Annotated in this window: 52 protein-coding genes and 3 pseudogenes (1 of these 55 only partly in view); 31 read left to right on the forward strand and 24 right to left on the reverse strand. The window is 41.3% G+C overall.

The window, feature by feature from the left end; translation table 11 throughout:
- The 3 genes from UYK_RS0121520 to UYK_RS0121530 all read left to right on the forward strand — a co-directional run.
- Positions 1-1,736, forward strand: the 3' portion of a protein-coding gene (locus UYK_RS0121520) for a tetratricopeptide repeat protein (protein ID WP_016872145.1). It extends 1,066 nt beyond the left edge of the window; only the last 1,736 of its 2,802 coding nucleotides appear in the window; the start codon falls outside the window, past its left edge; it ends in the stop codon at positions 1,734-1,736.
- A 51-nt stretch (positions 1,737-1,787) separates the two neighbouring features.
- Positions 1,788-2,771 (forward strand): CAF17-like 4Fe-4S cluster assembly/insertion protein YgfZ, encoded by a 984-nt coding sequence (gene ygfZ / locus UYK_RS0121525; RefSeq protein WP_009756834.1) that lies wholly within the window; start codon positions 1,788-1,790, stop codon positions 2,769-2,771.
- 206 nt (positions 2,772-2,977) lie between these two features.
- Complete coding sequence (locus tag UYK_RS0121530; RefSeq protein WP_009756835.1) at positions 2,978-3,460, forward strand: adenosine-specific kinase; 483 nt, start codon at positions 2,978-2,980, stop codon at positions 3,458-3,460.
- Positions 3,461-3,625: 165 nt separating this feature from the next.
- On the opposite strand, the pseudogene UYK_RS24455 reads toward UYK_RS0121530, so the two are convergent.
- From UYK_RS24455 to UYK_RS0121570, 7 genes and pseudogenes are all read right to left on the reverse strand, one after another.
- Positions 3,626-6,300: pseudogene (locus UYK_RS24455) on the reverse strand (DEAD/DEAH box helicase).
- 130 nt (positions 6,301-6,430) lie between these two features.
- Entirely contained in the window at positions 6,431-7,243 is an 813-nt protein-coding gene (proC, locus tag UYK_RS0121540) for a pyrroline-5-carboxylate reductase (protein WP_009756837.1), read from the reverse strand.
- A 92-nt stretch (positions 7,244-7,335) separates the two neighbouring features.
- A complete protein-coding gene (locus UYK_RS0121545) occupies positions 7,336-7,935 on the reverse strand; it encodes a cell division protein SepF (RefSeq protein ID WP_009756838.1) in 600 nt (199 codons plus the stop codon).
- Positions 7,936-8,592: 657 nt separating this feature from the next.
- Complete coding sequence (locus UYK_RS0121555) at positions 8,593-9,264, reverse strand: YggS family pyridoxal phosphate-dependent enzyme (protein WP_009756839.1); 672 nt, start codon at positions 9,262-9,264, stop codon at positions 8,593-8,595.
- Complete coding sequence (pipX, locus tag UYK_RS0121560) at positions 9,261-9,539, reverse strand: transcriptional coactivator PipX (protein WP_009756840.1); 279 nt, start codon at positions 9,537-9,539, stop codon at positions 9,261-9,263. The genes UYK_RS0121555 and pipX overlap by 4 nt, the downstream gene beginning before the upstream one ends.
- A gap of 360 nt (positions 9,540-9,899) precedes the next feature.
- Positions 9,900-10,118, reverse strand: coding sequence for a hypothetical protein (locus UYK_RS0121565; protein WP_016872148.1), 219 nt, complete (start codon positions 10,116-10,118; stop codon positions 9,900-9,902).
- 116 nt (positions 10,119-10,234) lie between these two features.
- Complete coding sequence (locus UYK_RS0121570; RefSeq protein ID WP_016872149.1) at positions 10,235-11,923, reverse strand: anthranilate synthase component I; 1,689 nt, start codon at positions 11,921-11,923, stop codon at positions 10,235-10,237.
- 134 nt (positions 11,924-12,057) lie between these two features.
- Here UYK_RS0121570 and rfbC point away from each other — a divergent pair.
- The 4 genes and pseudogenes from rfbC to UYK_RS0121595 all read left to right on the forward strand — a co-directional run bounded on the left by rfbC (position 12,058) and on the right by UYK_RS0121595 (position 15,412).
- Positions 12,058-12,671 (forward strand): annotated as a pseudogene (gene rfbC / locus UYK_RS26910) (dTDP-4-dehydrorhamnose 3,5-epimerase).
- 518 nt (positions 12,672-13,189) lie between these two features.
- The gene (locus UYK_RS27450; protein WP_016872150.1) at positions 13,190-13,318 is read left to right on the forward strand and encodes a sugar nucleotide-binding protein; all 129 of its coding nucleotides are present in this window, start codon (positions 13,190-13,192) and stop codon (positions 13,316-13,318) included.
- A gap of 1 nt (position 13,319) precedes the next feature.
- Positions 13,320-14,168, forward strand: coding sequence for a glycosyltransferase (locus tag UYK_RS0121590; RefSeq protein WP_009756844.1), 849 nt, complete (start codon positions 13,320-13,322; stop codon positions 14,166-14,168).
- An 83-nt stretch (positions 14,169-14,251) separates the two neighbouring features.
- Positions 14,252-15,412: a glycosyltransferase family 4 protein gene (locus UYK_RS0121595; RefSeq protein WP_009756845.1), complete on the forward strand. Its 1,161-nt coding sequence runs from the start codon at positions 14,252-14,254 to the stop codon at positions 15,410-15,412.
- Between the two features lie 59 nt (positions 15,413-15,471).
- Here UYK_RS0121595 and pyk read toward each other — a convergent pair whose 3' ends face one another.
- A complete protein-coding gene (pyk, locus tag UYK_RS0121600; RefSeq protein ID WP_009756846.1) occupies positions 15,472-17,241 on the reverse strand; it encodes a pyruvate kinase in 1,770 nt (589 codons plus the stop codon).
- Between the two features lie 515 nt (positions 17,242-17,756).
- On the opposite strand from pyk, the gene crtR reads away from it, so the two are divergent.
- Both crtR and UYK_RS26915 read left to right on the forward strand, forming a co-directional pair.
- Entirely contained in the window at positions 17,757-18,653 is an 897-nt protein-coding gene (gene crtR / locus UYK_RS0121605) for a beta-carotene hydroxylase (protein ID WP_009756847.1), read from the forward strand.
- Positions 18,654-18,791: 138 nt separating this feature from the next.
- Entirely contained in the window at positions 18,792-18,947 is a 156-nt protein-coding gene (locus UYK_RS26915; protein ID WP_009756848.1) for a hypothetical protein, read from the forward strand.
- An 82-nt stretch (positions 18,948-19,029) separates the two neighbouring features.
- Here the strand turns inward: UYK_RS26915 and UYK_RS0121615 are convergent, their stop codons facing one another.
- Positions 19,030-20,307 (reverse strand): serine/threonine-protein kinase, encoded by a 1,278-nt coding sequence (locus UYK_RS0121615; protein ID WP_009756849.1) that lies wholly within the window; start codon positions 20,305-20,307, stop codon positions 19,030-19,032.
- 194 nt (positions 20,308-20,501) lie between these two features.
- Here UYK_RS0121615 and UYK_RS0121620 point away from each other — a divergent pair, with 194 nt between their 5' ends.
- Positions 20,502-21,581: a substrate-binding domain-containing protein gene (locus UYK_RS0121620; protein WP_009756850.1), complete on the forward strand. Its 1,080-nt coding sequence runs from the start codon at positions 20,502-20,504 to the stop codon at positions 21,579-21,581.
- On the opposite strand, the gene aroH is transcribed toward UYK_RS0121620, so the two are convergent.
- Positions 21,564-21,953 carry a chorismate mutase gene (gene aroH, locus UYK_RS0121625; RefSeq protein WP_009756851.1) on the reverse strand — a complete coding sequence of 130 codons (390 nt, stop codon included), beginning with the start codon at positions 21,951-21,953 and terminating at the stop codon, positions 21,564-21,566. The genes UYK_RS0121620 and aroH overlap by 18 nt on opposite strands.
- 98 nt (positions 21,954-22,051) lie before the next feature.
- On the reverse strand, positions 22,052-22,861 hold the full coding sequence (sppA, locus tag UYK_RS0121630) for a signal peptide peptidase SppA (protein WP_009756852.1): 810 nt from the start codon (positions 22,859-22,861) through the stop codon (positions 22,052-22,054).
- A 418-nt stretch (positions 22,862-23,279) separates the two neighbouring features.
- Here sppA and UYK_RS26395 point away from each other — a divergent pair, with 418 nt between their 5' ends.
- Positions 23,280-23,447 carry a hypothetical protein gene (locus tag UYK_RS26395; RefSeq protein WP_157221847.1) on the forward strand — a complete coding sequence of 56 codons (168 nt, stop codon included), beginning with the start codon at positions 23,280-23,282 and terminating at the stop codon, positions 23,445-23,447.
- 83 nt (positions 23,448-23,530) lie between these two features.
- Here the strand turns inward: UYK_RS26395 and UYK_RS0121640 are convergent, their stop codons facing one another.
- Entirely contained in the window at positions 23,531-23,818 is a 288-nt protein-coding gene (locus UYK_RS0121640; RefSeq protein ID WP_009756853.1) for a hypothetical protein, read from the reverse strand.
- Between the two features lie 446 nt (positions 23,819-24,264).
- Here UYK_RS0121640 and UYK_RS0121645 point away from each other — a divergent pair, with 446 nt between their 5' ends.
- The 5 genes from UYK_RS0121645 (at position 24,265) to plsY (ending at position 27,789) form a co-directional block, all read left to right on the forward strand.
- Complete coding sequence (locus UYK_RS0121645) at positions 24,265-25,035, forward strand: MlaE family lipid ABC transporter permease subunit (RefSeq protein ID WP_016872154.1); 771 nt, start codon at positions 24,265-24,267, stop codon at positions 25,033-25,035.
- A 105-nt stretch (positions 25,036-25,140) separates the two neighbouring features.
- Positions 25,141-25,557: a DUF3119 family protein gene (locus UYK_RS0121650; protein WP_009756855.1), complete on the forward strand. Its 417-nt coding sequence runs from the start codon at positions 25,141-25,143 to the stop codon at positions 25,555-25,557.
- A 130-nt stretch (positions 25,558-25,687) separates the two neighbouring features.
- Entirely contained in the window at positions 25,688-26,947 is a 1,260-nt protein-coding gene (locus UYK_RS0121655; protein ID WP_009756856.1) for a DUF3086 domain-containing protein, read from the forward strand.
- A 9-nt stretch (positions 26,948-26,956) separates the two neighbouring features.
- The gene (locus UYK_RS26605) at positions 26,957-27,118 is read left to right on the forward strand and encodes a hypothetical protein (protein ID WP_016872155.1); all 162 of its coding nucleotides are present in this window, start codon (positions 26,957-26,959) and stop codon (positions 27,116-27,118) included.
- Positions 27,103-27,789 (forward strand): glycerol-3-phosphate 1-O-acyltransferase PlsY, encoded by a 687-nt coding sequence (gene plsY / locus UYK_RS0121665; RefSeq protein ID WP_009756858.1) that lies wholly within the window; start codon positions 27,103-27,105, stop codon positions 27,787-27,789. Before UYK_RS26605 ends, plsY begins: the two co-directional genes overlap by 16 nt.
- 232 nt (positions 27,790-28,021) lie before the next feature.
- Here plsY and UYK_RS0121670 read toward each other — a convergent pair whose 3' ends face one another.
- The 3 genes from UYK_RS0121670 to UYK_RS0121680 all read right to left on the reverse strand — a co-directional run bounded on the left by UYK_RS0121670 (position 28,022) and on the right by UYK_RS0121680 (position 31,325).
- On the reverse strand, positions 28,022-28,330 hold the full coding sequence (locus tag UYK_RS0121670; RefSeq protein ID WP_009756859.1) for a hypothetical protein: 309 nt from the start codon (positions 28,328-28,330) through the stop codon (positions 28,022-28,024).
- 240 nt (positions 28,331-28,570) lie between these two features.
- Positions 28,571-29,914 carry a serine/threonine protein kinase gene (locus UYK_RS0121675; protein WP_009756860.1) on the reverse strand — a complete coding sequence of 448 codons (1,344 nt, stop codon included), beginning with the start codon at positions 29,912-29,914 and terminating at the stop codon, positions 28,571-28,573.
- 88 nt (positions 29,915-30,002) lie between these two features.
- Positions 30,003-31,325, reverse strand: a complete 1,323-nt coding sequence (locus UYK_RS0121680; protein WP_009756861.1) for a serine/threonine protein kinase — start codon at positions 31,323-31,325, stop codon at positions 30,003-30,005.
- 174 nt (positions 31,326-31,499) lie between these two features.
- Here UYK_RS0121680 and argB point away from each other — a divergent pair, with 174 nt between their 5' ends.
- Positions 31,500-32,396: an acetylglutamate kinase gene (gene argB / locus UYK_RS0121685; protein WP_172451400.1), complete on the forward strand. Its 897-nt coding sequence runs from the start codon at positions 31,500-31,502 to the stop codon at positions 32,394-32,396.
- A gap of 102 nt (positions 32,397-32,498) precedes the next feature.
- Here argB and UYK_RS0121690 read toward each other — a convergent pair whose 3' ends face one another.
- Positions 32,499-32,906 carry a hypothetical protein gene (locus UYK_RS0121690; RefSeq protein ID WP_009756863.1) on the reverse strand — a complete coding sequence of 136 codons (408 nt, stop codon included), beginning with the start codon at positions 32,904-32,906 and terminating at the stop codon, positions 32,499-32,501.
- A 243-nt stretch (positions 32,907-33,149) separates the two neighbouring features.
- Here UYK_RS0121690 and UYK_RS0121695 point away from each other — a divergent pair, with 243 nt between their 5' ends.
- The 4 genes from UYK_RS0121695 to UYK_RS0121710 all read left to right on the forward strand — a co-directional run bounded on the left by UYK_RS0121695 (position 33,150) and on the right by UYK_RS0121710 (position 36,919).
- Entirely contained in the window at positions 33,150-33,671 is a 522-nt protein-coding gene (locus tag UYK_RS0121695; protein ID WP_009756864.1) for a tetratricopeptide repeat protein, read from the forward strand.
- Between the two features lie 204 nt (positions 33,672-33,875).
- Positions 33,876-34,622: a DUF3153 domain-containing protein gene (locus UYK_RS0121700; protein WP_016872158.1), complete on the forward strand. Its 747-nt coding sequence runs from the start codon at positions 33,876-33,878 to the stop codon at positions 34,620-34,622.
- A gap of 143 nt (positions 34,623-34,765) precedes the next feature.
- Complete coding sequence (locus UYK_RS0121705) at positions 34,766-36,367, forward strand: hypothetical protein (protein WP_009756866.1); 1,602 nt, start codon at positions 34,766-34,768, stop codon at positions 36,365-36,367.
- Positions 36,368-36,550: 183 nt separating this feature from the next.
- A complete protein-coding gene (locus UYK_RS0121710; RefSeq protein WP_009756867.1) occupies positions 36,551-36,919 on the forward strand; it encodes a hypothetical protein in 369 nt (122 codons plus the stop codon).
- A gap of 4 nt (positions 36,920-36,923) precedes the next feature.
- Here the strand turns inward: UYK_RS0121710 and pdxH are convergent, their stop codons facing one another.
- Positions 36,924-37,568: a pyridoxamine 5'-phosphate oxidase gene (gene pdxH, locus UYK_RS0121715; protein ID WP_009756868.1), complete on the reverse strand. Its 645-nt coding sequence runs from the start codon at positions 37,566-37,568 to the stop codon at positions 36,924-36,926.
- Between the two features lie 106 nt (positions 37,569-37,674).
- Here pdxH and UYK_RS0121720 point away from each other — a divergent pair, with 106 nt between their 5' ends.
- The 3 genes from UYK_RS0121720 to UYK_RS0121735 all read left to right on the forward strand — a co-directional run bounded on the left by UYK_RS0121720 (position 37,675) and on the right by UYK_RS0121735 (position 41,267).
- A complete protein-coding gene (locus UYK_RS0121720; protein ID WP_009756869.1) occupies positions 37,675-38,724 on the forward strand; it encodes an AI-2E family transporter in 1,050 nt (349 codons plus the stop codon).
- 215 nt (positions 38,725-38,939) lie between these two features.
- Positions 38,940-39,773, forward strand: coding sequence for a segregation/condensation protein A (locus UYK_RS0121730; RefSeq protein ID WP_009756870.1), 834 nt, complete (start codon positions 38,940-38,942; stop codon positions 39,771-39,773).
- Positions 39,774-40,100: 327 nt separating this feature from the next.
- Entirely contained in the window at positions 40,101-41,267 is a 1,167-nt protein-coding gene (locus tag UYK_RS0121735) for a nucleotidyltransferase family protein (protein ID WP_016872160.1), read from the forward strand.
- A 51-nt stretch (positions 41,268-41,318) separates the two neighbouring features.
- Here the strand turns inward: UYK_RS0121735 and speA are convergent, their stop codons facing one another.
- Positions 41,319-43,337, reverse strand: a complete 2,019-nt coding sequence (gene speA / locus UYK_RS0121740) for a biosynthetic arginine decarboxylase (RefSeq protein ID WP_009756872.1) — start codon at positions 43,335-43,337, stop codon at positions 41,319-41,321.
- 95 nt (positions 43,338-43,432) lie between these two features.
- Between speA and UYK_RS27625 the strand changes: the two genes are divergently transcribed.
- From UYK_RS27625 to ndk, 3 genes and pseudogenes are all read left to right on the forward strand, one after another.
- Positions 43,433-43,561, forward strand: a complete 129-nt coding sequence (locus UYK_RS27625) for a zinc ribbon domain-containing protein (protein ID WP_157221848.1) — start codon at positions 43,433-43,435, stop codon at positions 43,559-43,561.
- Positions 43,562-43,665: 104 nt separating this feature from the next.
- A pseudogene (locus UYK_RS27630) lies at positions 43,666-43,839 on the forward strand (zinc ribbon domain-containing protein); the annotation flags it as partial.
- 209 nt (positions 43,840-44,048) lie between these two features.
- A complete protein-coding gene (gene ndk / locus UYK_RS0121750; protein ID WP_009756874.1) occupies positions 44,049-44,498 on the forward strand; it encodes a nucleoside-diphosphate kinase in 450 nt (149 codons plus the stop codon).
- A gap of 122 nt (positions 44,499-44,620) precedes the next feature.
- Here the strand turns inward: ndk and UYK_RS0121755 are convergent, their stop codons facing one another.
- Complete coding sequence (locus tag UYK_RS0121755) at positions 44,621-45,361, reverse strand: TerC family protein (protein WP_009756875.1); 741 nt, start codon at positions 45,359-45,361, stop codon at positions 44,621-44,623.
- 387 nt (positions 45,362-45,748) lie between these two features.
- Here UYK_RS0121755 and UYK_RS26405 point away from each other — a divergent pair, with 387 nt between their 5' ends.
- Complete coding sequence (locus UYK_RS26405; protein ID WP_131474241.1) at positions 45,749-45,952, forward strand: lysozyme inhibitor LprI family protein; 204 nt, start codon at positions 45,749-45,751, stop codon at positions 45,950-45,952.
- Here the strand turns inward: UYK_RS26405 and UYK_RS0121765 are convergent.
- Positions 45,909-46,442 carry a general stress protein gene (locus tag UYK_RS0121765; RefSeq protein ID WP_009756877.1) on the reverse strand — a complete coding sequence of 178 codons (534 nt, stop codon included), beginning with the start codon at positions 46,440-46,442 and terminating at the stop codon, positions 45,909-45,911. The two genes, UYK_RS26405 and UYK_RS0121765, sit on opposite strands and share 44 nt — an antisense overlap.
- Before the next feature lie 314 nt (positions 46,443-46,756).
- On the opposite strand from UYK_RS0121765, the gene UYK_RS0121770 reads away from it, so the two are divergent.
- Positions 46,757-47,779: an AI-2E family transporter gene (locus UYK_RS0121770; protein WP_016872161.1), complete on the forward strand. Its 1,023-nt coding sequence runs from the start codon at positions 46,757-46,759 to the stop codon at positions 47,777-47,779.
- Positions 47,780-47,848: 69 nt separating this feature from the next.
- On the opposite strand, the gene UYK_RS0121775 is transcribed toward UYK_RS0121770, so the two are convergent.
- The 3 genes from UYK_RS0121775 to UYK_RS0121785 form a co-directional block, all read right to left on the reverse strand.
- Positions 47,849-48,724, reverse strand: a complete 876-nt coding sequence (locus tag UYK_RS0121775; protein WP_009756879.1) for a D-alanyl-D-alanine carboxypeptidase family protein — start codon at positions 48,722-48,724, stop codon at positions 47,849-47,851.
- 224 nt (positions 48,725-48,948) lie between these two features.
- Positions 48,949-50,634, reverse strand: coding sequence for an NAD(P)H-quinone oxidoreductase subunit 4 (locus tag UYK_RS0121780; RefSeq protein WP_009756880.1), 1,686 nt, complete (start codon positions 50,632-50,634; stop codon positions 48,949-48,951).
- Positions 50,635-51,010: 376 nt separating this feature from the next.
- Positions 51,011-52,423 (reverse strand): 1-acyl-sn-glycerol-3-phosphate acyltransferase, encoded by a 1,413-nt coding sequence (locus UYK_RS0121785; protein WP_009756881.1) that lies wholly within the window; start codon positions 52,421-52,423, stop codon positions 51,011-51,013.
- Between the two features lie 653 nt (positions 52,424-53,076).
- Between UYK_RS0121785 and UYK_RS0121790 the strand changes: the two genes are divergently transcribed.
- A complete protein-coding gene (locus tag UYK_RS0121790) occupies positions 53,077-53,793 on the forward strand; it encodes a biliverdin-producing heme oxygenase (RefSeq protein WP_009756882.1) in 717 nt (238 codons plus the stop codon).
- Positions 53,794-53,928: 135 nt separating this feature from the next.
- Complete coding sequence (gene hemN, locus UYK_RS0121795; RefSeq protein WP_009756883.1) at positions 53,929-55,311, forward strand: oxygen-independent coproporphyrinogen III oxidase; 1,383 nt, start codon at positions 53,929-53,931, stop codon at positions 55,309-55,311.
- A 332-nt stretch (positions 55,312-55,643) separates the two neighbouring features.
- Here hemN and UYK_RS0121800 read toward each other — a convergent pair whose 3' ends face one another.
- A complete protein-coding gene (locus UYK_RS0121800; protein ID WP_009756884.1) occupies positions 55,644-57,395 on the reverse strand; it encodes an ABC transporter ATP-binding protein in 1,752 nt (583 codons plus the stop codon).
- Between the last annotated feature and the right edge of the window lie 276 nt (positions 57,396-57,671).

Consider the following 57,671-nt stretch of genomic DNA (forward strand, 5'->3'; position numbering starts at 1 on the left):
AATTCACATCTCAATTAGCAAAATGGCAATCGGAACTTGAGCAGCAACAGCAGCAAGTATTGGCTACCGTAACTAATTGGCAATCGGAATTCGCCACACAGCTTGCTAATTTAAATCTCATCACTCAGCAGCAAAAAGAACAAGCCTTGGCAAATTTAGAAGCTTCCAAGCAAGAATTAATATCGCAATTTGCCTCTCATCTGGCTGGTTCGGAGTTGGAAGTACAGCAACAAAAGCAACAAATTCTGGCAAATTTGCAAGCATTACAGTCAGAATTTACCTCACAATTGTCAGAATTCCAAACAGGAACGCAACAACGCCAAGAACAAGCTTTAGTTCAATTAGACAAATCAATATCTGAATTAACATCTCAACTGAAGAATGTACAATCAGAAACTGAGGAACAAAAGCAACAAGTCCTGAAAAGGTTGGAGAAATCACAAGCAGATTTTACAGCCCAACTGACGCTATGGCAAGTCGGAACTCAACAACAAAAAGAACAAGCTTTAGCAGAACTAAATAAAACAGTATCTGAGATTAAATTTCAACTTAGTGATGTGCAAACAGAAGCTGTACAGCAGAAACAGCGTATTACTAAAAGGTTGGAGAAATTACAAACTGAAATTGCTTCGCAAATATCTAAGCTGTTGGCAGATGTGAAACGTAGTAAGGAATTAGTAATTGAAAATCTAGAAAAATCAGGTTCAGAATTTGCGTCTCAGTATTTAGAATTACAGTCAAATGCACAATCACAAAAGTTGGAAATTATCGCAAAGCTAGAAAAAATCAAGTCAGATTTTATCTCGCAACTTGCCCAGATACAAACAGAAGCGCAACAACAAAAAGCAGAAACTCTCAAACAACTTGCAGAAATTACACCTCCAGCTAATTTGGAAGTAGTAGCAGCAGAAGTTCAGGAAATATTCAAGCCAGAACCGCAACAAACACAAGACTCAGAAACTGGTGAACAAGAAAATATATTGACTGCTGATGATTACCTCAAACAGGGAGATGTGCTGCTTGCAGAAAAACGTTATGAAGATGCGATCGCTCTCTATAAAAAAGCAATAAAACTTAACCCAGACGAACCAGTAATCTGGTTAAAGCGGGGAATTGCCTTAGCAAGATTAAAACAATACCAAGATGCGATCGCCTGTTACGATCAAGCCTTACAAATCAACCCTGAATATCATCAAGCTTGGTGTGACAAAGGCGTAGCACTGGGATTCCTACAGCGACAAAAAGAAGCTTTTCAATGTTTTGACAAAGCCGTCAAAATCAAACCAGACGATGCTGTAGCTTGGTTAAACCGGGGACTAGCCTTAGAAGAATTGGAAGAATACGAAGAAGCGATCGCATCTTTTGATACAGCACTCCAATTAAACCCCGACTCTTACAAAGCTTGGAATAACCGGGGTTACGCCCTCGTGATGCTTGGTGATGACGATGAAGCAATTCAAAGCTTTGATCAGGCGTTGAAAATTAAACCAGATTACGCCAACGCCTATTACAACAAAGCCGCCTGTTATGCTTTACAACCCCAGCTAGAATTAGCCCTAGAAAATCTCCAACAAGCAATAAATCTCAATCCCAGGTATAGACAACAAGCAGAAACCGATATAGATTTTGAGTTAATTGCCAAAGACAAGCGCTTTCGGCAGTTGATTGTAGATAATAAAGGCAGATGGCAGATGGCAGATGGCAGAAGGAACCCTGTAAGTAAATCTGAAATTTAACTTATATTACAGGGTAGCTTGAATCCAAAATTTAAAATCTCAGCTATTCTTATGCCCATATCAACTATTGACACTCAAGACAAAGCAGCCATCCAAGCAGCCCAAACTACAGTTGCAATATGCGATCGCTCACATTGGGGACGAATTAAAGTTACTGATGGCGATCGTCTGCGCTTTTTGCATAATCAAAGCACCAACGATTTTCAAAAACTGCAACCAGGACAAGGCTGTGATACGGTTTTTGTGACATCCACCGCCCGCACTATTGACTTAGCAACAGCCTATGTCATGGAGGATGCTGTACTGCTTTTGGTTTCGCCTAACCGTCGGGAATATCTGTTGCAATGGTTAGACCGTTATATCTTTTTTGCTGACAAAGTACAACTAACTGATGTCACTGATGAAACTGCTACTTTGAGTCTCATCGGGCCAGACAGTGATACCATTGTGGAAAAGTTGGGCGCTGGTGCCATTATTGGTCAACCCTACGGCAATCACCAAATATTTGATGGTATACATGTAGCCGTTGGTAGTGGTCTTGCTTCTCCCGGATACAACCTAATTTTGCCAGTTTCCATCAAAGAAACCGTCTGGAATAAAATAGTGGAGTTAGGCGCAGTACCCATGAGCGATCGCGCTTGGGAAATGTTACGAATTACCCAAGGTCGCCCGGTTCCAGATCAAGAACTGACTGATGATTACAATCCTTTGGAAGTGGGCTTGTGGCAAACCGTTTCCTTTAACAAAGGTTGTTATATTGGTCAAGAAACTATTGCCCGTTTAAATACTTATAAAGGTGTAAAACAACATCTCTGGGGTATAAATCTGAGTGCTGCTGCACAACCAGGAACAACCATTACAATAGGGGATGAAAAAGTCGGTAAATTAACCAGTTGTATTGAAACTGTAGATGGATATCGTGGTTTAGGCTACATCCGTACTAAAGCTGGTGGTGCAGGTTTACAAGTCAAAGTCGGGGAAGTTACAGGCGAAATTGTACAAATTCCTTTTGTTTCTCACGAATACCCAGAGTAAGTTAGTGGAAATCAATATAACGGAAGTGACAAAAGACAACACGCCTATAAGGGCAAAGCATTTATATACATATCTTGACATCAAAACTGAATCTACTAGTACAAATGCTTTGTCCCTACCCAATGACGAATCACTTTTGACAAATGACGACCCCTACTAGTTGGCTTTATTTGTATCGGCTTAACTTAGTCAAGGAGACAAATACAATGGAATTCAAATCAGTGGTAATGGAAATTCCTGAGGGAAGTAATATTATCATTGGGCAAACACACTTTATTAAAACAGTCGAAGATTTGTATGAAATTATGGTGGGAACTTCACCTCAGGTGAAATTTGGTCTTGCTTTTTGCGAAGCATCGGGAGTTTGTTTGATTCGAGTGGCTGGTAATGATCGCAATCTTGAAGAAGTAGCAACAAAAAATGCCCAAAATTTAGCAGCTGGTCACAGCTTTGTTATTCTCTTAAAAGAAGCCTACCCCATTAACTTTTTGAATGCCATCAAACAGTGTCCAGAGGTGTGCAATATTTACTGCGCCACAGCAAATCCAGTGCAGGTGATTGTTGCTGAAACAGAACAAGGGCGTGGCATTATGGGGGTGATAGATGGATTTTCACCCAAGGGTGTGGAAAGTGCTGAGGATGTGAAGGCACGCAAGGAACTATTGCGGAAGTTTGGTTATAAACTGTGATATCATGTCTGCTTGAACACTTGTATTATTTGTTGGGGTCGGTAATAGGTAATGGGTTATTGGTGTAACACTCTGCACTCCTTTGCGTAAATCTCTGCGCGACTGTGCGTTTCCAAATAAACCTTTGCGCCTACCCTACGAAAACACCTTACAGCGTAGTTATGACTATTCCACAACCTCATTGACTGGGAACCGATCAATCAACTGAATAGCACGTAAAGCATTACGCCGCAAAGATTCTGACATATAAGGTACGTGGGGAATTTGCGATAATAAATCCAGCGTCCGCCTTAAAATTCGCACAACATCACCTTCATCTAAAGTGGTATTGTCACACAGTTCAACCCAATCCATCCCTAATGCCCATTGTTCAACTAAGGCGATTAACTCAAATTCCAACCAGATGGGTAAAGCGACGTTATATCGGCGTTGTAGTTGGAACATCTTACGGCGAATTCCGCGTAATTTCGCTAAGGCTTCTGCAACTTGATCACTGAGATCAAAGCGCACTTTACTATCCGGACGTGGGGTTTCTGTCACTAAAGCAGCAGCAGCTGCTGCTAAACAGTGGGGATCAAGGTTATCTAGCTCTCCACTAGCCAGGGCTAAACCAAGCCACAATTCATTTTCACCCCGAATTGCTGCTGCAATTTGTCCTAATTGTGTAGGTAATAAGTTATCTAAACATTCAAAGTATTGCAAAATTTCAATCAGGTTAAGAAACTCTTCCCAATGCCGTTGGGATTGTTGCTCTACCTGTGCTTGCAACTCTTGAATTTCTGCTTCTAGTTCGGCGGCGCGTAGCTTACGTTTGAAAATAGTACCAACATTGCCAGTTTGATGCAGTGGGTGAGCTTCTATTTGCTCCCGCAAGGCTGCAACCACCCGGAGTTGTTCTGCTACTTCGGGTGGCATATGTAGAGACTCCTCCGGTTCGGGAATTTGGCTGGCAATGGCCATACTTTCTTCATCCCCACGACAGGACTGTCCCGGTTTTAAAGACATCTGTGCAGGTGGTAGCAAGTCAGGGGGTACATCAATTCGTGGTAATTCTGCATATAAATTCACCACATCTGCTGTAGTTGCCACATACCAACGGTTATCTCTGCCTAAACAAACTAAATAAGGTGTTTGGCTAGCACCTTGGGTTTTGCCTATTAACACTGCGGTTATTGGTAGAGACATTGTTAAGTATTTACCCTTCAGGCAAAGTAATGTCCCTGACACAGCAAAACTGAGCATCATTGTTAATTCGTCTTGTTGCCCTTCATCTGCTTGCTCTTGCAGTGTGTTTAATAGCTTTTGTTCTACTTTCAGGCGTTGTCGCAGTTTTTCATAACTAGCTATTTCGCTTTCTTCCACCGTGGCAATTTGCGTTTTTATTTGCTCTAATTCTGCTTGCAACTGAGCAATATATTGTTGCCTTGGTTGGAGATGCACATTTGCTAAATATTGACCAAAGCTGCGCTCAATGAGTTCTCTGGCTTCATCAAGAGTATGGATTTGCAGCAAGTTCAGTACCATGCCATAACTGGGCGTAAAATGGCTAACCAACGGGTCTGGTTTTTTGATTGCCAAAGCTGCTGCGTGTTCTGCTCCCTCAAAGGGAGTTTGTAATGTCACCACATGACCAACTTTATCCATCCCTCGACGTCCAGCCCTTCCTGCCATTTGCAGAAACTCAGAAGCTGTCAACATCCGGTGTCCGGTGTCGGTGCGTTTGGATATGGTAGAAATAACTGTTGTCCGAGCAGGCATGTTAATTCCTGCTGCCAGTGTTTCTGTAGCAAATACTACTTTAATTAGTCCTTGCTGAAATAGTTCTTCTACTAGTACTTTCCAGGCGGGTAAAATCCCGGCGTGGTGGGCGGCGATACCTCTGTAAAGGGGAGCAATGTGGCCAGAACGCCCCGCCTCTGGGTTACGGGTTAAAAATTCGTCAATCTGTCGCCGTAACTGCTGCGCCTCTTGCTCGTTCACCAGCCATATATCACCGACTTCTGCCACTGCTTTATCGCAGCCGCGACGGCTGAAGATAAAGTAGATTGCTGGCAGCATATCTCGTTCCTGGAGGTGACTGAGAATGAAATTTATACTAGGTGCTTCTGGTCTGCGATTGCCTTTGCCCTTTTCTAGCTCTTTTTTTTGCCTCGCTTGAGCAGACGGGGGTTAATTTGGGTTTTATCGTCATTCAGTAGTGGAAATACCCCTTTGAGATTACCAAAGTGAAATTCCAAAGGAACAGGACGAAAATCGGAGTAGATGAGATCAGTCGGACCGTGGACTTGATTGAGCCAGTCGGTAAGTTGTTCACTATTGGCAACTGTTGCTGAGAGAGCGATCAGTTGAATTTCGCGTGGGCAATAAATAATCGATTCTTCCCAAACTGTTCCCCGTTGGCGATCGTTCATGTAGTGGCACTCATCTAACACCACTGCTTCTACGTCTGTTAAGGAAATACCAACTTGCCCAATGGGTGTGCCATAGAGCATGTTACGGAAAATTTCTGTAGTCATAACTACAATAGGCGCATCCCGATTGATGGAGGCATCTCCTGTTAACAATCCAACTGCATCAAAGCCAAATTTTTCACGAAAGTCACGTAATTTTTGGTTAGAAAGTGCCTTCAGGGGGGTTGTGTAAAATACCCGTTTTCCTCGCGCTAAGGCACGATAAATGCCATATTCTCCAACCAAGGTTTTACCTGAACCTGTTGGCGCACAAACCACTACAGAGCGTCCAGCATTTAGAGAGGCGATCGCATCTAGCTGGAATTTGTCCAGTTCAAAAGGAAATACAGAACTGGGGTCTACTTCTGAAGACAGTGCAGAATAATTCACTCAATCACAATTGCAACCAGACTTTTTACTATATTATATGAACCCTTGGCAAGTAGGGAATTAAGGATCGGGGACAAAAAGGACAAGGAAGATAAGGAAGAGAAAATACTTTTCACACCCCTCACACCCCTCACTTCCCCAACTCCTGAGAACGAATAGTAGCAGCTTTAACCGCCTCAATGAGAGCAGAGCGGAATGCTGAGCGCTCTAATTGAGCAACACCAGTAATTGTGGTTCCACCGGGACTCGTCACACGATCCTTGAGTTCTGCCGGGTGGAGTTTGGTTTCATGTAATAACTGAGCAGTTCCCAAGACTGTTTGCAAAGCAATTTGATAAGCAATAGCTCTGGGTAAACCAGCAGCAACTCCTCCATCTGCAAGTGCTTCTACCATTAACGCTACGTAAGCTGGGCCACTACCAGATAAACCAGTTACCGCATCCATCAACGATTCCGGAACTTCTACTACTTCCCCCACTGCTGAAAACAACTGTCGTGCTGTTTCTAGGTGTTTGCTATGGGTGTAAGCACCAGGAGCGATCGCAGTCATACCCGCACCTACAGTTGCTGGTGTGTTAGGCATGGCTCGAATGACTGGCAGTTGGGGAAAAGCTGCTTCTAATTTAGATAAAGTTACACCTGCCAACACAGAAATTACTAGTGGTGAATGTCCTTGCTCGAGAACATCCGCTAATTCTTGAGCGATCGCACTGAAAACTTGCGGTTTGACAGCCAAGCATATCACATCGGTTGTTTGGCTGAAAACCAGACGGTTATCATCTGTCACAGCCACATTGTACTGATGCGCTAAAAATTTTTGGCGTGTGGGCTGTGGTTCACTAACTATCACTTCTGATGGGTGATAAATCGAGCGAGCAATAAGGCGGGACAATAAAGCTTCTCCCATTACCCCGCCACCAATTAATCCAAATTTATAAGTCATTAGTCATTAAGTCATTAGTCATTAGTCAATAACCAAGAGCGTTAGCTTGAAGACTATGTACTCTTGACTATTGACATGAGACTAAATTTAGTTTATTGTACCATGCGATTAGGTTCATTGCCCCAGGTTTGATTGCCTGGTGCAGGGCGGGAGTTACGGACTGGTGGTTGAGGTACTTCGTGTAGAACTCCGCCTTGAGTGCTGACTTGCACACAACTGGGTGTAAACAAAAAGATGCTTTCGCCAATACGTTCTTGGTGTCCATCCAATGCGTAAGTGCCACCCGCAACAAAATCAACAGCTCGCTGTGCTTGATCCGGATCCATGATTGTCAAGTTCAATACCACAGACTTTCGTTCTCGTAAAGCTTGAATCGCTTGTGGCATTTCTTCAAAAGTACGTGGTTCTAGTACTAAAACTTCTGAAATACCGTTGATAGCACCGGGCATACCAATAACATTATTCATCGTTTTTGCAGAAGCAGTTGCTACATCTGGATTTGCATTCATTGTAGGCATTGGCTCACGCCAACGTCGATTTGCAGAGGTCGTTTCTTGGGTTACGGGCTGTTGATTTTGTTCCTGATATAGATTCTGATAGCTTTCTGCTTCAGGTTCTTCCTCATAATACTCGTATTCTACTGGCTCGTTTAAACCAACAAAGTCTCTCAGTTTGGAGAAAATATTGTTCATAGTGTTACGCTCCTGGTGCAAATCACCTTCAAAGGATGTGGCAGCAACTAATGCTGCCAATCTACGCCGCTATACATAAGGCGGACTATTTTGCAATTCTATAAGTTGTTTGTAGCATATACTACGGCACAAACCATCAGACGGACGCCCCCTAGAACGTCTGTATTTAGTTTGTACGCAATAATGAGTCAAGATTATAGCCTAACTATTTTTGAATGCAAAGTTGCTGCAACCCCAAATTTCTTATGTGTTTGCTTTTGTTTATACTATATCCTGGGTTATTTGCTAGACCAGTATCTTTGAGAATTTTTTTTGCAACAATTTCAACAAGGGCAAACGTTAGCATTTGCTCTTGTTGAAATTAAAGAAAACAAGGCTAAAAGTTTCATTTATTTACAATCAGAATGAAAGTGGCAAAGTCGAAAAAAAATCGTAGGGACAGGCTGAAAAACTATCCCTACAGATTTTACAGTCATCAGTTTGATTACTGGGTGCGAGTCCTCCGCTAATTAGAAGGTATTTTTAGTGCGGACTCTGACTAATAATTCGGATTAGGAAGTTCAAAGTTCATATGTGGAATCAATCCAAAATTGTTTAATCCCTACGATAGGTCTGATGACTGTTCATTGAATTCTATATCCCAATCCCTACTCCAATTTAATTACCACGCTCTCCAAATAAGATGGTTCCCAAACGCACCATCGTTGCACCTGCTTCTACGGCTAGTTGATAATCACCTGACATTCCCATCGATAAATGCTGCATTTGAATATGGGGCCAGTTTTGTTCCCGGATTTCTTGTGCTAGTTCGCGTGTGCGATTAAACACTGCCATAATTTCCTGATCATTTAATCCTAGAGGCGGAATTGTCATCAAACCTTGAATTTGTAAATTTTTGTATTGATTCAATGTTGGTAGGTCAGCTAAAAGTTGAGGCACACTCCAACCCGACTTATTAGGATCAGGAAGGATTTTGACTTGCAGACACACACAGGGACTAATACCTATTTGCTGGGCTAATTCGTTCAAGCGCTGTGCCAGCTTCAAATTATCTACTGAGTGAATCCACTGAAAATTTTCTAAGGCTTTTTTGGCTTTATTGCTTTGCAAGTGTCCGATAAAATGCCAAGTGATATCAGATAAGTCTTGTAACTCAGCTTGTTTTGCGATCGCTTCTTGAATGCGATTTTCACCAAAATCTCGAATTCCCGCAGTATAGGCAGCACGAATTACATCACTTGGGACTTGCTTGGTGACAGCTATCAACCGGACTGAAGGTGGTAGTTGTGCGCGCACAGTATTAATACGTTCACTAATCGAGCCGCTCATTGGAAGGTGCGTTGGAAGATACTCTGCAACTGATCGTACTCCTGGGTTTGTCCAGCACGACGTAGGTTACGCAGGCGATTTTCTAGCAGCATTCTTGCTTCAGTACGTCCTATCGGCTGAAATTTGACACCTTTAGCATCGGATATTACTAAAAAAAATAGGCGCTGAGCATACAGTGTAGTGAATAACTCTTGGTTTTCATCCACCATACAGATCCTAAAGAGCAAACCCCAAGTTGGATGATTTATGTAAGTTTCTGAGTTTTCTGGGTTCATTTAATACTTGAAGGTAAGAATAGATAGTATGTTTTCGCAGTTGAATGCCAAGATTGGTAAGGCTAACAGTTTGATTTGCATAAATTAAAGGCAAAGGGGAAAGAGGAAAGGGAGTTGAGAAGCCTTTACCCTTTAGCATTTATACAGTTATCAGTCATCAGTTATCAGCATTTATCACTGAGTATAAGTCCCCCAATAATGGGTGTCAGGCGTTGGTTGCGGGTAACATATCCCGACCATACGCCTGATAACTTTACCCTACAACAAGCCTATGAGCGCGTCTACACTGTTCACTGTTCACTGATTTAACCTTTTACCAAACCGATAGTAATGCGTAGCTAAGGCATATTGCCGTTGTCACTAAATGGCATTAGCTTTTGGGGTAAAGTTCACAGAGGTTTTGGCGAAGTAGAGACACGAAAGGAAAATTTGCCCATTCCTTCCTGTTTTGCTCTCATCCTCTGTTTGTTTCCCCTTTACCAATGCTGCCATAATTGCCGTCTTTTTGTTATACAAATTCGCCAACAACCTTAAGAATAGACTTTCTGTAGAACTGGGATGGAAAAGAACAAGGTTCATTGGTTGTTGATTGTTGGTTGTTGGTTATTTTACTCCTCACACCCCACCCTTACGGGAAGCCCTCCGGGTACTCTACCTTGAAGCCGATGAGCGCGTCTACATACCTCTCCCCCCCATCACCCCATCTCCCTTGCCCCCTTTCCCATTCCCCGATCCCCAAAAACGGTTGCTAGCGCCTGTAGTTGTGCCTGGGCTTTATGTAAAGATTCGTGCCATTCTCGTTCGGGATCGCTGTCTGCGACAACTCCCGCTCCCACTTGTCCCCAAACGGTGTTGAGTGATGGGGTGGGGGAAGTGTGGGAAGTATGAGGAGTGTGGGGAGTGGGGGGAGTGCGAGAAGTATTTTCTTCTACTCCCCTTACTCCCCCTACTCCTGAGTTCGAGGGAACCAACAGCAGGGTGCGAATCAAGATGTTTAAATCCAAGTTACCTTGCCAATCCAAGTAACCGCAGGAACCATAGAACAAGCTACGCCGTACAGGTTCTAGTTCTTCGATGATTTCCATACAGCGGACTTTGGGACAGCCTGTGATTGTACCACCGGGAAATACGGCACGAATCAAGTCAACAGCACTAATATCATCTCTGAGAATACCTGTAATGTTGCTGACGAGATGCATAACGTGGCTATATCGCTCAATAGTCAATAATTCATCAACCTTCACACTTCCCCATTCACACACCCGTCCTAAATCATTGCGTTCTAAATCTACCAACATGATATGTTCGGCACGCTCTTTGGTGTTATTGAGTAAATCTTCTGCTAACTTTTGGTCTTGTTCTGGAATGATTCCACGCGATCGCGTCCCTGCGATCGGCCTGGTGGAGACGTGAAATTTTGTGTCTGTATGTCTTTGTGATTTTACTAATCTCTCTGGTGAACAGCTAATCACTTCCCCCCAAGGGGTTTGGAAATAGCAAGCAAAGGGAGAAGGATTGATCTGCTGCAAAGCACGATATATTTCCCAACCAGAAGCAGTTGTTTGCGTTTCAAACCGCAACGACAAATTAGTCTGAAAGATGTCTCCAGCCTGAATGTATTTTTTGGCACTGTTAACTGCTGCTTCGTATTCTTCTTGAGAACTGTGGAAGCGGAGGGTGGGGAGGATGGGTTGGTGGGGTGGTGGGGTGGTGGGGTGGATTTTCTCCATCTCCCCATCATCTTCCTGTTCGAGTTTCCTCTCTAACTCATCCAACCCATCGGAACTACTGGCGGCTAACCATAAGATTTGATCCCAATGATCCAAAACAGCAAAACTGTCTGGTTCGTACCAAAAAGCAACTGGAAATGGCAATGAATCAGATTTAGTGTAGGGTAACTGCTCAATTTCTCTGGCGATATCATATCCCAACCAACCGAGCCAACCACCCCTGAAGGGAAGGTGGGGTGGTGGGGAACTCGGGGCCCCCACTCCCCCAAGGGAGTGGGGATTAGGGGCAGTGGGGGGAGTGTGAGGGGTGTGAGGAGTGTGAAAAGTATTTTCTCCCCCTTGTCTTCCTTGTCCCCCCAGTCGTCCTCCTTGTCCTCTTACTCCCCCTACTTTTTTTTGCAGTAACTGTTCCAAAAATGGTAAAACATTTCCCAGCGTAGGAGTCCACATTTGGAGGTGTCCATCCACGTACCGAGGAGTACCTGCACAAATAGAATAACGGGCTAATTGAGGGTTATCTGTGGGTGTTGGGTATGGGCTTTCTAATAAAGTTGCTATTCCTGATGTCTGTGTAGAACCAAATAAAGCGGTAAAAATATGAGAACCAGTGCGATTTTCTAAAGGAAGCGATCGCCAATACCAAGGTTGTGTCATAAATTTGACTAGCTCAACTAGCTGCAATCTAGAGGATAATTGAAAATTAATTTTGAGTGTGTTGTTACTATATTTTGTTCATTCATTTTATAGTAAATTTATATACTATCTAACCCAATATATTTTCTACTATCATAAAGATTATTCGTACTGAAATTCCTGATATTCTCATCACTGAACCTCAAGTCTTCCAAGATGATAGTGGCTTTTTGGGAAAGCTACAATTGCCAAAAATTTCCTGAAGCAAATGGTAATTTATTTAACTTTGTTCCAGACAACAATTCTTACTCCAAACAAAACGTTTTGCGTCGTTTACATTACCAAATTCGACAACCACAGGAAAAGTTAGTCAGAGTCTTAATCGGTAGTATATTTGATTTTTCCGTAGATATCAGAAAAAGCTCCTCGGCTTTTGGTAAGTGGATAGGTTGTTAACTTAGTAACGAGAACAAACGCCAACTCTGGATACCACCAGGCTTTGCTCACAGATTTGTTGTATTTTCAAAAGTTGCTAAAGTCTTCTATAAAACCACAGACTCTTACGCACCCAATATAAGCGATGCATCCTTTGGAATTATCCCGACTTGCCATAGATTGGCGTCTCACCACATCACCAATCTTATCTACTAAAGACAAAGCAGGTAAACCTTTGAAAGAGTGCGAAGTTTATACGCAATCACCAATTTTGGCTATGAAGCAGATGATTTTTATCGTAGCGCAACCTGTAGCATGTTTTCCTAAAATTTGAGGCTAGAAAACACTGAATCAACTGGCTATTTCACTGTAATAATAGCAAAGTAGTTCTACAGTGCTGGTATTTAAATATCAAACAACAAACAAGACTATAAAAAACAGTAATTTTTATAGCTGAGGTCTAACAAAATATAAAAAGGGAACACACGGACATGATTATATCAATAAAACATAACAAGGTGTGTAACATAGTGTAAAAAATAGAATAAATAAAACACAAGGTTGCGGCAGTACGACTGGATTTTTGTACTAATCATAAAAAAGGCGATCGCTATCTGCCTATATCTTTGTTCATTATTCACATAATGATATCCGCTGACTTAAGATTAAAAAAACTTTAAAAATCAACAATTTTTCAGAATCATGAGAACGTAAGTATTAATGTAAACATCAATTTATACGTAAATTAATTCTATTAATCGGCAGTAATGGGGAACTAAAACAAAGTTTATCAACCTACGCAAATGTAATTTCAGTTGCACATCCTACTGTAGATATTACTCAGCAGATACTGTGTGCAATTTAATTAGAGAAAAGCAACCACAAATCATTATCAATGCTGCTACTTATGCTGCTATTGATAAAGTTGAAAGTGAACTAGAATTAGCAAAATCTATTAATAGATCAGTCAAATTGAATTAACGTGATTTATTTTTTAACAGTCAACTATTATTCAACAAATCTTATTGCTAAATTAATCAGTTCTCTACCCAGTGAGAAAAATTTAGATTTCAAAGTAATTATTATCAACAACTCTTCTGATGATAATTCTATTTCTAATCTCAAAGATGAGAACGTAATTATCTTGAATGCTGCCAAGAATTTGGGGTTTGGTAACGCCTGTAATCTTGGTCTGAAATTTATATACGCTGAAGAACCACAGGCAATTGTTTGGATAATTAATCCGGACGCATATTTCATAGAAAGTGATTTAGAGAAAGTTCAATCATTTTTTACATCCCATCCTGAAATTTCTATTCTTGGCACAATCATTCATACTCCTACTGGTGAAGTTTGGTTTGCAGGAGGTTATTTTAATGTTAAAACGGGTGAAATTTCAAGTCGAAATATATTCACAGAGCAAGACCAAGATTATGTTCAATGTGATTGGGTAACAGGTTGTAGCTTCATAATTAATCTCTGCAAATTTAGGGAATGCCCTTTATTTGACCCTAATTACTTTCTTTATTATGAAGACTTTGATTTTTGCCAACGTTACGCTCAACAAGGACATTTAATCGCAGTCACTCAGAAATTTGGAGTCATACATCAACCGTCTTCTATAACTAATAAATACGTCTTCTGCAAAATCAAAAATAGTACTTATGGTTATTTGTTAAGTTTAGATAGATATACAAATCAACTAGTTTTTAGCTTGAGATTAACGAGACTGGTTTTTTATGCGTTAGTTTTGATGTTCATCAAGCCTGAGATAGGATTGGGAAAAATATATGGAGTTTTGATTTATTGGTGGAAAAGAGGTAATCAGTGAACAATTATGGAGTTTTCACTCTATTTTCAGTAAAATATCAAATAACATATCATGAAAGTTATGAGCGAATTAAGTTTGGATAAATGAGCAGTTTATTAATTAATTTATCTGTGGTATTTTCTCGTCCTACAGGTATAAGTAACTATGCCAAAAATATTTTTCCTTATTTAAAACCTCTTGATCCCACCTTATTAACAGCCCTAAATTATCCAGAATTTAAATGTTACTCAATTCCTGGTAATCTTACCCCTGCAGATGGGACAAAAGGCCATTTTGGTCGCTTGCTATGGACACAGTTTAAATTACCAAAAATATATAAAAATTTAAAATCTCAGCTGATTTTTTCACCTATTCCAGAAGCATCGCTTTATTCTAATTGTCGTTTTGTCGTGATGGTTCACGACTTAATTCCATTGCGTTTTCCTAAACGCTTTTCGCCCCTGACACCCTACTTTCGCCACTATATTCCCCAAGTTCTTCAGCAGGCGCAACATATTATTTGTAATTCCCAAGCTACAGCCAAAGATATTACCGATTTTTACCAGGTTTCTGCTAGGAAAATTACGCCTATTCTCTTGGCATATGATGTTAATCATTTTCGACCTGTTAGGGAAGATATGGGAATATGGGGACAAGGAGGACAAGGAAGTAGTCTTTCTTCTTTGTCTTCTCATATCTCGTGTGTTTCCATAGCCGCCTCATCAAAATCTTGCCCTTACTTTCTCTACATTGGTAGACATGATCCCCACAAGAACCTACATAGACTGATTGCTGCTTTTGCAGGTTTACCAAATCATTTTGATTACCAATTGTGGTTAGCAGGGCCACAGGATAAACGTTATACTCCCCTGTTGCAAGCGCAAATAGAGGAATTGGGTATAGGTAAGCAAGTCAAATTTTTGGACTACGTTCCCTATGGGGAATTACCAAAAATTATCAGTGGGGCGATCGCACTCGTATTTCCTAGTCTCTGGGAGGGTTTTGGTTTCCCAGTTCTAGAAGCAATGGCCTGCGGTACTCCTGTGATTACCTCTAATATTTCCTCTCTCCCAGAAGTTGCTGGTGATGCTGCGATTCTCATCGACCCCTACAATATCAGAGAAATTACAGAAGCAATGGCTAAAATTGCTACTAATACTCAACTGCGTGATCGCCTATCTATTGCTAGCATCACCAGAGCAAATCAATTTAGCTGGGAAAGGACAGGATTAGCAACAGTAGAAGTCCTGAAACAGTATCTTTGACAATGTTGATAGTTGATTGTTGTTTGTTGATAGGAATAACCGCCAACTACCAACAATTCTTATGGAGTTCCCACTGCCCCAGAGTAAACTAAACCCCGTTGCATATCCATTGTCAGAATCGATCCATCTCGAATTACTTGTGTTGCTTTCTTGACGCCAACGATCACAGGAACACCGAGACGCAAACCAATCACTGCGGCGTGACAAGTGAGACTCTCTTCCTCAGTAATAATGCCTGCGGATTTGCGAATTACTTCGACAAAATCGGCACTAGTTCGGGGTGCAACCAAAATATCACCAGGATTAAAGTTACTCACATCCATGCTAGTGTGTGCTACCCTGGCACGACCACTGACTGAACCTTGTCCAAGTCCAATTCCCCGTCCCAATACAGCTGTCACAACTTCTACTTTAATCAAATCCGTCGAACCAGAAACGCCTTGGAGTGTACCGGCGGTCATGACTACCAAATCTCCCTCAAAAACCAGATTATTTTCTAAGGCTACGTTAATTGCTGCTTGGAACGTTTGACCAGTGGAGGGCAATTCTAGCACCAATAACGGCTTGACTCCCCACACTAGTTGCAGTTGTCTGGCGACATTAACATGGGGTGTGATAGCCAAGATTGGTGTCGAAGGACGGAATTTGGAAACATTGCGAGCTGTAGAGCCTGTTTGAGTCAAGCTCATAATGGCTGCGGCTCCCAATTGTTGAGCGATTTGTCCTACTGCTTGGCTAATCGCGTTAGGAATAGAACGTTTGCGATCTCTAACTTGACTAGCGTTGTTGTTTTGGATGTTTTCTTGCTCGATTTTTTCCGCAATCCGTGCCATAGTCGCCACAGCTTCGACTGGGAATTTGCCCACAGCAGTTTCATTGGAGAGCATCACCGCATCCGTACCATCTAAAATCGCATTGGCCACATCCGACACTTCGGCACGGGTAGGACGGGGATTATTGACCATGCTGTCTAACATCTGGGTGGCAGTAATGATGGGAATTCCCAAACGATTAGCAGTAGCAATTAATCGCTTTTGCAGCATGGGAACATCTTCTGCTGGCAGTTCCACCCCTAAATCGCCTCTAGCAACCATCACGCCATCACACAAAGCCAAAATAGCTTCCATTTGTTCGATGGCTTCGTGCTTTTCGATTTTGGCAATCACTGGAACATTTTTGCCTGTGCTAGAAATTAGTTCCTTAATTTCCATCACATCCTGGGGATTGCGAACAAAGGAAAGTGCCACCCAGTCCACACCTTGATCTAGACCAAACATTAGATCTTCACGGTCTTTGTCGGTCAAGGCTTTGATCGAAAGGTAGACTCCAGGAAAGTTTACGCCCTTGTTATTGGAAAGAGTCCCAGGGACGGTAACACGACAGTGGAGATCGCCTTTTTCTTTTTCAATATCCTCTACGATCATTTCGACGCGCCCGTCATCAAGGAGAATCCTTGCTCCTACAGGCACTTCCTCTGCTAAATAATCATAGGTCACGCAGCTAATTTCTTGTGTACCAACTACTGGACGATTAGTTAAGGTAAAGCGATCGCCCTTTGCTAGCACTATCGACCCATTCTCAAACTTGCCCAAGCGAATTTTCGGTCCTTGCAAGTCTTGGAGAATTCCCACTGGTTGATTAAGCTCAAAGGCTGTTTGTCTAATTAGGCGAATGTTGCGCTGATGGTCAGCATGAGAACCGTGGGAAAAGTTCAATCGCAACGTTGTTGCACCAGCTTCAATAATAGCTTTGAGCATTTCTGGACTGCTGGTAGCAGGGCCAATGGTGGCAACAATTTTGGTTCGGCGTAAAGAGTCTTTTAATTGCATAGAGGCTGACAAATTCAGTTATCAGTTATCAGTTATCAGTTGTCAGTTTTATCAATGTTCACTGATAACTGTTCACTGTTCACTGATTTAATGGCGGGAACTCATAGCAGCTTAAGGATCAAAGCCAGAAGCTTTGACTCGAATCATACCGTTATTTTGCCCATAATATGCGAAGATTATCGATAAATCTTGCTACACAAAACTTTAAAACTTTATTATTTTTTAGAGCGGATTTAGTGCTATCACTTTTCCTCTGGAGGAAAAGTGAAGGGGAATGTTTTTACTTTACCCCTTTAGCCTTCCCCCTTACCCTATAAAAAATGAAATCTCTTGACCAACAGCCAATTGCCAAGGAGGATAACTATGTAGAAAATTTCCAGGATGAAGTATGAAGTGTGAAGTATGAAATTTTTTCATCCTTCTGCCCTCTGCCCTCTGCCCTCTGCCCTCTGCCTTCTGCCCTCTGCCTTCTGCCTTTTTTTTCTAGCAAAATTTGATTAATTAAGGAGTTCACGATGCTGACGTCGGAGGCAAACAAGCCACTGACAGTCCCCCCCAAAGAAGTGTTAGCGCCTCCCGGTGGTCTTAATCCGACGCTGCTGATGTTTTTGGCAGCTGTGGCGATTGTTGTGTTATCTTGCCTTGGTTACTGGGTTTGGCACTGGCCGCACTGGATATCATTTGTCATGAACATCATTGCCCTACATATTTCCGGTACGGTAATTCATGATGCCTGTCACCAGTCTGCCCATCGCAACAAGATAATTAATGCGATGTTGGGGCATGGTAGCGCTTTGATGCTAGCTTTTGCTTTTCCAGTATTTACACGGGTACATTTGCAGCATCATGCTCATGTCAACGATCCAAAAAACGACCCGGATCATTTTGTTTCTACAGGCGGCCCCCTGTGGTTAATCGCAGTGCGTTTTTTCTACCACGAGGTATTTTTCTTTAAACGACGTCTCTGGCGCAAGTATGAACTTCTTGAATGGTTTCTCAGTCGTTTATTTGTGGTGGCAATTGTCTTTGCCTCAGTTCATTACCATTTTTTAGGTTACATTCTCAACTTTTGGTTTGTACCTTCTGGCATCGTCGGGTTAGCTTTGGGATTGTTTTTTGATTATTTGCCCCATCGTCCTTTTGCTGAGTGCGATCGCTGGAAAAATGCTCGTGTCTACGCTAACCCAATTCTCAACATTTTAATTCTCGGACAGAACTACCACTTAATTCATCATTTGTGGCCTTCTATCCCTTGGTACAATTATCAGCCTACATACTATCTCATGAAACCTCTGTTAGATCAAAAAGGTTGTTATCAATCTTTAGGATTACTCCAAAAAAAAGATTTTTTTGATTTCCTTTACGACATTTTTTTAGGAATTCGTTTTCATCGAAAAAAACCGACGGAGTAGGAGCGTAGTCTTGCAACATGTATCTTTAGATTAAACAAAAAATTTTTCGTACAAATTCTTCTTCCGTACAATAGTTAATAGTTGGTAGTGGGCTTATCACCACTAACCACTATTCACTAGCTAAAGTCAGCATCGGTGATGAAGATGAAAATTTGGATGTGGAGTACTATAGGACTGCTCATTACTAACTTAGTTGTGGTTGCAATTGTAGCGTTTTTGATTTATAAAGATAGTGTCCAACCAAACCAGAATCGATCGCTCGACGAACATAAATTAGCGATGCTCAAAACATAGTACAAGATTGCCAAACTCTGCGACCCTTTGCCAAATTTTGCCCAACTTTGCATTTAAAAACGTTAAAATTTTCACTCCATGCTTAGGGAGAGACATGTTTGTGTAATTGCAAGTCTTGCACTTTCGGAGTAGGAGCCACCATCTGTACAGACCAATAGCTGACAACCATAAGAATTACACCAGAAATTGCACCTAGTACTAAACCAATTAGCAAAGCTGGTCTTTTAAGAAAAATAGTAATAGTGGTATTTCTGATCTGACTATCATTCTCAAAATCTTGGTTATCGCTTTGTCGAAATGAAGGATTTTGAATTTGCAAACCCTCGTCATTTTGCGTTGTTTGGTAAAAATTGGTTGGTGACAGTAGCGTTTCTGGGATTGTGAATTTACTTGTTTGCTCATCCAACAGTAGTGGTGATATTTTGTTCTCTCCAGAAATTAGATGAGTATCCGCTTCTGGTGGTAAGGTTGGGGGTGCAAATTTGAATATTGATGTAGAATCAAAAATTTCCCCTCGTGTTGATGCGTAGAGACTAGCCAAAGGTAGCAATGCTAATAGCGCCTCTTGTGCTGATTGATATCGGTCTTTAAAGTGGTAATGCACCATCTTATTTAGTACTGAGGCAAGTTCAGCACTTACCTGAGTTAAGTGCTGCCAAATTATTTCACCCGTATGTCGGTCTTCTGGTAATTGTGTCGGATGCACCCCTGTTAGCGCTTGGATACCAATCATACCTAAAGCATAAATATCACTGTTGGGTCGTGGTTTGCCTCGTTCTTGTTCATGAGGCATATAGCCAGGTGTACCGATCGCAATCGTAGTATTTTGTTCAGGAGAAATAAAATCTCTGACTAATTGATTCCAGATGGGCTTAACAGCACCAAAGTCAATCAGAACTAAGCGATGATCTTGCTTACGTCTGAGTATATTGCTTGGCTTGACATCTCGGTGAATCAACCCGTGACTATGAACAAAATTCAGGATTTCTAAAACTTCTACCAGTAGTTGAAAAACTTCCCTTTCTAACCACCGTTTACCAAGGGGAAGCTCTACACTTAGGGGATGCCCATCAATAAATTCCTGCACTAAGTAAAACTCTAAATTATCTTCAAAATGAGTCAGAAGATTAGGAACTAGGTTGTAATTACCCAATTTTTTCAAGGCTTCTGTTTCTCGGATAAATAGCCGCCTACGTATTTCTACTGGAATAGGACATTTGTTACTGGGTAAGAAATGCTTGACTACACAAGTAGAACAGTCAGATGAGTAAATGTCTTGCGCTATATAGGTTTGACAAAATATACCTTGACTTAAAACTTGAACAACCTGGTATCGCTCTCCTAGTAACTGACTAAACATGTTACGGTGTATCTGAAGGTTGTATTTAAGTAGCTTTACTTAAATTGAATTTACTTATAGATTTAATATATAGTTTCTATAAGAAAAGCTTTAGGTATAATCACCAGAAGTTACATTTAAATCTTATCAAGAGTTATCAAGAGCGTGCATTCAAGTCCGAATTGCTTTGACCCAGTAAACGCCAGTAAGAAAAGATGACTAATGAACGTAGAAGAAGCGTCCCACTCAGCAGAGACGCTGTACAGATAGTCAGAGGTCTAATTGTCGGTGAACTGATCACAATTATTATTATTGGTGGACTCTGGTTATGGCTGAGACCGCGCTTGCAGATCGATAATCGTGCTTTCTCGAGACCTGTGAGTCAAGGTACAAATACTACTTCTGCTGTTACTGGTTCAACTTTCCAGACAGTGACAAATGTTCCCATTGGCTCATTCAAACATGGTGGGAGTACTGCTTGGGCTTCTATCAGACCGTTAGTATATGCCCATATCCAAAATGTTCGCCCGGAACTACAATTACGCTATGTAGACCCCATCAGCAGCAGTCCCGGTTCTGGGTCGGGAATTCAAATGTTACTGGATGGGGAATTGGACTTTGTGGAATCTTCTCGTCCCCCCACCGCCGCAGAAGAGGAAATTGCTCGACAGCGAGGTTTCACGCTTGCATCACGTCAAGTTGCTGTTGATGGTGTGGCGATCGCAACTCATCCATCACTGCAAGTTTCAGGTATAACGGTGGAACAATTACAGCAGATTTATTCCGGAAAAATCAATAATTGGCAGCAAGTAGGTGGTCCCGATCTAGCAATTACCGCCTTTGCTGGGCGTCTAGAGAGTGCAGATACAGTCATCTCTGCTGACAAGCAAATATTAGACCCGCAAACTTTTGCTTCTAATATCCAGTACGTCTACTCTCCTACAGAAGCGCTGCGCCGAGTTAATCAGACTCCTGGTAGTATTTATTACGCTGCGGCTCGGACAATAGTACCTCAATGTACGGTCAAACTTCTAGATGTTGGTTTAGTTCCCACAAAATTAGCTTCACCCTACGTTAAACCATTAGTAGCAAAAAATCAGTGTCCGCAACAGCGCAATCAAGTAAATACGGAGATTATTAATAACGGCACTTATCCAATAACTACCAAATTGTACGTGATTACTAAACAGAACAATGGTCAACAACAGCAAGCAGGAGAAGCTTATACAAATCTTTTGTTGACCGATCAAGGACAAAGGGTTATAGAGGAGGCTGGTTTAATCCCGGTGCGCTAGGGGTATAACCCAATCAGGACGCAAGTTTTGGGCATGACGTAAATAGATATGAGACACTGAGGCAGATTCTGGTAAATAAGCATGGACTAAAAACCGAATGCAGCGTGTCAAACTGCCTTTGACATGCATTTGTTGGACATCTAACATAGCGACAGTATCCCAGTGAGGGCGTTGGCGTGCTATAGCAGCAGGAAAAATTGCATTCAAATCCTGTGTGACTGTAAAAGTAATGCTAATGATATCTGAAGGATGCAGTTGATTGCGTTTTTCCAACTCATCTAATAGTTCCATTACTGATTCTCGCATTGCTTCAACCGTATTTTCTGAAACGGTTGTTGCGCCGCGAATAGCACGCGTTCGCCACTCTACCATTTATCCTCCTTAAATTAGTCAGTTGTCAATTGTCAATCGTCAAGGGTCAATCGTCAAAACTTTATGCTATGGACATTTGACAATGGACACTTGACTTTTTATGGTCTATACAACCACAAAGGTAGACCACTTGTAGACATTTCAAACTCTAGCCAGCTAATTCCAGATGCAGCCTGGCTGTTCCCTGGAAGTAAGCGACTCAGCAGAGGTTTGCGTTCTTCTAGGGTAAAGACTGGTGTTTTTTCTGGATCAAGACCAACTAGTTCAGCTGCCCAGCGACGAGCATCTTCCTCTGTTCCTAATCTGTCTACAATACCCAATTCTAAGGCTTGCTGACCAGTAAAAATCCGACCATCGGCAAAACTTCTCACAGTTTCTACTGCTAAATTCCTGGCTTCAGCAACTGTTTGCACAAACTGTTGATAACTAGTATCAATCAATTCTTGCAAAATATTTTGTTCTGGTTCAGTCAGTTCTCGGTCAAATGCCAAAATATCTTTGTAAGGACCAGACTTAATTACTTTGAAGGAAACACCGATTTTTTGTAGCAAGCGTTCTAAGTTGTTACCGCGCAAAATCACACCAATGCTACCCGTAATTGTTCCTGGGTTAGCCATGATATGTTCAGCGCCCATACCAATGTACACACCGCCAGACGCGGAAATATTGCCAAAACTAGCTACGATTTTAACTTTTTCACGTAAGCGTTTGAGGGCGCTGTAGATTTCCTGGGAATCACCGACTGTACCGCCAGGACTATCAATGCGTAGCAGCAATGCTGGGAATTTTTTCTCTTCTACGGTTTCTAGGGCTTCTAGTACCCGTTTGCGAGTGTTGCTAGCGATCGCACCAGTAATTTCAATTCGAGCTATTTGTTTACGAAATCTAGGCTTAAAAGGCCAAACCATGTGCAGTCAATAATACTTCTAAAAGTCAATAAAAGGCAAAAGTGCTAATCCGAATTTTAATGGAATTTTTATGGTTTGCGTGTGTATTATTGAAGTTTTGCTTTTTGATCACTCTGTTTTACGCACTATTAAAGCTGTAGACACCAAAGCCTACAAGACTTTTGTAGACCTTGCACCATAAAAAAATTTAGTTTGTTTTTGATTCAACTTGTCCAGCTGTAGAGATAAACAATTTTTCCACTTAAAAATCTCAATTACAGAAATTTTTTTATCTATAAAAATTTTGCTGGATTTGATGACGACTTAAGTATACGTCACAGCTAAAATTAGTCAGGTTATCTAGATTATATCTAAAATTGAACTATATTAAGCTTGTTGTCTTCCACTGATCTTAAGCTAACTGTACTCTCATTACGAAGTGGAAACAGTAGGGGAAGTCAGCTACGGGAATGCCTTTGGCGTAGAGAAAAAAGCTAGGAGTCCACGCCCACATACAGCAGAGGTATCTTCTTTTACTGGCTGCATCTTTATCCTCAACGATAAGTTGTTGGACAAAATTAAATTCATTCGTGGAGACAGGCAATAGGCACTCTTGCAATAGAGAAATAATCTGTGTAATTAATTTTGTTTAAGTACTTATTACCTTGAACCACGCAGATCAAGAGGGAATTAACGTAAGATTTGACACCGATAATAAGCATAAGTATCAAACAGTCCCCCAACAAAGCTACAGGTCAAACTAATAGTAAATAATCCTCCGATCACGTTGCCACTACCAAAAATAGCGAGAAACTGCATGATGGGAGTAGCGATCGCTTCAGTCACAGTTTGTAAGACGGGGATATGACCCATTAGCGATACAGTTAACAGTATGCTGCCGACCAGGAACATAGGTGCGACAAAACTAAAAATGATCGTCAGCAGTAGCGATCGCAGAAAGTTCATCCAAATCGTCATGAAACTCCAGCTCCCTGAATTAAGAAGACAATAGCTGTTTTCCTGAGTAGTCACTTTCTACAATAAGTGCGATCGCTCTTCAATGGGCGAGATTTCAAAAATCTTAAGTTTTCATTAAAATACCTACACACAAATTTTCAGGTGTATTGTCAAGCTAAACAAAGCACCAAATCTAGATAATCCCCAAAAATAAAGCCTGACGCGACTAGCTACAAACATACCCACAGACGAAGCAATGTTAATTTCTGAGATGAGATTTAAAGTTAGTTAACCGAGGTGGGGAGTGTGAGGAGTAAGTCATGTTAAAGAACAACTAAACTACTAACTACTAACTACTAACTACTAACTACCAACAATCAACAACCAACAACACACTAAATTGCTATTCTTATTGCAGTTACTGAGTTAGCTGGTGAACATTGAGCGAGATTACATCCACGTCTAGTTTGGGAAAATGGAGTCAGCGGTTGCTGGCGGCGATTTTTTTAGGTGGACAAGTTACAATCCATCTCCTCAGAGGTAAAATCCATCGTCGCAATACTTTAGAGCAAATGGCTGTAGTCGGCCCAGATTCGCTGTTTATTGCCCTATTAACGGCTGTTTTTGTCGGAGCAGTATTTACTATTCAGGTAGCGCGGGAGTTTATTACCTTTGGTGCAGGAAACCTTGTTGGTGGTGTATTGGCGGTAGCCTTAACACGGGAACTCTCGCCAGTCCTAACAGCTGTGGTGATCGCAGGGCGTGTTGGTTCGGCATTTGCAGCCGAAATTGGCACAATGCGGGTAACTGAACAAATAGATGCCCTATTGATGCTAAAAACTGATCCAGTTGATTATTTAGTTATCCCCCGTCTGCTTGCTTGCCTATTGATGATGCCAATTTTAACCCTGCTGTCTTTGGTGACAGGAATGTTGGGAGGCTTGATCATTGCCACAAATATTTACAATCTCTCCGACACACAATTTCTGGACTCAGCCCGTAATTTTCTTGGCAGTTGGGATATTATCAGCGCCATGATCAAGGCGTGTTGCTTTGGAGTTTTGATAGCTGTCATTGGTTGTAGTTGGGGTTTGACAACAACGGGAGGAGCCAAAGGTGTGGGACAATCGACGACAACTGCTGTCGTGACTGCCTTGTTAATCATATTTATTAGTAATTTCTTTCTTTCCTGGTTAATGTATCAAGGAACAGGTAGTGCGTTATTGCAGGGGTTTTAGAATTTGTTGGTAGTTGGTGGTTGATCGTTGCTTGGTTTCAAAGAACAAACAACCAACAACAAACAACAATTACTGACTAACCACTAACTCCTAGAATAGGAATTAATGTCTACTAACAGAACAGGATTCAAGACTGTGACTACAACAAGCACACCATTATCAACATCAACTGTGGAACTTAAGCCTAGTTACAACATCCCTGTAGTGTTAGTGATGTTGGCTATTCCACTGCTGTTGGTGCAACCTTGGGTAGGAGGTGCGATCGCCCTATTTGGGTTATTTCTCATGTTTCAGACAGTCACACTACGTCTGCAATTTACTGCTACCGATTTAGATGTTTACAGAGGAGAAAAATTAATTCGGCGATTTCCTTACCAAGAATGGCAAAATTGGCGGATATTCTGGGAGCGTGTTCCCATCCTGTTTTACTTTAAAGAAGTTAAAAGCATTCATTTTTTGCCGATTTTATTTGACCCCAACACTCTAAAAACTTGTTTAGAACAACGCTGTCCGCGCATTTAGTCAGTGAACAGTTGTCAGTTATTCAGTGAGCAAGTGCTAGCTGATAACTGGTAACTGGTAACTGATTTAGTCTTAAATTGTATATTTGCTGAAAGTTTTTTAATTGCGTCATAGGAATTACACTATTTTTATGTATCCAGAGGAATATCAAAATCCACAATCAACAGATGAGTCTTTGCAATCACCAGAAGAAAAAAGCCCTACATCTACAAATGAACAAACAGAAGACTTATCTGTTGAACCAGTTTTAGAATTAACAACACAGAACTCTACAGTGGATACAGAACAAAACAATCTCACTTCTGTCTTACCTATAGCAAATTCAGAAGCAAGCAACTCTCAAGATGAGTTTGTGGTGCAGCAACAAGAAGAAATCACCATTTTGGGATTAGAACATCAACCAGAAGTCCAAGCAACACAACAACGACTTGCTGAGTTACAAAAACAAGAACAAGCCCTAAAAGCAGAAATTGCCGACTTGCAGGCTGCATATAAAACTCTGCAAGCACAAATGAATCAAACCCAAATTGCGATGGGGAATTTTGTGCAAGAGACGCTTTCTAGCCTAGAACAGCGTAAAAATGCGCTACAAATTTCCGTAGAACAGCTCGAACGGCGTCAAGAACGCATCCGCAACGAGATGCGAACTACGTTTGCAGGTGCTTCTCAAGAATTGGCAATACGGGTACAGGGTTTTAAAGACTATCTCACTGGTAGCTTACAGGATTTAGCAGCCGCCGCAGAACAATTACAATTAGTTTCCGCACCAAAACCAGAACCAGAAAAAGTTGTCATCCAAGAATTCAGACCTGCTGAAACCCAACCAGGAACACCACAATTTGCCCAACAGCAGTTTCAAGACACTACCAAGCAAATTCGTCGCCTGATTGACCAGTACCGCACCAAACCAGATTATTACGGACCACCGTGGCAGTTGCGTCGTACATTTGAACCTGTCCACGCCGAAAGAGTCTCTAACTGGTTTTTTAACCAAGGTGGACGGGGTGCTTTGCGGACCATGGGTAGCAGGTTGCAAAATATACTTATTTCCTCAGCAATTATTTCGATACTGCACAAACTTTATGGCGATCGCGTCCGTACTTTAGTTTTAGCTAATACACCAGAACGCTTGGGTGAATGGCGGCGTGGCTTACAAGATTGCCTAGGAATTGGTCGTCCAGATTTTGGTCCTGATCGGGGAGTTGTATTATTTGAGTCTCCAGAAGCAGTGGCACAAAAAGCCGAACGCTTGGAAAAATCTAATCAGCTGCCTTTAATTATCATCGATGATTCTGAAGAGTTAATCAGCTTGGCACTGTTGCAATTTCCTTTGTGGTTAGCCTTTGCTCCTGACCCCAAAATGATGAGAAGTTATGAAGATGATTTTTAATAATGGGTAATGGGTAATGGGCAAGAATTACCAATTACCAATTACCAATTACCAATTACCCATTACCAATTACCAATTACCAATTACCAATTACCAATTACCCATTACCAATTACCAATTACCAATTACCAATTACCCATTACCCATTACCAACTATGTCTACTTGGTTAACTTTGTGCGGGGCAATTCTATTTGTAGCTTACCTGTTGGGTTCTCTGCCCACTGGCTATACAGTAGTGAAGCTATTAAAAGGCATTGATATTCGCGAAGTTGGCTCTGGTTCTACGGGAGCAACTAATGTGTTAAGAACATTGGGTAAAGGACCTGGGGCATTTGTTTTGTTAATTGATTGCCTCAAGGGAGTTTTAGCCATCTTTCTGGTTTACTGGTTATTTAAGTTTGCCCAAAATCAAGATTTAATTCCCTCAACCGTCAATTCTGGAATCTGGCAAGCATGGATGGTAACTTTAGCAGGACTAGCAGTAGTACTCGGACACAGTAAATCTATTTTTTTGGGATTTACTGGTGGTAAATCTGTTGCTACTAGTTTAGGAGTTTTGCTGGCGATGAATTGGCAAGTCGCTTTAGCAACAGCAGGAGTATTTGCTGTTGTCGTAGCAATATCAAGGATTGTGTCTTTAAGTTCAATTTTTGGTGCGATCGCAGTTTCCATTTTCATGCTACTTCTGCACCAACCCCTACCCTACATTTTGTTTGGTGTTGCGGCTGGTTTGTATGTCATTTTGCGGCATCGTAGTAATATTGAGCGCATCATCGCAGGTACTGAACCAAAGTTAGGACAGAAATTGCAGACACAGACACCGGAAAACGTCAATATATAAAAGAAAAACAAACCCGCAAAGAAGGGGCTAGAGTGAGGTTTGTTGTTACAGCAAACTTACCACAACGCGGTGCGATCGCTCTTTTTTAGTCTAAAGTCCAGTTATTAAATTTAACGCTATTAGCTATTAATTTATGGATAAAGAGAAAGCCATGACAAGATAGATTCTGGATTTCATCATGCATCTGCTTGTTTCATACACTTTCTAACTTTATCCCTAATTCATGTCAGTTTTAACATGGCAGACAGTATTCTCCAGACATATATCCAGGAGCACCGCCAGGACAAGTAACATTGCAGAAAGGCTTTAATTTTATCGGATTCAATTTCCCTTTATCCAGCAAGTTGCTAGCCTTTGGCTGTGCTACAGATGCATCAACTTCTTTCTTTTCTGTTGGTGTGACTTTAACTACTTCTGATTTGCTTAGTTCTGATGTGGTGACTGAAGTTTGACCTTGAACCTCGTCAGCCATTGCAACAGGACTAAACATCATCAAGAATGAGAGTGCGAAAGCGATGATGAAAGAAATTCGGCGTTTCATAGTTCTGTTTTTTGTTTAGATAGAAATACTCGTGGGTTGCCCCTGAAAATAACACCATGAGCAATCTATGAATTTCCGGAAAAGTTATGATAGACACTAGACCTCTTGCATGAATCCTAACAAACCCCCTCAATCCCCCCGTGAATGGGGAGAGTTAGGGTGGGGTAAAAAATCTTTGTGAAAGAGGTCTACTCTAGTTAGCTAAATTCCCTACCCTTGAAAGCCCATCTCCCCACACTCCTATTTCCGATCCAGTCCCAACCATTCCCCAATCTCTTGAATTAGCCAATGACGTTCTATAGTTGACAGGGGACTAGAAGTGAATTTCTGTCCTTCTACTTCTATGGTGACTCCTCTAGGGGCTGAACCTTGGTTGACTGGCTCTTGGTATATTTTGTCAATTAATGCTGTCTGACGTCGTTGTCGCTTGTAGCAAAAACCAAATATCTTCCAACGTATTTCAAAATTTTGGCGATCAAAGTAAAGATCAGTATGTCCAAAAGTAGGTAACAGAGTTCCTTGCACCACCGCAATCAGCATCGCCACGCAGAAAAGCCAAAAAAACCATGTCTGAGAATTGCCTCCCCTTGTCAAAAAATTAATCAATTGTGGTAGTTGCCAGAGAAAAGGAATCATGATTCCCACCAGGTAGAATAACTTAAATGCTTTACCACCGCGTCTTGGTATTTTAATGTCCAATTCGCTGGCAGACTTGTTGAGTTGAATTTGACTACCTGTGGGCTTGCGGCTAGTTATCGGTGGGGTTAGGACATTTTTGTTCTTGAGTGCTGCGAGTGCTTCTCGGGCAGTACTGAGTCTTTCTAAAACATTTGGTTCAGTGAGTTTACCAATCCAATTTACAAAACCCAGGTCAACGCTAACTCTATCAGTAAAGTGAATGCGTGCATCCCGATGAGGTAAATCGGCAGGAGACATCCCTGTCAGCAAATGTATTAAAGTTGCACCCAAAGCATACAAATCCGAAGCAGGAACAGCCCTACCAGCAAACTGTTCAATTGGCACGTAGCCATAGGTTCCCACAACAGTAAAAGTAGCACCTTCCAACACCGCTTGATCCTGCACTGCGCCAAAGTCAACCAAATAAACCCGCTGATCTTCACCCCAAATCAAATTACTAGGTTTGATATCGCGATGTAGCACAGGTGGGTTGAGTTCGTGTAAATAAACCAGAATACTAAGAACTTCAACAGCTATTTTTTCTACCTGTGATTCCGAAAAGCGTTGACCTTTGTCTATTAATTTCTGTAGGGATGTTCCGGGAATATAACTCTGCACTAGCCCAAACCAGGGGAATTTAGAGCCAGATTGATGTTCCAAAACAAAGTAATCTCGGTACTTGGGGATACGAGGATGATTGAGATTTTTTAAAACTTGAGCTTCGCGTTCAAACAGTTTTTGTTCATCCCACTGCATTTGTGGGCTGAGAATTAGCAACTTGACGACAACTCGTTCTTGAGGTTGCTTAGCCAAATCTTGAGCCAACCAAGTTTGACGACTAGCATCTTGACCTAATTTTTCTTGGAGTTGATAACGATTACAGAGTATTTCTCCTGCTTCTAACATCCCCAAATTCCCCATAAAAATTGTTGATTGTTGATTGTTGTTTGTTGTTTGGAACAACCAACAAATAACTAACAACTAACAACCCCTACTACCCAATCCCTAACCAATGCCTAATTTCTGCTGCCATCCAGCGACACTCGTCTTTACTTAAAGGTGGCTTCAATTTTCCAAAAGAATACTCGGATACACCCACAGCCAATGTTACTTCTGGGACTTTGTGACTACCATAACCACCAGTCTCACCACTAAATACTTTGTCAATTTCTGAAACTTTCCCTCGTTGTCTACGCAAGCAAAGACCTAGTAATTTCAATTCAATTTCAAACTGGTAATGGTCAAAGTAAATATTTGTTTCCACAAAGTTAGGTAATAGAAACCAACCTGCCAACAGAAGACTAGCCATAAGCCATATCCAACCTTCTATGCTACCCAACCCAAAACCGCCAATGAAAAAGTACAACCAAATTGCTAGTACTACTGTTGCAGCACAGTTCTTCGGGTCAATTAATGTCTTTTTCCACAGCACAGGAATTTTAATTTGTAAGTGTTCAGGAGATTTTTGTAGTTGAATTTGACTATCAGCAGGTTTAGCACGAACTAACCCAGAGATAGCAATTTGATTTGCTTTGAGCAGCTTCAGCGCTTCTTTGGCACTTGTGAAGCGTCTGTCTAAATTTGGTTGTGTCAACTGTTCTAACCAGCGGACAAACCCAGGATTAACTTTTAGTAAGTGGGCAAACTGCAAGCGAGAATCTCGCTGTGGCAAATCTGCTGGTGGAATACGGGTTAGCAAATGAATTAAGGTTGCACCCAAAGCATAAAGGTCAGACGCTGGAGTGGCCCTACCACCAAACTGTTCTAATGGGGCATAACCATAGGTTCCCACTATCGTAAAAGTTGCCCCTTCTTTAGCGGCGCGGTCTTGCACTGCACCAAAGTCTACTAAATAAATCTGGGAATTTTTTCCTAATAGCAAATTACTAGGCTTGATATCGCGATGCAATACCAGTGGACTTAAACTGTGCAGATAAATCAAAATTTTCAAAACTTCAGCAGCAATTTTCCGTACTTCTGCTTCGCTGAACACCCTACCCTTTGCGAGTAATTCCTTAAAAGATGAACCAGGAATGTATTCTTGCACTAGGGCAAAGTGAAGTACTTGATCTTCAAAGGCAAAATAATTACGATACTTCGGGATGCGTGGATGATTCAGTTGTTTGAGTATTTGGGCTTCTCGCTCAAAAAGTTTAACATCTTCCCACTGTGCTTGGTCGCTGAAAGTGAGCAGTTTAACGATGACTTGCTCTTGAGTAGACAAATCCCATGCTAACCAGGTTTGACGACCAGCATTTTCACCAATTTTTTCTATAAGCTGATAGCGATCGCGTAATACCTGTTGGATTTGCAACATCGTTCTAGAAAATATACGTTTCAAAAAACTCTTATTTCCTCTTACACCCTTATATCCTTAATACTTAACACCCTTACTAAATCAGCACGAACATCTTAGCAACAAATATTCTTTTCTGTGAGAAATTGTTGGGAGTACCAATTTTACTAACAACAAAAGCTCCTCATAAACTTAATTATGATCAACGATTCTGAGTACATTCGACAAGATGCGGCCACTCGTGTAAAAGTACTGAGTGAGGCACTGCCTTACATCCAACAATTTACAGGTCGGACTGTAGTTGTCAAATACGGTGGTGCTGCCATGAAAGATAGCAACCTCAAAGATAAAGTCATCCGCGATATTGTATTTTTATCCTGCGTTGGCTTACGACCAATAGTGGTACATGGTGGTGGACCAGAAATTAACAGTTGGCTAGATAAACTAGGAATCGAACCGCAATTTAAGAATGGTCTGCGTGTCACAGATGCCCCCACAATGGATGTGGTGGAAATGGTGTTAGTCGGTCGTGTTAATAAAGAAATTGTCTCTTTGATTAACCAAGCTGGTGGTTCTGCTGTCGGTCTATGTGGTAAAGATGGTAACCTGATTAAAGCCCGTCCCCAAGGAGATAAAGGCATCGGTTTTGTTGGGGAAGTAAGTAATGTCAATATTCGGATTTTAGAAACACTGGTAAATAGTGGGTATATTCCCGTAGTTTCGAGTGTTGCTGCTGATGATAACGGACAAGCTTATAATATCAACGCTGACACTGTAGCCGGAGAAATAGCAGCAGCACTGGGTGCAGAAAAGTTGATTTTGCTAACCGATACACGCGGAATTTTAAAAGATTACAAAGAACCGACTAGCTTGATCCCCAAAGTAGATATTAAAGAAGCCCGTGATCTAATTGCTAGTGGTGTAGTTAGTGGTGGCATGATTCCTAAAGTTAATTGTTGTGTGCGATCGCTTGCCCAAGGAGTCCGTGCTGCACACATTATTGATGGTCGTATCCCCCACGCCCTGCTACTAGAAATCTTCACTGACGGCGGTATTGGCACGATGATTTTTGGTTCTCAGTTTACCTGTTGAATTTATTGAAGAAAGACAGAAGGGATTTATCCCTTCTGGTGAAAAGAAAATTAATAAACTAAAATCTTTTCCCTTTCCCCTTTTACCTTTACCCATTTCTTCTTAGGGATGCTGAATGATGATCGGCTGCTGCATAGGTCTGTTGTGATACCAAGAATCTTTAACAATCACAGGATTAATCAATGTTGAGTTTCTAATTTTAGGATTCACCAACACCGGATTAACTAAGATGTTATCTTGTATATTTTGATGCAATGTAGGGTATGTGTTATAAATACTACGATTTGGCATTAATCCCGTCACTGGGTCTACAGGCATAGGGGTAGGGATGGGACTACCGTATATAAAGCTACCAACAGTTGGAGCTTGAGGTTGATGAACACCATAAAAACCCGGTTGATCAATTACTATTATCTGTTGGGCAGAAACAGGAGTTGTCATCCCGCCCATCAGTGCTACAGTCAAACCCAATCCCAGTAAATACGCTTGATAAAGCTTGATTTTAAGCATATTTTTGGTTCACTAAATGATGATCAATAAATTTAACTATATAGATAAATAATAAATCACCATTTTTGCCCATCAATACCAAACAAAAAACAATTTATATTTTTTGACCAAGCCCCTCACCTAGCTGCTTTCTTTAGCCTACACCCCTACACCCCTTTTTTTGACTTGTTGCTAGCCCAAAGGATTTCACAAATGCTGCTACCGTTGGCACAATGAAGGCAGTGCTGAATTTGTGAGTAAAACGTGAGTTCAGAGAGTATAGAAATTGCCAAAAATCGCTACCAGCAAGGAAGAGTAGCCTTTGAAAGTGGGCTATATCGAGAAGCTATTGAACAACTAGAAAAAGCAAGCGCCTTGTTGGCCCGTAATACTCGCCTGAGTGGTGAAGTACAAATTTGGTTGGCGACAGCTTATGAAGCAGCAGGACGTACAGATGATGCGATCGCCCTATGTGAACAACTCAAACGCCATCCCCACCATGAAACAAGTAAAGAAGCGCGGCGACTGCAATACATTCTCAAAGCACCCAGGTTGCAACGTCCCCAAGAATGGATGACTCAAATTCCTGATTTTAGCAATCTTGCTGATAATAAAAGTAAAATAAGTTTCTCTGCTAATCCTAATAAATCTTCTGGCTTTAAAAAGCCTGCTGAGCGAGAATTAGTTGACCTCAGTCAGGTCAATACTAAAGATAATCGCTTTATCTGGGTGGCTTTAATTGCAATTGGTTTAACATTGGTAAGTTTAATTTGGTTGAATGTTTAGGGATTGGGATCGGGGAGGTGAGGAGGTGGGGTGATGGGGTGTAGACGCGCTTTGCGCGGCTTCCCGTGGGGTAGGGGTGATGGAGTGATGGGGTGAATAACAAATGACAAATGACAATTGACCAACGACTATTGAGGAGATTTTATAGTGATCAATTTGTCTACTTTCAGAAAAAGTTTTGCATGGCTGAGATTTGTTTGCCTGATGCTAATAGCAACTTTGCTGCTTTCTGGTTGCGTGGATTATGAGGTGGGGATACGTTTTGATAATTCTAATAGTGGTGAGTTGGTGCAGCATATCAAGTTGGGAGAACGTCTTACCAGCTTTAGTGGTGAACCTGTGTATGAATGGTTAAATAGTATAGAACGTCGTGCCCGCCAAGAAGAAGGTAAAGTGCGACGACCTTCCAAAGAAGAAGTGATTGTCACAATTCCTTTCACTAATGGTGAAGAATTGCAAACAAAATTCAATCAATTTTTTCACCCTACTGTGAATCAGAAAGCTGTCACTAACGAATCTGATTCACAACTGCCAAAAGTAGAATCAAATTTACTTCTAAATCAGAATAATTTTTTGTTATTGGTACGGAATCACTTGATTTATGATCTGGATTTGCGATCGCTTGCTTTAATTTCCAGCGATGGTAATGTCTTGGCAAATGCTGGTTCCATTCTCGATTTAGACTTTAGTTTGAAGACTCCTTGGGGAGCAAGAACTATTCAAAGAACAGAAAACGCTCCCCTACCAGAAAAAAATAACAATCAGCTAGTATGGCATCTCAACCCAGGCGAACTCAACCATATAGAAGCAGTTTTCTGGCTTCCCAGTCCTCTAGGTATTGGTACTTTATTGATTGTGCTATTTGTTGGCGTAGGATATTATCTGCGGTATAAATTTATGCCCGATCCCAGAATTCAGTTTGCTACGAAAACAGCAGTTAGTGAAGGGTAGTAGAAGGTGGGGAGATGGGGTGATGGGGAGTGTGGGGAGTATGAGGAGTATGAGGAGTATGAGGAGTATGAGGAGAATAAATAGCAACCAACCACTAACTACTAACTACTAACTACTAACTACCAACAACCAACAACTAAATTGTGAAAGCACAGCTTTTGTTAATCTTTACCTTATTGGTTGTCAATTCTGGAGTGGCGCATTCACAAACACCTGTACCAAATCCACAGATACCAGCCACTCCAACAGTTGCTCCCACAACAACTGTTACACCAAAATCTTCGAGTCAGTCTAATAATACCAAAGCTTCCCATAAGGATTTGTTGAAAGCTCTTGAGGAGGTAGATAAAGGATTTACTACTCTTGTCTTTTTATTGATAAAAATATTAGTAGCATTACTGAGTTTATTTGTTATTCGGCGATTCTTTTTACTAATTACTAACCGATCTTCCCAATTGATAATTGATAATTTCAGTAATGCAACTGGTGCAGATGAAATTGAGGGCGTTTTAACAGGATTGTCACAATTGGCGCGGGAAAGATTAGCGAGAGAGATGAAAAGCGTCTACCAAAGGTCAAAGGAGCATATCACTAGTGTGGGACCACAAATTCATCTCTCCTCTGATAAATTTCCTTTACCACAAGCAACTGCAAATCAACAGCTTACTAATTTTATATCTTCCGTAAAAGAATTAACTCCTGACCAAATTGATCCATTAGTACAACTACTTGCAGTATTATTTCCACCCTATGGCACTAAAGTTACTGGTATCTTACAAAGCCAGGGTGAAGAACATAAAAGAATTGGTATCACATTTGAAATTCAGGACATAGATAATCGCATTGCTGCTCAGATTTACACTATCTGGGAAGTATCTGACTCTGAAGTAGGAAAAGAGTCAAAAAGATTACTGAAAGACCGTTTTAGACAGTTATTGCGAACAGCTAGTCGTTGGCTGGCATTAGAACTCTCTAAACGCGAGATGATCAGAAGTATACCTAAATTTTATTTGGGGAGTAAGCGTCAACGCTATCTAGGACAAATTCATAATTTCTTTGGTGTTCTCAATCAATCTAGCGCTCAAACTCATGGTCAATTCTTTTACCAGTTAGCAATTGAGGAGTTGCAGCAAGCAATAGAATTTTACCCAGATTGGTATCAACCATACGATAATTTGGCTGAAACTTACAGTCTCTTGGGGCGGACACAAGGTGAAAGAAGAATCGGTAATCTCCAAAGCGCGATCGCTCACTACGATGAAGCACTCAAGCGAGTTACAGAACCAACTGTGCAGTTAAGGATCAAAGTTGCCAAAGCAATCACCCAGCTACTCACAGGAAAAGAAGATTTGATCTTGGCAGCAAAACAGGAAATCCAAAGCCTGGAAACAGCAAAAAACTGGGACGCGACTAAAGTATTAAACTACCGTTTGCTATATTATCTTGCCTGCTGGTATGCACTAGCTTATTGCTTGGATAATGCCGATGAAACTCAAAAGCGAGCATATCTCTACCTAACCTATAGCCTAACAAGAGACAAAAGCAGAGACTTTTGGGAGTGGGTTGGTAAAGATCCAGACCTAGAAAGCATCCGTGGAAGACTTCCGGAACTCAAATCTGCGCTTTTGAAGAAATTGAATGAAAAGCCGGAACTGCCAACGCTAACTGGCAAAGATTTTAACGAATCTATAGAAGAAGTTCTAGGGGCAGTTAGTTGGGGATCGAGGGAGGTGGGGGGAGTGTGAGGAGGTGGGGAGATGGGGAGTGTGGGGAGTAGAGGAATTACCTAACTACTAACTACTAACTACTAACCACTAACTACTAACCACTAACTACTATTGTACAGACGCGATTAATCGCGTCTCTACCCACTAACAATCAAACAACCAACAATCAACAACCAACAATCAACAACCAACAAATTTAAAATGAGCCAAACCGATTTTGAGAGAGCCAAGCAGCGTTTAGCACAAACAAAACAAAATATTATCTGGGCTATTGATGTTTTAGACGATGCTGCTAAGAACTTGAGCGAGTATAAGCTCACTCCTGAAGAGGTAGTTCAACTAGGCTATCAATTTCAGCGAGAATTAGAGGAGATTCGCAGAAGAATTGAGCAAAGACGAGAATTAAAAACAGATTTAGAGTCATTAACATCTAAATCTCCTTCGCCAAATATTGGTGCGTCTCGGGACATATCATTCTCAAGTCATACAGGCTCAAGAATTACAGGGGAAATACCCCCCTTTGATGATCCTGATGAAGACAATGAAATGGGCAGCAGCCGTTCTTTTTAAAATTTTAGGGTGATAGACGCTGTATTTTCCAATCACCATCATCTAAACGAATATATAGTATGCGATCGTGCAGGCGGCTAGAACGTCCTTGCCAAAACTCTATTTCTGTAGGGATTACCCGTAAGCCTCCCCAGTGAGGTGGTCGGGGTATATCTTGATTTTTATACTTAGCTTTTAATTCTTGCAGACGTTGCTCTAGAATTATTCGGCTTTCGATGACTTCGCTTTGATTGGATGCCCACGCACCAAGGCGACTGTTAAAAGGTCGGCTTTGAAAGTATCTATCTGAATCGTTTTCGGATACTTTTTCCACACGCCCACAAATGCGGACTTGTCTTTCTAGTTCTGCCCACCAAAAAACAAGGGCTGCTTGGGGATTTTCGGCTAATTCTTGTCCTTTATGACTGTTGTAGTTGGTGAAGAAAACGAAACCCCTTTCATCAAAATCTTTCAGCAACACCATTCTTGCTGAGGGTTTACCATCGGTCGTCGCAGTAGCAACAGTCATGGCATTTGGTTCTAGCAACTGTGCTGTCAGTGCTTCGTCAAACCATTTTTGGAATTGTATAAAAGGATTTGGAGCAACATCAGTTTCATTTAAGTCCTGCAAGGTGTAGTCTTTGCGTAGATCGGCTAAATTTTTGTCCATAGGGTTTTTATCCTGGTAGTTTTGTCAAAAATAATTATGATGATAATCAGCGCTAAGTAACTTTTACCAATCCAGCCAAGGAGTTTTGTAAATAACATTGCATCAAATGCGACGTTGGGCCTCTGTTCAAAATCTATTAATCTATGGTCTAGGCGGTCCAATCATCGCGCTGAATGTTTGGCTGCTGTCTTTACTGTTTACCTATTTCCAGCATCCTATTACAATTTTTAGTATTGCCACAATACTTGCTTTTTTGCTGAATTATCCAGTGAAGTTTTTTGAGCGCGCCCGTATTTCTCGCGCCCAAGCAGTGATAATTGTGTTGCTTTTGACTTTAACTTTGTTGGTAATATTGGGTGTAACGCTCGTACCGATGGTTATTGAACAAACCAACCAATTGTTAGATAAGATTCCCGATTGGTTAATTAGTAGTCAAGATAATTTAGAGCAATTGCAAATTTGGGCAAAGAAGCGGCGCTTGCCTTTAAATTTCAGCGTGATCAATCAACAAATCAATGCCAATATCCAAATTGTGGTACAGCAAATACCTTCTGGTGCTGTAGGATTTGCGGGAACGTTGTTGTCAGGAGTCTTGAATGTTGTTTTGGTGGTAGTATTAGCATTTTACATGCTTTTGTATGGCGATCGCGTTTGGTATGCTTTAGTCAACCTTTTACCATTTCATATCCGTGTGCCTTTCACCACATCCCTCAGGCTAAATTTTCAAAACTTTTTTCTGATTCAATTTTTGTTAGGTTTGTTCATGGTGGTGAGTCTGACTCCCATTTTTTTGATTCTGAAAGTCCCTTTTGCGCTTGTGTTTGCCATCTTTATCGGTGTATCCGAACTGATTCCCTTTGTGGGAGCAACTCTAGGTATTGGTACTGTGACAATTTTACTACTACTACAAAATTGGTGGTTGGCAATTCAAGTAGCGATCGCAGCGATCGTCATGCAGCAAGTAAAAGACAATTTGTTAGGGCCAAAATTACTTGGAGATTTTATTGGCATCAATCCCATCTGGATTTTTGTGTCAATTTTAATGGGATTTGAGATTGCTGGTTTTTTAGGATCACTATTGGCAGTGCCAATTGCTGGGACAATTAAAGGTACTTTGGATGCGATGAATAGCACTAAAATTAGAAAAAATGATTAAATGATAATTCTTATATTGTTTGTTCTTTGTTGATGGTTGTTTGTTGGTTGGAATAAATATAACTTAGTACTGCTGTGTTAACCACTGTAAGGGCGTAGACGCGCTCGTAGGCTTCAAGGCAGAGTAGCATTTGTACGAAGTATTTAATTTTCAGCAAAGACACCCAGCCCATAGCTTCGCCCCTACCAACAACTAACAACTAACAACTAACATTAATGAACCCTTCTGAGTTACTAGCAACAATTGAAAATCTCATACATCAGGCTGAAAAAGGAGAAATAGACCCTTGGGATGTGCAAGTGATTGATGTAATAGACCGCTATATAGAATTAATGACGCCACAGACAACACAAAAAGGCTATGAAGCCGACTTGTCTCAATCTGGACAAGCTTTTTTATCTGCATCAATGCTGGTGTTGTTCAAAGCAAATACCTTGATGCAATTGCAATCAGCTGCTGAGGAACAGGCAGCTTTAGCAGATGATAACCTCTTAGAGGAGATAGAAGAAGGGGGACTTTACCAAGCTCATCGCTTGCAATTTGAGCGTCATATCCGTCGTCGTCCAGCAGCAATGCCGCCACCAAAGCGTCGCGTAACTCTGCAAGAACTGATGGAGCAATTGCAGGTTATGGCAGAGCAATTAAAACTGGTAGAAAAAGTCAAAAAGCCGTCACGTCCTCGGCGTCAGCCCAGCCTGCAAACAATGCAAGCCGCATTAGAACTAGCTCATCAGGAAAATCTGACCGAAGTGGCTGGGGAACTCGAGCAAGTTTTGTACCGTTGGTCCACAGAACTTTGTTTGGAACAAAATTGGTTGAATTTGGAACAATTAGTGGAGTTATGGACACAAACCAAACAATCACAGCAGCATGAAACAGGTCACAATTCGCCAAACGGCCATAAAGTTAGTGTTTTTTGGGCGTTACTATTGCTCTCGGCTCAGTCTAAAGTGGAGTTATTCCAAGAGGAGTTTTATCAAGACGTAAAAATAAGATTGCTTACAGGCGAAGAAAATAACAGCAGACAATTGGAACAGTTAATGAAATAAGCAATATTTGATTTAGAAATATCAATTATTTCTAGAATTAATGCTTCAGCTCACCCCAAAATCCGGGTAAATTGAAAGGATAAGCGATCGCTATTTGGCCATGAAAAAAGTTTTTCCTCAAGAAACGCCTCCCCCGTTCCACAAGAACAGGGCAGGCAGTTTGAACGCACTACGCGAACACATGTCATCTTGCTATGCATATGGTTATACCATGTCCGACAATTCCCGTATTCCGTGGTTTTAAGGATGACTTGGAGCAAAAACAAACCGATGATTAAGTATCACTCACTGAAAGTTAACTGGCTTGTGGTTGAGGAATAAGTATATATGAAGGCAATGATTCTGGCAGCGGGCAAGGGAACTCGGGTACGTCCGATTACGTACACTATGCCCAAACCGATGATGCCCATCCTGCAAAAGCCAGTGATGGAATTTTTACTAGAACTGTTACGCCAACATGGATTTGACCAAATTATGGTCAATGTGAGCCATTTGGCTGAAGAAATAGAAAGTTATTTCCGTGATGGTCAGCGCTTTGGCGTACAGATTGCTTATTCTTTTGAAGGGCGAATTGTTGAAGGTACGCTAGTGGGTGAGGCCCTTGGCTCTGCTGGCGGCATGAAAAAAATCCAAGATTTTTATCCATTTTTTGATGATACTTTTGTAGTCCTGTGCGGAGATGCCTTAATAGACCTCGATTTGACAGCAGCAGTCAAATGGCACAGAGCCAAGGGAGCAATCGCTACCATTATTATGAAATCCGTACCACGGGAAGAAGTTTCCAGTTACGGTGTGGTTGTGACCGATGAAGATGGTCGCGTTAAAGCTTTCCAAGAAAAGCCGAAGGTAGAAGAAGCCCTCAGCACCAATATCAATACAGGTATCTATATTTTTGAACCAGAGGTACTAAATTACATACCTTCTGGTGTAGAGTATGACATCGGTAGTCAACTATTTCCCAAACTAGTAGAAATGGGTGCGCCTTTTTACGCCATTCCTATGGATTTTGAATGGGTAGATATTGGTAAAGTCCCAGATTATTGGCGCGCAATTCGCGGTGTGCTACTAGGCGAAATTAAAAACGTCCAAATTCCTGGTCAACAAGTCGCTCCCGGCATTTACACTGGCTTAAACGTAGCCGTGAATTGGGACAAAGTTGACATTACAGGCCCAGTGTACATCGGTGGCATGACCAAGATCGAAGACGGGGCGAAAATAGTCGGGCCGACAATGATTGGCCCCAATTGCTGGATATGCAATGGTGCAACGGTGGAAAACAGCGTCATCTTTGAATGGTCGCGTCTGGGGGCAGGAGTGCGACTAGTCGATAAGCTAGTATTTGGGCGCTATTGTGTAGATAAAACTGGGGCAACAATCGATGTCCAAGCAGCTGCTTTAGATTGGCTGATTACCGACGCCCGTCAGATACCACCGTCTCACACTCCTGTCGAACATCAAGCGATCGCAGAATTGTTGGGAACGAATGCTAGTTAATTGTTGGTTGTTTTTTGGAATAACCAACAACCAACAAACAACAACTAACCACTAACTACTCAAATACGTATACCTCCGCAAACTCTGCTCATAAGTTTGTAGCAGTCGCTGTGATTCCGCTAGTGTAATGCGATTTTCTTCTAAAGCTAATTCGCAACGCTGGCGGATATTTTCTACCATGTCTTCCGAGTCGTATTGTACGTAACTCACTACCTCGCTCATTGTATCACCCTTGACTACGTGTTGAATTTGGAAGCCTTTGGGCGTCAATTGGATGTGAATGGCGTTGGTATCACCAAATAAATTATGTAAATTCCCCATAATTTCCTGGTACGCTCCATTCAAGAACATGCCCAGATAATAGGGTTCTCCGGCTTTAAAGGGATGCAGTTCTAAAACTGACTTGACATCGCGCAGATCGATAAAGCGGTCAATTTTACCGTCACTGTCGCAGGTGAGGTCTGCTAAGATCCCCCGTCGTGTTGGTTCTTCATCTAGACGGTGGATCGGCATTATCGGAAATAACTGGTCGATCGCCCAACAATCAGGTGCTGATTGAAACACAGAAAGGTTTACGTAATAAATGGAAGCCATGATTTTTTCTAAGTCTTCCAATTCATCAGGTACGTATTCTTCCTTTCTGGTGATATTCAGTATTTTTTGACAGCAAGCCCAGTATAGACGTTCCGCCTTGGCGCGTTCCGTCAGACTTAAGATTCCCAGATTGAAGCGGCTAATAGCTTCTTCTTTAAATTGGGTAGCGTCGTGGTAAAATTCCTGATAATTTTCTTGATTGATGGATTGGTAAGTTTCCCAAAGATAGGTGATAATGTGGGATTCTCCTTCTTTGGGCGGTTCCGGTAATTCTGTGAGAACTTCGCTGGTGCTGAGAACATCAAAAATCAATACCGACTGATGAGAAGCGATCGCCCTACCACTTTCACTAATCAGTGTTGGTACGGGTATATTTCGCTCCGAACATGTATCTTTTAACTCTGCCACAATATCATTGGCGTAGTTCTGCATGTTGTAATTTTTGGAAGCATAGAAGTTGGTTTGGGAACCGTCGTAATCTACACCCAAGCCACCACCAACATCAAGATACTTCATGTTTGCCCCCAACGCTGCCAATTCTACATAGATACAGCTAGCTTCTTGGATGGCATCTTTTATGACATTAATGGCAGAGATCTGTGAACCTACATGAAAATGGAGCAGTTGTAAAGAATCTAACAGGTCAGCAGCACGTAACTTTTCCACTGCTTGGATAATTTCGGGAATTGTCAGACCAAACTTAGCGCGATCGCCACTGGAGGTTCCCCAGCGTCCCATCCCTTGGGTACTGAGTTTTGCTCTCACCCCCAAAATTGGCTGAATCCCTAACTGGCGGCTAGCTTCAATCACCACATCTACTTCTTCAATCTGTTCTAAGACGATGATTGGTGTCTGCCCTAATCGTTGGGCTAGCATCGCCGTTTCAATGTATTCTTTGTCTTTATAACCGTTGCAAATTAACAATGCTCCTGGTGTATCTAGCATCGCCAGGGCGATCATTAATTCTGGTTTAGAACCTGCTTCTAAGCCAAATTGATGGGGTTTGCCAAAGCGTACTAAATCAGCAACCAAATGCCGCTGCTGATTACATTTGACCGGAAATACGCCACGATAAATACCAGGATAGTTGTAGCGAGCGATCGCTTTGGCAAAACAAGCATTTAACCGCTCAATCCGGTCTTCTAAAATATCAGAAAACCGAATCAACATCGGCAGTCCTAAATTACGCTGCTTGAGAGCATTAACCAACTCGTATAAATCCAGCGAACCGCCGCGATCGCCTTTTGGGGAAACAGTAATATGACCTGCTGCGTTGATGGAAAAATAAGGATGGCCCCAACCTTCTATGCGGTAAAGCGCTTCGCTATCTTCTATTTTCCAAACGCGTGTTCCTTCCTGTATGCTGGCAGGTGGCAGCAGTTTTTTGTGCTTGTGATTTTTCAATTCAGATTTTTTACCATTATGGGACGGCGGCTTCACCACCTCATCAGATGCAGCAGTAGAATCAAGACGCATTTTCCTGACCTTTATCTTCACCCACGAATTTACAACTATTAGAGCAGAAAGCACACTAACAATAGCCTGAAACTCCAGAAAATATTTCAGGGTATTTGTTCCAGTGTTGGTTAAAGTATTTTGGTAGAGTATACGCCAAGATCACTATTGCTGTACCTCCCCAGTGGACAAGTCAAAACTGTTCTAGGTGTGGGGAGATAGTAACAAAAACTGGCGTTGCATAAAATGGAGATGAATGATGAACCGCCATAGACGCCAAGAGCGCCAAGAATTAAGTTTTTCAACTAAAGGAGAAAATAAAATCATCCCGCTTTCTCTGCAACGCCCAAAAACTTTATCCACTAAAACTCATCAATGCCCTCATTGTGGAATAGTACCAGATCGGGATGAAAATGCAGCTTTGAATATTTTAACTAAGGGACTCAGTACGGCGGGGCACGTCGGAATCAGCGCTTGGGGAGAGAACGACCTCTGGAAAGAATCTGGCAACAGGTTCAGATAAGTCGGCTCGGTGAACCAAGAATCCCATACCCTTTGAGTGGTGGGAGTGTCAAAATTTAACTTATTGATGGTTCAACGCATATACACCAGAAGTTGATTTGTGAGATATTGTTTGATTGGTCAATTGTCAATAGTAAAAACCCTTGACTATAGACTATTGACTCTTGACTATGAACAAAGGACAAATTAATTCAGTTTGAGGAGATAGCTTTGGAGCGCACATTTATTGCCATTAAGCCTGACGGTGTAGAGCGTAAACTAGCTGGTGAAATTATCCGCCGCTTTGAAACCAAAGGCTTTACCCTAGTTGGGTTAAAATTCTTGAAGGTTAGCCGAGAATTAGCTGAAGCTCATTATGACGTTCACAAGGAAAGACCATTTTTTGCAGGGTTAGTTGATTTTATTACTTCCGGTCCTGTAGTCGCAATGGTTTGGGAAGGAGAAGGCGTCGTTGCTGCTGCCAGAAAAATGATTGGTGCAACTAACCCCTTAACAGCAGAACCCGGGACAATCCGGGGTGACTTTGGCGTCAATATTGGCCGCAATATCATTCATGGTTCCGATGCTATTGAAACCGCACAGCGAGAAATTGCTTTGTGGTTTAAAGATGAAGAATTAGTAGATTGGCAACCGCACTCAATGGCTTGGTTGCACGAGTAATTTCAGAGTAGGAGGGGTGTGTAGACGCGCCTTCTTCGGCTGAAGGTAAGGGTGGGGTGTGAGGAGAAAAGACTTTATTATATTTCTCACACTTCCTCCACCTCCGGCTCTTCCCCCATTCCTCACACTTCCTCAACTTCTTTAGACTGCACTACTTCTGTCTTCTCCGATTCTGTCACTGATACAGGTTGAGTGCGTTGGGAAAATCCCCAGGTTAAAATTAGGGCGATCGCAGTAATCATCAACCATTGTGGTGGAACTAAATCTTCATTTACCACCCGGATCAAGAGGCGTAACCCCACTAATGCAACAGTGATGTAACCTGCATCCTCTAGGTTCTCAAATTCATCCAACCACCGAATAAATAAACCTGCCATAAAGCGCAGGGTAATTACACCAATAGTTGTCCCAGTTAGCACTAGCCAAGTTTCCTGAGAAACAGCGATCGCAGTGGTGACACTATCCAAAGAAAAAGCCAAATCCGTTAAAGCAATTACGGGGATGACTTGCCATAATGAGTTAAAACGTGGTCCGTGATGGTGATGTTCTTCGTCTTCTTCAGACGTGAAGTGTTGGAATACTAGCCACAGAAGGTAAGCTGCACCTAGTAACTCAAATTGCCAAAACTGTTGCACCCAAGTAGCGGTCAGTAGTAAGGTAATTCTTAGGACATAGGCAAAAATTAGACCTATGTTGAGTGCTTGGGTTTCAAGTTTTTTGTCTCCCAGTCCTTGAGCGATCGCAGCGAGAGCAATAGCGTTGTCAGCAGATAGCACCGCCTCCAAAAACATCAGGATCAGCAAGACTATAGCCGCTTCAATGCTGAGATGAAAGTTAAGGTAGTCAAAAATTTTGTCTAGCATTCCGAGTTTCTCAAGCAGTGAAAAATAAATCAGTGAATAGTAAACAGTTATCAGGCATATGGTGGGAGATCAACAAACACCATTAAAGCATTCAGACTAAATTGACGAGAAAACCATTACCCCACAAATAAAATTGATGGTTGATCACTGATAACTGTTAAAAGTTACCAGGAACAGAGGAAGTTAGTATAAAAAGCGCAATAAATTGCTACCTTAATCAAGCTTAACGTGTTGGCGAGGAATTCTGATGGGAAGATTTTGGTGAATGTGCTTGAGAAAGAATGATGGATTTCAAGTTACTTGCCCTTGTTGCCCCTACACTGTTGGCTATATATAAATGTATTACCTAACTTAGCTGGAGAGACTTCTCAACAGATAGCGCAAAATGTGAACTGTAACAATCCTCAAACCAGACAACAGATGATTATTTGTAGCGATCGCGCCTATAAAGCAGCCGATCAAAAACTTAATCAAGTTTATAAAGCTTTGCAGACAAAAATCACCACCAATCAAAAGAAGAGATTAACTAACGCTCAGCTAGCTTGGATTAAAAAACTCTCCAATCTTGAATATCCTTGGTTGCAAAAATAGATTGAATAAGATGGAGCTCGGATTCTGTTCCTTTTACTATCACTAAATAATTTCCTTGGGACACTTGCTCACTATAGAACCTGGCTTGTTCTCCAGGAACTCCCCAACCTACTAGTGCGCCAATGAGACCACCACCAGCTGCACCAAGTCCACTACCTAAAAGCGTATTTGCCAGAAAAGCCCCTGCTACTATCACTGGGCCAACTCCGGGAATGCTTAATGCAACTAAACCTTCAAATAAGCCAAGTATACTTCCTGCTGCCCCACCTGCGATCGCTCCTACCGTCGCAACTTCACCTGCTTTACTAGCAATACTATTGCTTATATCAGCACCAGCAAGTTGATCCTTGCGTTCTCCATTTTGATTTTTGGCAATTACAGAAACTTTATCCAAAGACAACCCAGCTTCTTTAAGTTCATTGAGAGCCTGTTCCACAGCTTGATGATTAGGAAATATCCCGACAGCATATTTGCGTTGAACTAAAGCCATTTTTCCAACCCAAAAATTAGGAAGACAAAGGATTTTGCTGTTTCCAATATTGAATATAAATGTGAATAGAATGTGACAAGCACAGCAGTGCGGCTTCGTTAGGGAAGTTGTAGTTCTAAATCGATATTAAACCGACTTAGCAAGATGGGACAAAAAACCTTATTCTTGCGTAGCGGTATCGTTATATTTTGCGTCAGTCCTAATATTGAAAGAACAATCATTACTGTCACTTTTTCTTCACATTTGTTGCTTAAATTCGAGGTGTACCTAGCTTCGCAAAAATCAAATAGGAATCCTGTAGGAGTCGAACTAATATGAAATTTGGTCAATGGATTGGCTTGCTAGTTTTGGTCGCTTCCATATATATCCTTTGGCAAATCCGACGACTGATTTTGCTCTTATTTACGGCAATAGTATTAGCTACAGCACTAAATCAGCTTGTTCGACAACTACAAAAATTACGCATTATTCGTTCTTGGGCTATTTTCTTAAGTATTTTTATCTTGTTAACATTTTTTTTCGGCTTCTTCTGGTTAATTGTCCCTGCTTTTATTGAACAGTTTCAACAACTTTTAGCACTCATACCACGAGGAGTATCACGGGTGCAAGAGTGGATAACTTATCTAGAAAATCGTTTTGGAGGAGAATATCCAAATTTACCAGATATAAATAATTTTATTCAACAAATCCAACCATTAGTAATGCAGTTTTTTACAAGAACTCTTGACTTATTAACTACTTCTATTACTGCTGCTTTGGAATTTTTATTAGTTTTAGTTTTAACATTAATGCTGTTGGCCAATCCTCAGCCATACCGCAATTTATTTGTCAGATTTTTTCCTTCATTTTACCGCCAACGAGTTGACGAAATTCTCTCACGCTGTGCAACTGGTTTAGAAAGTTGGACAGTGGGAGCTTTGATTGAAATGATGTTTATTGCTACTTTAAGTGGAATCAGTTTATGGATTTTGCAAGTACCGCTAGTATTAGCCCACGCAATCTTGGCGGGTTTGCTTAATTTTATTCCGAATATTGGCCCTACTTTAAGTGTAGTATTTCCAATTACTGTTGCCCTCCTGGACGCACCTTGGAAAGCAATTGCAGTTTTGATTGTCTATATCATTATTCAAAACATTGAAAGTTATTGGTTGACTCCTACTGTTATGGCAAAACAGGTAGCATTATTACCTGCTGTAACTTTGTCATCTCAAATTCTCTTCGCTACTTTGTTTGGAGCCTTGGGGTTATTAATGGCTATACCGCTAACAGTGATTGCAAAAATTTGGTTAGAGGAAGTTTTATTTAAAGACGTTTTAGATAAGTGGCGTCATGCTTAGGTGTATAGCGTTTATGACAACATTGAAGGTGGAAGTTAATGTGTTTTTAGCTGCGGGAGTAAAAAGTATTTATAAAGGATTTAGCCAATAACTAATTCCACCAATCACTTTATTTTGAAATCCCAAATCACTTAGTTTATCTAGTGGATAACCAATATAAGTCCAATGAGGTGCATCATATTCCACAGTCCGAAACCAACCATTTTGATTTAAAGCCTGTATTTGAGCTTCACTTGATACTCTCAAATCAATTGCTAATCCCCACAAATGTTGTGATGCACCAGGAGGTGCAACTGTTCCCAAAATTTTTGTTTCTTGACCTTTTTGAACTCTTGCTAAAGTCTTATCGTTCGCATATTTTCTCCAAAATCTAACGTTGGTGGCAAAACTACGAGTGCAGTCACTATCAGCATAACCAGATTTTAAGGCAATACTAACTTGTGCTTTAGCCCGATTTAAGGCATCGGCTGCTGCTTTTTGTAAATAACAGTTGTTAGTTCCATTCACTTTAGCCATTGTCAGGATAGCCTGAAATTCTTTGGTTTCCTTATCATCTTTAAATAAGACTTTAGATGGCAGCTGAACCTCTGGATTATGATTGACAAAAGCTGCTCCATAGGCACGCAACAAAATATATTCATAAGTGCCAGATTGGGGAATTGTTGATAATTTATCTGTAATTGCTGCCAAAAACCGCTCTTTGTTATTCAAGTTTAAATTAGGATTAGGAGTAGTCTCAGGAGTAGGGATGACTATCTCATTGACTTTGCCAATAAAAAGTTGATTTGATTGTTGCTTGTGAAGTGAACCATCAAGAATGTAACTTTCTGAATAACGAATATCTTGACTTAGGATTTTATTTGTTGTTCCACTACTTGCAGCTAGACTAAAAACAATTAGCGCAACAATTGTATAGAAGGCAGTTTTTTTCCAAAATCGTTTCATTTTTCATGATTTTATTGGTAGATTCCCTAACCAGAATTTCCAGTGTAAAAATCTGGTACTAAAGCCCTACTAAAAACTAGGGGATTTACGTTTATTTACATAGCTTTTTTCATTGTATAATTTCCGTTTATCAAAAAATAATGGGAGAAGCTATTAAACCCCTCCCAGATTTGGAATATTTTCCCTGTCCTTGGCAAAGCTTGAGTATTAAGGCGATCGCAAGGTTATTTATCTATTCTGGAAACGGAAGCTATATTAGATTCTGCGATTTTGGGAAATAGGAAGTCCTTAGCAAATATTTGGGGATTGGTTTGTGAAATTTGGATGTAAGATTGGCGCACCTGAGTATTAACTGCAACAGTTTTGACGTCGTACATCTCAGTAGCCAGTTTTGGGTAGACGCCGATACCGATAGTCAACAGCAAGAAGCAAGCAGCAATAAACACTTCACGCGGCTTTGCATCGTTAAATTTGGCCTCTGTCGGGAGTACGCAGTTAGTCCCAAAGCAAACTGCTTCCTGATTGTCTTGGTTCTGTGAGCCTGCATCAGAAATAACACAGGTAGGAGCGACGTCTGAACCGTAAAATACCTGTCTGAGCATCGAGAGTAGGTATATTGGTGTGAGGATAAGTCCTACTGCTGCTAAGAAAACCATGACAGTACAGAAAGTCGAACTGTAAATGTCGCTAGTGGTGACGCCAACAAAGACTGCGAGTTCGCCCACAAAACCACTCATTCCAGGAAGGGCTAACGACGCCATTGCAGCAGCTGTAAACAGGGCAAATACTTTCGGCATTGCTCGACCAATACCACCCATATCTGACATGATCAGTGTGTGGGTGCGATCGTAGGTGACGCCTGCAAGGAAGAATAGGACTGCGGCAATTAAACCGTGAGAAATCATCTGTAGCATCGCCCCACTAATTCCTAAGTCGGTGAAGGATGCAATACCCAACAGCACAAAACCCATGTGAGAAACCGATGAATACGCCAGGCGACGCTTCATGTTGGGTTGAGCGAAGGAATTCAATGCACCATAGATAATATTGACAACACCTAGACAAGCTAAAACTGGTGCAAAATAAACGTGGGCATCAGAAAGAAGTTCTAAATTGAGACGAATGAGACCATATCCACCCATTTTCAAAAGTACACCCGCCAAAATCATTGATACAGGCGCAGATGCTTCACCGTGAGCATCAGGTAGCCAGGTGTGCATGGGGAAAACAGCCAACTTCACACCAAAGGCTATCAATAATCCTGCATAAAGAAGCAGTTCGAGTGCCAGTGGGTAATTTTTCATCCCCAATTCGACCATATCAAAGGTCATATTGTCACCGTAGAGGGCCATTGCTAACCCTGCTACCAGAATAAAAATTGAAGCTGCTGCTGTGTATAACAAGAATTTTGTCGCTGCGTAGCGGCGCTTTTGTCCACCCCAAATAGAAACAAGTAGGTAGACAGGAACCAGTTCTAGTTCCCACATAATGAACAACAGCAGCATGTCTTGGGCAACAAACACGCCTATCTGGGCAGAGTACAGCACCAACATCAAAAAATAGAATAGGCGGGGTTTGCGATCGACTTGCCATGCTGCAAAAATCGCTAGTGTTGTTACCAATCCTGCTAGCAGCACAAGTGGCACAGAAAGTCCATCAACTGAAACTGCCCAGTTCAAACCGATCTGAGGTATCCAGGTGTATTTCTCCACAAGTTGCACAGATGCGCTGTTGGCATCATAATTTTGCCAAAAGGCATAGCACATCAAAATAAAGTCCACCATACCCACCCCTAAAACATACCAGCGCAGACGCTTGCCATTTTTATCGGGGAAAAAGGGAATGGCTAGGGAAGCCACAAGTGGCAATAGGATGATCGCAGTGAGCCAGGGAAATTGATCGCCTATCATGTTTATGAGCAAAAATACTTATGGTGGTATAAAACCATAATATTAAACTTCGTAAACATTTTTTATCAATCTTTACCACAGATCAGTATTGACAAAACTCTAGTTTATGTAAAAGACAATAAGACGTAGCAATGCTACGTCTCTACAAAATGTGGACAAACACAATTCATGACCAAATTCAGCAACGCCAATATTCTCTATGGTTAAGGTTAGAAAACTAGATCAAATTTTGTTTGTAATTATACATTTTTTGTTTGTTCTGCGTAAAATCCCTAGTTTGCCTGACCACCGAGATTTTATCTGTGGTGGGTGATTGGGAACGTTAAATTAACAGCATGTATCCAAATATACAAATACTACATGATAGAGTTAGGCCTTATGTCTTAATTAATTGTTCTAAAGCTTGATGCAGTTCTTTTGTTAACTCAGTCACTCCAACTCTGACTGCACGGCGATCGCTTTGAGATTTTGCCCAGCGTTCTGTAACTGATATTGGTTGACCAACTGTGATTAGTGCTTGTCGCCAACCCAAACGCGGACGCCCTGGCAGTTTTGTGTTATTTCTGGTTCGGGCAATCATGTCAAAGATTAGTAGCGCTGTCTCTGCAAACCTTTCTGGAGTAGGTTTTTCCTTGACATAAGTCCCTGTCACTGCTATGAAAGTTTCTACCAACCGCATATGTCGCATTCGCAGTTCTGCTTCTGCTGCTACCCAGTCTGCTAATCCTCGTTGAAAGGGTGGTAAAGCATTGATATCTGACACATCTTCTCGATAAATATAACTCCAGCCTGCTTCTTCCAAACGCCGACAACGGTCAATAAAATTTCCTTGTGGTTGTAGTTTAAAATATTGCTCGGCAACTTTTAAAGCTGTATCTTGTAAGCGATGCAGTCTCGCCATTAATATCTCATTGGCATTGCCCCTAGCCTCAAGCTCATGATCAATTGCAGCGAGATGCTGATGATAAAAGCGTTGATAAAATCCTTCCATCTCTGTTAACAGGTGTTCGGCTAGCCGCAACAGACGTGGATAGTGTATCTCTTCTGGGTTAGCGGTCTCAGATCGGCCAATAGTCTTTACTGGCAAACCACAATCAGCTTCTAATTTACTCAACAGCCAATCCAGTTTTGCCCAAGGTGGTTTCACATAACTATACTGAAGCGCGATCGGCACAATCAAAACTTCTTCCGAACGGTTGGCTTTTTGCAAGTCTTCTACACACCAAAACCCAAATTGAGCAACACCAGGTTCCAAAGGGCTAACGATACCACTATGTCCATTGGTAGCACCTTCGGGAGCTACTGCGATTGGCATTTTAGCATTAGCAAACAAATTCCGGGCATTTTGAATACCTAGCTTGTCGAGTCGCTTACCCCGACGAATGGGAGTTCCCCCTAAATTTGAGAAAAACCAGCCTAGCCAGTCTCCCGCCCACAATAGCATTCCCCGTTCATAAATGAAGTGTGAATGAATAGGGTATTGCAAGAGAATCCCTTGCTGACGTGCAACCCGTGGCACTGCTCTGGAAAGCAGGTATAACATACACAGAGGATCGTCTACCTCTGGATGACGAAATGCCATCAAAAAGCGAACTTTACCAGCTTGGAATTGTTGATATAATTCGGCTAATATTTCTGCATTCTTCACTTGAATGCGCGAAATTCCAGCTGGCAACCACGGTCTTAGCCGAAACCGTAGCAAAATAGGCAGCAACCACTGGGCAAGACGGAGTACAACAGGGTTGAAGCGTTGTGGAATAAACTCCAGTCGTGATTGGGCATGTTGCATGGAATCAGGCAAGGTTGCTCTCCATTTAACAGTTATCAGTTATCAGTTTTCAGTTACCAGTTTGATCACTGTTGCTGGTACTGTTGACTAATTTAATAACGGTAGCGAATCTAGGGGCTAGAAAATAGGGTTTAGGGTGTCAGGGTGTGGGAAACTTTACAAAAATACAGATGCACTATGCGATCGCACAGCACATCCGTAAACTTAAATAAATTTATTAAATCAGTTTTGCTAATAAACCTAAAATATCTATCTTATACCAATTATTACAAAGTTTAGAGACGTGCCATGGCAGGTCTCTAGGACATGTTCCTAGTAATCACAAAGCATGCTTACTACAAGCTAAGAACCATTTGTAGTCATTTTTTGCAGAAATGATATTACAAGAGAAATTTTGCTTTCTCAATTCCTCCGACTGTGTGCAAAAACGGAGAAATATGAAAAAATATAAATAACTATATTGTTATTTAGTGATTAAATAGTTAAATAATTTTGGTAGAAATCAACATGGCTTGGGTCTGCATCGGTGGTGTGATTAGCTGACGGTCATGATGCAGATCCTTTCCTAAGGACTGAATAACGATTCTTCAACGCTGGCGTTGACAGTGAACTGATAGGTATCAGCTTGCGTTTTGAGATGAAGGAACAAACCAATGAGTAGCAATTTAGCGATTAAGCTTCGTATCGGAACCCAAAAATCTCACACAGCAGCAGAAAACGTGGGATTCATGAAGTGTTTTCTCAAAGGGGTTGTAGATAGAGGCTGCTTTGCCAAATTTTTAGGTAACTTATATTACATCTACAGCGAACTGGAAGCAGAAATAGAAAAACATCGAGATCACGCCATAGTCGGCGGTATTTATTTTCCAGAGCTAAATCGCCAAGCCGCTTTAGAAAAAGATATGGAATTTTACTATGGTAAAGACTGGCGATCGCACCTGCAAATATCTCCTGCTGCCCAGAATTATATTGCTCGAATTCAAGAAGTATCTGCAACAGCACCTGAGTTATTGATTGGACACGCATATACTCGCTACATGGGCGATCTTTCCGGCGGTCAGATGTTGCAGAAAATTGCTCAGTCAGTCTTAAAGCTAGAAGGTTATCAAGGTACGTCTTTTTATAACTTTGACCAAATTCCTGATAAAAAGGCTTTTAAAGACAAGTATCGTCAGGCATTAAATACATTAAATGTTGACGATCCCACAGCAGAAAAAATTGTCGCAGAAGCCAATAATGCCTTCGATTTTAATATGAAAATGGCTCAAGAACTAGAAGGAAATTTAGTTCAAGCTATTGGGCAAGTATTATTTAATTCCCTGACTCATGGTCATAACACTGGTAGCACGGAAGCCGCTGCTGCTAATTAGGGATGTAGGGAAATAAAGGTGTAAGGGTGTAAGAGAAATAATTTTGAATTAAATTCCCACATCTTCATATTTCACCTACACCCCCACGCCCCTACACCTATATACTCATATACCCTTATTCACTGGAAAAATTCGATGGTTTTGCAAATTCCTGGTGTGAAATTCGATATAGATATCATCAAAAAATACGATATTCCCACACCCAGATACACTAGTTATCCACCCGCTACAGAACTAAGTCAAGCATTTACAGCATCTGAATTTGAACAAGCGATCGCCTCTTCAAATCAAAGAAAAACCCCTCTGTCTTTATACTTTCATATTCCCTTTTGTCAGAGTGCTTGCTATTTTTGTGGCTGTAATGTAGTTATTTCCAATAACAAGAATATTGCTAAACCTTATCTAGAATATCTGGGTCGAGAAATCAAACATACAGCATCTTTGATTGATACAGATAGAAAAGTAGTGCAGATACACTGGGGTGGAGGAACCCCAAACTACTTAAGTTTAGAACAGGTAGAAAACCTGTGGAACAATATTAATCGCCACTTTCGCCTTGATCCACAAGCAGAAATCTCCCTCGAAATCAATCCTCGCTACGTTGATAAAGACTACATTTTCTTTCTCAAAGAGATTGGCTTTAACCGTATTAGTTTTGGTATCCAGGATTTTAACCCCCAAGTGCAAGCAGCTATCAATCGTGTCCAGCCAGAGAAAGCACTATTTGAAGTCATGGACTGGATTAGAGAAGCAGGGTTTGAAAGTGTGAATGTAGACCTAATTTATGGTCTACCGTATCAAACTTATCAGAGCTTTCAGCAGACAATTGACAAGACTATAGAGTTAGACCCGGATCGCATAGCAGTATTTAACTTTGCTTATGTTCCGTGGATAAAACCAGTGCAGAAAAATATTGCCAAGGATGCGCTACCAGCACCACAGGAGAAATTAGAGATTTTGAAAATGACTATTGAAGAATTAACTAATAGTCAATATCTCTTTATTGGCATGGATCATTTTGCCAAACCTCATGATGAATTAGCGATCGCTCAACGCAACTACACACTCAAGCGTAACTTCCAAGGTTATACTACTTGGGGACAAGCAGAACTATTTGGTTTTGGTGCGACATCGGTTAGTATGCTAGAAGATGCCTATGCTCAGAACCACAAGCGCTTGAGTGATTATTATCAAACAATTGATGCGGGAATTTTACCCATTGGTAAAGGTATTAAGTTAAGTGAGGATGATATTCTCAGACGAGATGTGATTATGCGGCTAATGTCTCATGCCAAATTGCATAAGCAAGACATTGAAGATAAGTATCAAATCTGTTTTGATGAGTATTTTGCAAAAGAATTAGCAGCATTGCAAAATTTAGAATCAGATGGATTAGTCAGCTTATCAAAAAATGAGATTGGCATCACAGGAATTGGCAGATTATTAGTGAGAAATATTGCTGTCAATTTTGATGCTCGTCGCCTCACACAAAAACAAAAGTTTTCCCGAGCGATTTAATCTTTACTGATATTTTGTATCAAGCAATGTTCCTAATTACAGATACACAGGGAAAATTCGCAAGGTAAGGATTTATCGATATTAGACCTCTTGCACAAATATTTGAAATACCTCCCTTAGTCCCCCCTTGTTAAGGCAGAAAACAATATATTCACTCCCTCCCCTTAGTCAGGGGAGGGTTGGGGTGGGGTTTTGAGGATTCATGCAAGAGGTCTATTGTTTTGAGGCTCATGGTAAATTTTGACACCAGGCTCATGGTAAATTTTGACACCTTAACTCCGCGCCTCTGTGCGTATATCTTTGCGTCCCTCTGCGTTTAAAATCGCTACAAGTTAATGCAGCAATTCCTCGACTTGATGTTGATTCCACAAAGTTCTATAGAGACCTGGTTGTTGTAATAACTCTGCATGGATACCTGTTTGGACGATTTTGCCTTTATCCATGACAAAAATTCGGTCAGCAGCTGCTGCGGCTGAAAGTTGGTGGGTGATAAAAATTACAGTTTTGCGTTTTATACCACCGGAAAGGTTGTTTAAAATCGCTGTAGCTGTTTGATTGTCAACGCTGGAGAGGGCATCATCTAATATTAAAACTGGGGCATCAACTAGCATTGCCCTTGCTAAAGCTGTACGTTGGCGTTGACCACCAGAAAGAGTGATACCACGTTCACCAACTATAGTTTCGTATTGTTGGGGAAAATTTAATATTTCTGGGTGGATTTGGGCTGTTTTGGCGGCTAATTCTACTTCTTGCTGTTCTGCTAAGGGGTCACTATAGCGGATGTTATTTTTGATGGTGGTGCTGAAAAGAAAACTATCTTGAGGAACGTAGGCGATCGCACTGCGTAAGTCTGCTAAGGCAATTTTAGTAATATCTACTCCATCTAAAAATAACTGTCCTTCGTCAATATCCAACAGACGAGGTAAAGCATTAGCTAAAGTTGATTTCCCCGAACCAATCGCCCCGACAATTGCGACTGTTTCTCCGGCGGCGATACTAAAGTTTACCCTATCTAAAGCGCGAGTGGAAGCACCAGGGTAGATATAACAAAGGTTTTTTGCTGTCAACTGGCCTTGCACTTGCTCTATTGGCAAATGAATTGCATTTGGTTCATCTTTGATTTTGGGTGTGACAGTCAAAATCGATTCGATGCGATCAACACTCACTTCACCCCGTTGGTAGGCGGTGATGGTGAATCCTAACAAAGCAGTGGGAAAAACTAAACGCTCTACATACAATAGCAGTGCGACAAAACTACCAACATCGAGGGTTCCAGAGGCGATGCGCGTTGCTCCCAGCAAGATGATGACTAGGGAGCTAACATTAGCTAATCCACCAACTAAGGGAAACAGTGTATTGCGGCTTTTTGCTAGTTTGAGGTTAGCTTGTAATAATTGCTGATTTTTCTTGGCGAAAGCACGCCGCTCGTTTTCTTCTTGGGCGTAGATTTTGATTAAAGCAATACCACTGATATCCTCTTGAATCAAATCGCTGATGTTAGAGAGTTGATTTTGCACTGCTAACTGTTCATTACGGAGGCGATCGCTAAACAGATGCACCAAATAAAACATCAAAGGATATACTGCTAACGCCGCCAGTGTCATGTCTACACTAATTGAGAGCATGACTGGTAATGTTAAAGCATAAGCAAATACGGTATTTGCCAAACTCAACACTACAAAACCCAATAATCGCCTGACGTTATCTACATCGCTAGTGGCGCGACTAATCAAGTCCCCAGCTGTGTTGGTAGTAAAATAGGATGGTTCTAGCTTCAGTAAGTGTTCAAAAATTCTTTGTTTGAGTTCAAATTCTACTTGACGACCTATACCAAATATCCAGATGCGCGACGCCATCCGAATAAACCACATTGCTGAAGTCAGCAGGATGATTGGTATTACGTAATTGGATAACTGATTTAAGCTAAATGTGACTGAGAGTTTGTCAACTGCTGAGCGAATCAACAAAGGAATGTAAACACCTAGTCCATTGACAGTCAATAGAGCGACAATACCTAATGTCGCTTCCCGCCAGTGGGGACGCAGGTAAGTAGCGAGTACAGCAAGGCGTCGTGTTTTTGCCATTCCAGCAATTTGCAGCGATTGTGATGGTAGAATGTGCCAGCCAAAATCTGGCAATCAGTGAGATTGACAGTTCAAATCACTGATAACTGATATCATGTCCGCTTAAAGACTTATCATATCTGTGAAGGCCGGTAATTGGTAATTGGTAATGGGTAATGGCAAAAATCAATGCCCAATGCCCAACTGCATCACAATAATATCGTAAGTAATTAGCCGGACTTGATATGATACCTGAAATAAATAAGGCCAGTCAGCTACAAATGTAGCATTGTGGCC

The organism is Fischerella thermalis PCC 7521, from assembly GCF_000317225.1.
Lineage (GTDB): Bacteria > Cyanobacteriota > Cyanobacteriia > Cyanobacteriales > Nostocaceae > Fischerella > Fischerella thermalis.

Excerpts from the sequence above, each read along its gene's own strand:
- ygfZ (WP_009756834.1), top strand. The coding sequence starts at position 1,788 with ATGCCCATATCAACTATTGACACTCAAGACAAAGCAGCCATCCAAGCA.
- UYK_RS0121530 (WP_009756835.1), top strand. The coding sequence starts at position 2,978 with ATGGAATTCAAATCAGTGGTAATGGAAATTCCTGAGGGAAGTAATATT.
- proC (WP_009756837.1), bottom strand. The coding sequence starts at position 7,243 with ATGACTTATAAATTTGGATTAATTGGTGGCGGGGTAATGGGAGAAGCT.
- UYK_RS0121545 (WP_009756838.1), bottom strand. The coding sequence starts at position 7,935 with ATGAACAATATTTTCTCCAAACTGAGAGACTTTGTTGGTTTAAACGAG.
- UYK_RS0121555 (WP_009756839.1), bottom strand. The coding sequence starts at position 9,264 with ATGAGCGGCTCGATTAGTGAACGTATTAATACTGTGCGCGCACAACTA.
- pipX (WP_009756840.1), bottom strand. The coding sequence starts at position 9,539 with ATGAACCCAGAAAACTCAGAAACTTACATAAATCATCCAACTTGGGGT.
- UYK_RS0121565 (WP_016872148.1), bottom strand. The coding sequence starts at position 10,118 with ATGAACCTTGTTCTTTTCCATCCCAGTTCTACAGAAAGTCTATTCTTA.
- UYK_RS0121570 (WP_016872149.1), bottom strand. The coding sequence starts at position 11,923 with ATGACACAACCTTGGTATTGGCGATCGCTTCCTTTAGAAAATCGCACT.
- UYK_RS0121595 (WP_009756845.1), top strand. The coding sequence starts at position 14,252 with ATGAGCAGTTTATTAATTAATTTATCTGTGGTATTTTCTCGTCCTACA.
- pyk (WP_009756846.1), bottom strand. The coding sequence starts at position 17,241 with ATGCAATTAAAAGACTCTTTACGCCGAACCAAAATTGTTGCCACCATT.
- crtR (WP_009756847.1), top strand. The coding sequence starts at position 17,757 with ATGCTGACGTCGGAGGCAAACAAGCCACTGACAGTCCCCCCCAAAGAA.
- UYK_RS26915 (WP_009756848.1), top strand. The coding sequence starts at position 18,792 with ATGAAGATGAAAATTTGGATGTGGAGTACTATAGGACTGCTCATTACT.
- UYK_RS0121615 (WP_009756849.1), bottom strand. The coding sequence starts at position 20,307 with ATGTTTAGTCAGTTACTAGGAGAGCGATACCAGGTTGTTCAAGTTTTA.
- UYK_RS0121620 (WP_009756850.1), top strand. The coding sequence starts at position 20,502 with ATGACTAATGAACGTAGAAGAAGCGTCCCACTCAGCAGAGACGCTGTA.
- aroH (WP_009756851.1), bottom strand. The coding sequence starts at position 21,953 with ATGGTAGAGTGGCGAACGCGTGCTATTCGCGGCGCAACAACCGTTTCA.
- sppA (WP_009756852.1), bottom strand. The coding sequence starts at position 22,861 with ATGGTTTGGCCTTTTAAGCCTAGATTTCGTAAACAAATAGCTCGAATT.
- UYK_RS0121640 (WP_009756853.1), bottom strand. The coding sequence starts at position 23,818 with ATGACGATTTGGATGAACTTTCTGCGATCGCTACTGCTGACGATCATT.
- UYK_RS0121650 (WP_009756855.1), top strand. The coding sequence starts at position 25,141 with ATGTCTACTAACAGAACAGGATTCAAGACTGTGACTACAACAAGCACA.
- UYK_RS0121655 (WP_009756856.1), top strand. The coding sequence starts at position 25,688 with ATGTATCCAGAGGAATATCAAAATCCACAATCAACAGATGAGTCTTTG.
- UYK_RS26605 (WP_016872155.1), top strand. The coding sequence starts at position 26,957 with ATGGGTAATGGGCAAGAATTACCAATTACCAATTACCAATTACCAATT.
- plsY (WP_009756858.1), top strand. The coding sequence starts at position 27,103 with ATGTCTACTTGGTTAACTTTGTGCGGGGCAATTCTATTTGTAGCTTAC.
- UYK_RS0121670 (WP_009756859.1), bottom strand. The coding sequence starts at position 28,330 with ATGAAACGCCGAATTTCTTTCATCATCGCTTTCGCACTCTCATTCTTG.
- UYK_RS0121675 (WP_009756860.1), bottom strand. The coding sequence starts at position 29,914 with ATGTTAGAAGCAGGAGAAATACTCTGTAATCGTTATCAACTCCAAGAA.
- UYK_RS0121680 (WP_009756861.1), bottom strand. The coding sequence starts at position 31,325 with ATGTTGCAAATCCAACAGGTATTACGCGATCGCTATCAGCTTATAGAA.
- UYK_RS0121690 (WP_009756863.1), bottom strand. The coding sequence starts at position 32,906 with ATGCTTAAAATCAAGCTTTATCAAGCGTATTTACTGGGATTGGGTTTG.
- UYK_RS0121700 (WP_016872158.1), top strand. The coding sequence starts at position 33,876 with ATGCTAATAGCAACTTTGCTGCTTTCTGGTTGCGTGGATTATGAGGTG.
- UYK_RS0121710 (WP_009756867.1), top strand. The coding sequence starts at position 36,551 with ATGAGCCAAACCGATTTTGAGAGAGCCAAGCAGCGTTTAGCACAAACA.
- pdxH (WP_009756868.1), bottom strand. The coding sequence starts at position 37,568 with ATGGACAAAAATTTAGCCGATCTACGCAAAGACTACACCTTGCAGGAC.
- UYK_RS0121720 (WP_009756869.1), top strand. The coding sequence starts at position 37,675 with ATGCGACGTTGGGCCTCTGTTCAAAATCTATTAATCTATGGTCTAGGC.
- UYK_RS0121730 (WP_009756870.1), top strand. The coding sequence starts at position 38,940 with ATGAACCCTTCTGAGTTACTAGCAACAATTGAAAATCTCATACATCAG.
- UYK_RS0121735 (WP_016872160.1), top strand. The coding sequence starts at position 40,101 with ATGAAGGCAATGATTCTGGCAGCGGGCAAGGGAACTCGGGTACGTCCG.
- speA (WP_009756872.1), bottom strand. The coding sequence starts at position 43,337 with ATGCGTCTTGATTCTACTGCTGCATCTGATGAGGTGGTGAAGCCGCCG.
- UYK_RS0121755 (WP_009756875.1), bottom strand. The coding sequence starts at position 45,361 with ATGCTAGACAAAATTTTTGACTACCTTAACTTTCATCTCAGCATTGAA.
- UYK_RS0121765 (WP_009756877.1), bottom strand. The coding sequence starts at position 46,442 with ATGGCTTTAGTTCAACGCAAATATGCTGTCGGGATATTTCCTAATCAT.
- UYK_RS0121770 (WP_016872161.1), top strand. The coding sequence starts at position 46,757 with ATGAAATTTGGTCAATGGATTGGCTTGCTAGTTTTGGTCGCTTCCATA.
- UYK_RS0121775 (WP_009756879.1), bottom strand. The coding sequence starts at position 48,724 with ATGAAACGATTTTGGAAAAAAACTGCCTTCTATACAATTGTTGCGCTA.
- UYK_RS0121780 (WP_009756880.1), bottom strand. The coding sequence starts at position 50,634 with ATGATAGGCGATCAATTTCCCTGGCTCACTGCGATCATCCTATTGCCA.
- UYK_RS0121785 (WP_009756881.1), bottom strand. The coding sequence starts at position 52,423 with ATGCAACATGCCCAATCACGACTGGAGTTTATTCCACAACGCTTCAAC.
- UYK_RS0121790 (WP_009756882.1), top strand. The coding sequence starts at position 53,077 with ATGAGTAGCAATTTAGCGATTAAGCTTCGTATCGGAACCCAAAAATCT.
- hemN (WP_009756883.1), top strand. The coding sequence starts at position 53,929 with ATGGTTTTGCAAATTCCTGGTGTGAAATTCGATATAGATATCATCAAA.
- UYK_RS0121800 (WP_009756884.1), bottom strand. The coding sequence starts at position 57,395 with ATGGCAAAAACACGACGCCTTGCTGTACTCGCTACTTACCTGCGTCCC.